Raw genomic sequence first — 57,288 nt, forward strand, 5'->3', positions numbered from 1 at the left:
CAACCAGCCCAGTGCGGCCATCGTAAAAGGTTTAACCAACCAGTTCATCACCAGCGTAAGCATGATACCTTTTGGCTTTTTGCTTACGTCCTTAATTGCGCCGAAGTCTATCTGTACCATCATGGGATAAATCATTAACCAAATCAGCAGTGCCACTACTAAGTTAATTTGCCCGTATTCAATCGCCGCTATCGCATGAAACACACCGGGCATTAGATTGCCAAGCACAACACCTGCGGTAATACATAACGCCACCCACACTGATAAATACCGCTCAAAAATCCCCATATTTCACTCATCCCCTTTAGTACAAACCGTGTCCGAAGAACTTACAGCAATGCGCAGAGCGATAAGACATGCTGCCTAATCTCATCTCTGGCGATACGAAACCCCTGCAATAGCTGCTCTGGTGTTTCCCGGCCTGCGGAAGGCTCATTTATCGGCCAGTGTAACCGCTGAACTTTGCCCAGAAATACCGGACACACTTCTTCTGCACACAAAGTGATAACCGCATCCACGGCACTGCTGTCGATATCCTCAACCGCTTTTGAATAATGCGTGCTGATATCAATACCCAGCTCAGCCATTGCCTTAACCGCATAGGGGTTAAGTGCCGAAGGTTCAGAGCCAGCACTTTGCACGACGATATTCGCTGGCAGATAGTGTCTGGCTAATCCTTCGGCCATCTGACTACGGGCTGAGTTTGCTACACACAGAAAGAGAATGTTCTTCATGATTGCACCGTCATTTACACATCAAAGTATCGTTTGCTGAGACACAGCACGTTTCATCATTGGTAACTTGACTGCTGGCAATCTGCTGTAACAAATCCAGTAACGGCAATAGCTGTTCAGGGTTAAGGCTGTAACACACCCGAGGGTGTTCTATTTCACCGGTAACGATTTCTGCCGTTTTTAATATGCGTAGGTGCTCTGACACGGTTGATTGAGCGAGGCCAACTTCGCTGGTGATTTCACCACCAATACAGGAAGGCTTGCTCAGCAGTAGACGGATAATTTGTATGCGGGCAGGATGTGCAATTGCTTTGGCGATAGCAGCCAGTTGATCATTGGAGACAGAATTGAGTTTGTTCATAGAAATTCTTATCGTTATTCGACGATTGACGAATATAGGAAATGCTTGGACACTAGTCAAGTTCAAAACGACATGATCGATAGTTGAAGGGTAGGTTAAACGTGTGTGGGGTGAGGATATGGATTTTACTTATTGTGGAAATGGTCAATTAGGGTAGTGATGCTTGCTTGATGGTCAAGCAAGCTTTTTCTGAAAAGAATGAAATTACAGTTTATTTACCTGGTTAATCGATGAGCGATAATCGATACCTAACCACTGACAGATCTCCAAAAACTCTAGGATATCCAATCCCCGAATACCCTGTTCAATTTTGCCAAAGTAGCTATGCGGCTTGCCGCTGATGGCTGATAGGTCACGCATTGTTAGCCCCTTAGCATTTCGCTGCTCCCGCAACCAATTACCCAGTGCAATTCGCTTTGGGCTGGCTTTTAGGTGGGCTTCACCCCGCTTTGGTTTGTATGCTTCCATTAAATCACCTCCACCTCAAAAACTGCCATATCCAGCCAGTAGGTTAAAAAGTTGTCTTCCCATATCGGATAGATTTCTCTGGCGACTTCGATAGGGTAGTAGCCGGTCATGTCCTGAAAGGTGCCAGCGATAAACTCGAAGTCCAAAGACTTCACCAGCTCTGCACAATCACCAATACCGGCATAACAAAAGTCGGTGATGTAACAGATGTCATAACGGCCACTGGTGCCGGTAAGCAGTATTTCAACCGGGTGGTAGCCGCCATCTTCTGCACTGTATTTCGGGTCCCGAAAGTTTACGCAGACAAATTCTGCCAGTGGCTCTCGGTGTGGCTCGATGGCTTTAATCAGTGCATCGATAAATCGCTTTGTTACAGGCAAAGCTAAGCCCTCGTACTGAATACGCATAATGTTTACTCCTGAATAAATAGGGTGTTTACTTAAAAATATGAGCGTGGGTTTGTCGCATGCTAGTGTGTTGGTTAAGGCCGATAATCACATGGTCCAGCACGGTGATATTTAAGATGTTGCCAATCTCGATGACCCGCTCGGTAAAGCGCACATCGGCTTGGCTCGGCTCACTTAACCCCGATGGGTGATTGTGAATTAGGATAACCGCCTTTAAGTTTAAAATGACTGCCGTGCGTAGCAGCTCAACCGGCCTTGTGCTGATTGCATCGGCAGTGCCTTTTGCTACCACTTCAAAGCAATTCACTTCGTGCTGTGCGGTGAGGTTCACCACGATAAACACTTCTTTGGTTTCATGCTTGAGGTAGTCAAAAAGCTTACCGATGACTTCAGGGCTGTTAGCTGTTTTACCGGTAATGTCACAGTCCACCTCTTTAAAGCGGTAGGTCAGTTCTATTTCTCGCAGGGTTGCCAAAATGCACCTCCAAAACCTGCTAAACGTTTTTTAACCTGACAGAATGAATTGGCCGGCACAGTGACCGGCCATATGGCATCACTTTTTATCCGTGGTTTTGGCTTTAGGCGGTTTCGGAGGTTTTGCCGGTGACAGTTGTAAGATCTGCGCATCCAGCTCACCGCTCTCAACGGCCTTGATGATGGTGCTAATGACGGTCGGTAAGTCTTCTTTCTTACCGACATCGATTGCCGCTTTGCCTTTTTCCAGCTCCAGCGTTTTTAGCCCAACTTTGATTTCAAAGTAGTAGTGCTCGTTGTCATCAAAGTACCAGGGGCGAACCGCTTTGCGTGTGCGTACGGTTTTGCGCTCACCGGTTTCGGGGTCTTTCACCTTTTTATCTTTATAGGCTTCATAAGCCTGACCATCTAACATGGCCTGCGCCATTGCCTGCTGCTCATCCAGCTTTTCAATCAGTTTTAGGCGCTTGCCTAAGATGGGTGGTTTGGGCTCAATTTTTGGGCGAGCGATAACCTTGAGCGAACTCAATATAGACATAGTGTGTTTTCCTTATAGTGTTGGCTTAGTGGCTATTTCACAAAGCCGATGGGGGTTTTAGGTTGCTTGCGGTTGTTTTCATCGGTCAGCACGGCAAGCGCTAACTGACGATGTTCGTGCGCTGCGCTAAAGCGCAAACGACGGGTTAAAAGTGCAAAATCGCCGGGTGTTAATCTGCTGAGCGAACTTAGCTGCGCAGTCTCTAACGTCGATAGCTGTGGAACGCTCACAGTGCGCTTGTACAGCGTTAAAACTTGCGGCGTGCTCAAGTAGTCACACTGCAACTTGAAATCAAAGCGGCGTAATATAGCGCTATCCAAAGCTGTTTCGAAATTAGTTGCAGCGAACAGCGGGTAGCTAAAGCACTCAAGCTGCGCCAGCAGTTCGTTAACCACTTGCCGCTCGTGGTGCATGTTTAGCCGCTCCCGGCTGGTCAGTAGGCTGTCTACTTCATCAAGCAGTAACATCTGGTTGTTGCGGTGTGCTTGCTGAAAGAGCCGTGCGATTTGTTTCTCAGAGCCGCCGACATATTTACTCAGCACATCCGAGCTTAATACCCGCTTCAGTTCACGCTTATGTTGCTCGGCCAAGTGATGCGCCAGCGCGGTTTTACCGGTGCCCGGCGGACCACTAATCAACACCCGAATTGGCGCATTAGTCGCAACAGCATGGTTTATCTGCTTGAGTACCGCACCGGACTGTTTGATGTTCAGTAGCGACATATCAAACGCCAGCTCTGCCTGATAACGCATACTGTCATCCCACAAGTCGCAGGCGGTCAGGCTGTTTTCAATCACATCTTCAATAACGCCTTGTGCCAGATTACGCTTCACGCCCAGTGTTCTGGCAACATGGGAGGCATTAGCAAGTAGTGCCGGTGTCAGGTTAGGGGTTTTACTCAGCTGAACATGAAACTCACTGCTTACCCCTAAACCTTTAAACTCAGTGCGGCTCATTTTCTCCAGCACTTCATCTTTGGGGGCATTAACCGGCATCACCAGCTTAAAGCGGCGAATGTAACTGTGCTCTAACTGGTCAACGTAGTTGGTTATCCAGATAGTCGGCACAGCATTTTGCTCTAACAGACGATGCACAGACTCTTTGGAGTAATGCGTATCCGCACTGTAAAACAAGCTTTCACATTCATCGACCAGCAACATCATGGCGCTGCCGCCCATTAAGCTTTGCAACATAGTGATGTACTGAATACGCTGGGTGTCTGAGCTTTTTGCACCAAACTCGTTTGACAAAAAGCCATCGTCCATACGCATATTGCGGGCTTCATATAGTGGAACGGATAAACTCTGCGCCAACACTTTAGCCAGTGCCGTTTTACCGCTACCGGCTTCGCCATACAAAAGAATGTTTACGCCACTAAGCTGCTGACTCACGGCCTCGGCCAGATAGCCTTGCAATAGCGCCACATCGACATACTCAAAATCCTTAGTCGATAACTGAGTAGGCTCACTGGCGCATAACACATGCTGCAGCAACTGCGATTTACTCTCTATCGTCTCGTTGGTCAGCACATAAAGCATACTGGCCGGAATCGTGATGTCTTGAAGCTCATTCAGATACCGGTCTACCAGTATTACGCCGTTTTGCTGCAACACCGATAAGCTATGTGAGACATCCGTCGCCGTTAAGCCCGACACATCACACATCAGCTTTTCCAGTGCTTTGTCTTCAAAGTAACCGCCCACAAAATCGACCAGCTGATTAAGCCCTTGATTGACGTTCATCAACACCAGAAAGCCCAAAGCAGGACCAAACGTAGCTTCCACGCCAAACAAGGTGCATAGTGTGGCAAGGTTCTGCTCAACACGCTCAGTCAGCTCTGGCTTGGTATCAACAAAGGACAGGTGTTTAAGGGCGGTTTCACTTGTCAGCTCAGCATCTTCAAACGACTGGCCGGTAATGCGTTTTAAAATGGTGCGGTTAACGTTTGTCATTGCGACATCAACGTCTATCAGGCTAATTACTTGTTTGGCATAAAAGGCTGCCAGGTAATGACAGGGAAGCGGTGTACGGGGTGGGGTAATCATCGTTACCTCCCGCTATTACCATTACTGCTGCCATAACTTAACGACCTCGCCGCCTGCTGCATAAACTGCATATCCCGCTTATCGTAGATGGTGGTCGTGGTAATAGACGCATGACCGGCCATTTGCCGCACGGTATTTAAATCGACATTCTGCTCAAGTAAGCGGGTAATAAAGGTACGGCGTAAATCATGCGGTGAGGCATTTTCAACGCCGATTCGCTGCAACTTGGTTTTAACCAGCCTCAGTACCAGCCACACACTTAGTCCGGTAGTCAGTTTCACTTTGCCGCTGGCCTGCACCGGACAAAACAGATAACCGGGCTGCCTTGAGCGCAGTGTTAACCAGTTCTTTAAGTGGTTAAGGCTCCAATCAGGTAAGAACACCGTGCGGGATTTATTGCCTTTACCGTTACGCACCAACAGCGCCTGCTTATTCGCATCGAAGTCTTTAAGCTCAAGCGCCACCAGTTCACTGCGACGAAGACCGGTGCCAAGCAGTACCGCAAACATCGAAATGTTACGTATGCCTGTTTCGGTTCTTGAGCGTTCTAGTAGCGCAAATAGCGCCTGAACCTGCTTCTGTGTTAGCGCGGTGCCGGGATATTCAGCGTGTTTTAGCTGACTCAGACTACTTAGCTGACTTAACTGCTCGCTATCGGCCAGCTTCATCATCACAGCGATTTTGACGATATTGCGAATAGCTACTTGTGCCCGGTTAATTGAGCGTGCAGCCCAACCAGCGTGTTGCAGCATGGCACGTATTTGCAGCATGTCTTGATAGTTAACTTGGTTGAAGCGGCTAACATCGTCAACCGGCCAATTCATGATTTTAGCGACACTTCGAAGCTGTGACGAAATAGACGTTCTGCTATTAGCCGACAGCCTGCTTAGGTAAAGCGAATACGGCGAAGCTGTACTCATAGAGCACCTCGTTAGATAGTGATAATCAGATTGAAATAGGGTGAGAAGGGGAGCGCAAGAGAGAGCGCTACACTATGGTAGCGCTGGTGTTGGTGGAATTGCGAGCGGCATTTTTGACACGGTTACTTTACTAAAGATGGGATGGTCAACTACTTATAAAGTGAGTGGTGAATGTCATGCAGAATGTTGGTGGTACTTGCTTTTTTACTCTGACCTTTTGAAGTGTCGTAGTAAGGCAAACAGCTTGGGTTGTAGAAAACTTTTAGTCTGTCTTTGGCACGCGAACATGCCACATACAGATTGCACATTTCCTGCTTTCGGGCAGAGAGTTTGCCTTTGCCAAGTGACGTGTCAAAAACAAGCGTAATGTTAGCTTCTAACCCTTTACCTTTGTGAGTGTTGGTAAAAATAATGTCCATCCCCTCTATTATTTCTTTTGCGGCTTCCTTAAGTTCATCAATGAGTTTTTTATAATTTGATAAAACAAGAACGCTTTTCTTTGTGCTGAGCGCTTTAATCTTTTTCAGATCTTGAAGCAGCTCTGCCTTAGCTTGCGTAAAGTCAGAAACAGGTTTTAATACTGGCAGATACTGACTCTTATCTTGTGATATTGCTAACGACAACGTACCGCTAATACCTTGACGAATAGCATTACAAAAATTAACGATGCCGTTATTGGATCGATAACACTTCCTCAGCGCGAACTTCTTTGCGTTGTGAAACATCATTGTGAATTTTTCTAATACCGCAACCTTTGCGCCACGAAAGCCAAATATCGACTGTGCCGGGTCTCCAACGCAGAAGATATTGGCTTTCTGTTGGCTCAATGCTTTTAGAATTTCCCACTGCACTTCACTTGAATCTTGCGCTTCATCCAGAAAAATATATTTCTGCTGTTGCGCGAGAGTTTTCGCAAACTCGACGTTTTCCAGATTCGTTTTCATAATAAGTAAAATGTCATTAAAGTCTTGCAGACGCATCCGCTTCTTGTGCTTGCTATAACGCAGGAACACTCGACATACCGATTCTTCATACTCAAGAAGTTCAGGCGCGAGCTTTTTAATAGATGTAGGAACGTGTGGTTTGGCAAAGTTAGTACTGTGATTGATTACACTTACCACCTTCTTACGCAGCGAAACACTGCCACAGATCTCCTGATTACCTACACTGTCTATAAAGCGATTAATCAATGTTTCTGCATCATTAGCGTTGAGTATTGTGAGATCACTAAACTTCTTCATTGTCTGATTACACCAACGACTGAACGTGCTCACCGTCACACGAATAGCGCCAGGACACTTTTTTAGCAGTTGCTTTTTAAAGTGATTCGCTGCTTTATTAGTAAAGGCAAGCACGCAGATTTGCTCTGGTGATACACCTTTTTGTTCTATAAGGTAACTGATACGCTTAATCATCGTCGTCGTTTTGCCAGAGCCAGGTGTACCCTCAACATAAATATTCTGCACGTCCGATGTGATTATTTCGTCCTGATCTGAGCAGCGTTCATGCAGTATTTCCTGAAATGGCAGAAGTGAATCTCGCGCTTCATTAACTGCCTGTGTGTAGTTGAAGTTCGATGTAAAACCAACTTTCTGAGGCGCCAATATGCTTGACTGCAGTTGAGTTAAATGCGGTAAAAATGCAGCCAGTACTTTCTCTTCATCAAACTTTAGGTAGGCGTCTTCCGCACTGAACAGCTCCCTTAGCTTTTTCATTTCGTCAACCGACTTGTCACGAACTAACTTTTTTAGTATGCGAGGTGATACATGCTGTAGTGCTGATGGTTTAACAAATATCGTATTACCAAACTCAGGTTTTAGTTGCGCCAACTGGTCAAGGTGAAGTGTAACTTTTTTCCCAATACCCGACTTTTTATCCCCAGTTAAATAAAACTCATCTTCATGTTTAAACTCATAGCGTGCGACTGGAAGTAGTTTGCTATACGCTTTGTTATACCCACCGATTTCTTCTAGTAAGTCGTTAATATTTTCTTGAAGTCCTACCACAATTTCTTCAAATTGTTTGGTCAGTTCTTTTGCCAATTTGTCATACACAGATGCACGTGAATTATCTTCACTCCCAAGGTTTGTCGTCATGGTCAGGCAGTTTTGATCTTCGGGATAACAGGAGCCTGCGCTGACTTTTTTATTAATGGTATCGATAAAGCAAAACAGCTGAGATACGCCAAACATGTTCATGCCTAAATCGACTCGAAGCACTCGTGAGTTGTTCATCAGCTGCGGGTAACGATTGGTTTTTAAGACAGACTTTAAGTGTGAAAACACTAGATCTATCATCCACGGTGCGAAACGTGAGGGAATAAACTCAATTTCTAAATTGTGAGGCAAGGTGCGGCCAGAATTTCTTGGATGTGATTTGTCTGCGAAATATATGTTCACATATTTATACGCATCACCATCAACTTTAAGTTCGAAGCACTTAGTGAAAAAGGGCTTGGTGTCAGCCTTTTTAAAACCCTTATTTTTATTTTTAGCGGCGAGACTGGTAACAGTCAGGTGGCTATTTCTGGTCTTAGTTTTTACTCTTAAGATCCCGTCTTCTTTAGATAGCAGTGAGCAGATATCCTTTTCTGTCAGATCCACTGCTAGAGTTAGATAGTCGATATCAACCAATTCAGCACTGATATTCTGAACGTAGTTAGCTATAAGCTGTTCCTGTTCTGTTGCAATATCATGGTCGGTTATGACATCTATAACTTGTGCAGTGTTATTGACATGTTGGAACTGTGGCACAGTAGTACATGCATTAATTTTGCGCTGATGCGCTGTTTTAATAGCATTCGTTAACTCATTCTTTTTAAAAAAATCATTCAAAAATTCATTGTGAAAAAGTGAGGTTCGCGCAAAAGCGCTATTTGGCTCATCTATGGGTGGTCTAATTCGCATGGAATATCACTTCCTTAAAAACAGTAATTGGTCAAATTTGTACGACGTTTAAGAGAAATTAGTGATGGGAGTGGTTGTAGAGAAAAGCAGCCAGGGAGTACCGGCTGCTCGATTGATTGCTCAATGTATTGGTTCGACAATTACTGAAAAGTAAGTAGAGTTCTTACTATTTCAAGATTGGTTTGAATACGTTGGAACATCTAACATTTTCAAACTGTGTCGATACACAAATACTAACTGGCATCCTTTAAGGCTTTTATAAGCTTGCGGATAACGCTTTTCTTGAATTGGCTCTTCAGCGTCTCTGCAAGTGCTGCCAGAGAATTTTCAGAGGTGTTAAATTTAGACAGAATTGCTTCAAGTTGCTGAACAGGCTCTTGCGCAATCGATGAAGGCTGTTTTTTAAGTTTCAAAGCTATCATTGCTTCAACAACCAAATTTTTAGTGACTGATTTCTTGGTGTTCAGAGTTTTTGTTTTTTCCAGTATGTAATGAAGTACGTTTTCGCATTGTTCTTTAGTCAGCTTGTTCATTTGAAAAAGTGGAGCGTCGTTAAATTTACCGACCATCTTGAGACCACCAATCCGATTTTCCACTCGTGCAGCGACTAACCGCCGGTTGAGAGTTGAGTATTTAGCTCCTAAATTTGTTAAAAGAAAATTCTTCATTGACGAGCAACCAAATTGCCGCCAGCCCTCACGAAGTTCGATTGCAAGCAGAGTGAGTTTTTGAAGGATAGATGTATTTTCAATTGATTCAATCACCATAGCCTTATGGTACTTACTAAACTCAAAATGTTTATTTTGAAGCGCTTTCTCTATCAGCTCGTAGTGCTCTGAATTTACTTCCGGCATTTGAATTTTAAATTTAACTTTGCGTTTTTCAATTTTGCGGTTCATATGAGTTGTCCTAATTCAAAGTTTATTCACCTGTCTCGGTAAGTGGTTACCGATCAGTTTTTGATTTACAGATTTGATTTGGTATGCATGTTGACGAAAATGCGAACTACACACATTCATCAGATGCACATACCGAATGGCCTAGCGATTACTGATTTACAGTTTTAAGAAATTAGGAATTGCAAAAAATAAATGAAGAATTTTCGGCGTTGAATTATCAGTTGAGAGCTCTCAGCTATCTGCATTTTAATGAAATTCAACTTACTTAAATCATCGCAGTTACGGCGATTTTTTGTTGAGATGAAGCTTTATTTATTCGTCGTTACTGCGATAAGATTTGCGATGAACTTAGTTCGCAGTAACGGCGAATATGTCAATCATTGAGAGCTCTCAATTGGGGTGTTTATGAAGCAAAAATTGAGTTACGAAGAGTGGCGTGAAGATATTCGATTTTTGTTCAATGCGGTAAAAGTGCATGGTAGCAAGTCACATCTTTCAAGAGTGGAGGTTTTACTTAAACGGAAAAAGCGGACACCAGCTGAAATAAAGAAATTTGTAGCAGAAGCAGAGGCAATACTGGAAGAGCTTGACTACGAAGGCCGAGACATGTTTTTTAAGGTCTATCGTAACCGCAAACATATGGAAGATAAGACACAAGTTAGAGTGTACATTAATACAAGGGAGCAGTTGCGGAAATTAATGGCGGATTATGACTGGAAAGATTATGACGAGGTTATAGCCGAATTAATAGCTTTTTGGAGGCGGCAAGGTGGATAAAACCTTAGAGCTTTTTACAAAAATAGCGCGAGCTCTAAAATCGTAAAGTTGCTTTACTCAAACTTATTAGTGCTGATAATTTACGGCCTTGAATCATAAACTAAATGGACGATTTAATGGCACCTAAATTTTGGAAGCTTTCCCAAGGCACTGATTTTTTTAGTTATCAAGATATGGCCGACACGATCGAAAATAAGTTGGTCTATGTTCATTCAGACACTCCGGCCAAAGGTAAGTCTCATGAAGCTCAAGGAGCAAACTTTATAGGAGCAGATATTGGTGATTACTTTTATCTTACGCATGGAAATAAAGGAATTTATTTACTAGGCCAACTTATTGGCCCGGCTAATATCTTCTCATTAAAAGGTGATGGGTGGGTTGATAGGCCATTTCGACTAATTCGACTTGCTGCCCCTAATGGGGGATATCTAGGGCCACAGAAATGGTGGGCGCCAAATGACCGTTCAACTTTTACGGCAGTACCTGAAAAGGAGCTCACTGAGTTTGAAACCAATATATTAACGCCGTTTTTTGATATTACTTTTGATAAATTTGGCATTAATGTTTAAATAAAATTCATTTCAAAAAGGCGTAAATCGTTGGTGGTTGTTTAAGTCTAGTAGCCGATGCCTACCTGGTGTACTACTCTATGTCATGATATGTGCAACAGCGTTTTGTAATGTAACATCTACTCCCTAGTGAAATTTGTATAATGCAAAGTACATAAATTTTATTGGGGAGTTTTTATATGCTTTCGGGGATGTTGTCGGTCCTGCGAACATCACCGTTCTATCTGGTAATACTGACCTGATTGGTAGCCCTGATAAACCTGCTGAATAGCTGGCGCTCTGGGAAAAGCCGGATCTGCAGCCCTTCACACAGTTCTCTAACGCCGGTATCGTCAATTACGTTAAGTCTACCGCACATAATCTGATTTCTAGTTGCTGTTACCTGTAACAGAATGGGCTAGAGAGGCATTGAAGCAAAGAAAATCGGTGGGACTGGTTCGTGTCAAAATCGAATGGAAAGTGCCTTGTGTATTCGCGGTTATTCATAAACAGTTTTCCCATAAAGTCACTAAAAGGTAATTGCAAAGTAAATTATAGATTATAAATGTGGTTAAAAAGGTTGACGGTACCTATTTTAGGACTTACCTTTTAAAGGTCCAATCGGACTTTGAACGTATATCAAGGAATAAAGATGAAATTTATCAGAATGTTATTTCCCTCGGCTTTATTTGCGCTTTTTTTCACTACAGCCGCTACAGCTGCCACAGGTTTTTGGGAAAAAAAGGAAACAAACTATACTATATACTTCGATGGAAGTTTTACTCAGAGCTTATTTTATGACCTGCAAACCCCACGTTTGGGTACTCAGATCACTAATGTTGAATGGGAATGGTTTGACTTTGAGAATAATTTTGATACTCAAACAGTTGACCTATGTTATCGCAAGCCGAACACATCGAGCGATTTCACTTGCTTAGATATTTCAAGCAATCCTGTCGGTTCAACTGGACACTTCAATGGGTTCGATGCCAGAGGTACCATGGTGTTACGGTATACTCTCACAGGTGGCACATATTTTGCTCACTGGGACAATAATGTCTTGAACACCATAAGAGTCACCTACGACTATTAAAGATCACTGAGGGGAAGGGATGTTAGTTAACAATGATAAGATGAATTTCGAGGCGGGAAAAACGAAAGCCCAAGATCCTCTGAGCAGATCTTCATCAAATAACAGCAAAATAGATGACTCCAAAATCTCTAATGTTGGGTTAAGTCAGCAGGGACAAAATCTGAATTATTTATACCAGCTGTCTCTAAGTACTGCTCAGCAAAATCCTTCCCCTGTTTATATTGGAGCCGAAAAGCGTATTGAAATACTTGGAAATTCAGTAAATGAAATTGCCAGACAATCAGGTTACGAGTATACCCCAGAGCAAATAAAAAGAGTGGTAGAAGACGTTGCTAAAGGCGTGAATATCACGGAAACACAACCGGGTGATGTGAACGCAAGCAGTGGCTCAGTATATTCGTTCCTCAACAGTGCTGATAAAGCAAAGTTAGCTGATGCTTATCAGCATGCTTTGGATAATAATACCAGTTTGGATGATGTGCGTTTTGCTGCATTCAGCCTGGCTAGATCAAGATTCATTGAGGCTAAAATCAACTCAGGAACAACTTGGGCTGTATATGATCCGAACGAAAATGTGAGCAATATAAAATCTGAAGATGTTGAGGAACTTGAAACGGAAAAATTAACAATTGAAACCGGTTCTGAATATGTCAAATCGTTACTAGAGCAATTCAAAGAAGGCAAACTATTTACGTCTAACCCTTATCTAAGGACTTCATTATTCCAAGACGTATCGTCTTCACTGCTTATGCATAGGCTTCCATCATTTCTTCAAGAGAAGATATGATTTGTAGACTCTGGTTTGATTAATTAGTGTCCACCAATCTCTTTAAACTTAGAGTAAGCCTGAATTTATGGTTTAGGGGTAACTAGTAAACCTCTACTGCCGGTGCAGTGCTTAAAGGGAATGGTTAGGATTTAGGTATTAATCGCGATTCAGAGAATCGTTAAATACAGTTCCCCAATTAGAAAACACAAATCAACTATCCAAGATTGTTGTGAGGACTATAATCCGTGGCGAATGAGTCCTTAAATTCTCATAGTGCACTTCTACTTATGAGGAAGTGTAATGAGCACCATTTCGGTCAAATTCGGACTCAATCTGAGAAAGCAGCGTAAGGCAATTGGCTTGAGCCAGGACAATCTCGCTTTAACCGCTGAAGTTGACCGAAGCTATATCGGTAGAATAGAGCGGGGTGAAGCAAATGTCACTCTAGAAATGCTGTACAAGCTGGCTTCAGTTCTCAACTGTCATCCCAGAGATCTTCTACCCGAGTAAAAGAAATCCTTCTGCTATCACTGCATACTCTGTATGCCTATGAGTAACAACGTTCTTCAAATAGTACCCATAACTTAAAAAATTGCCTTCCAACTATTAGCCAATTACACTCAAAATTGAGGATTATAATCCTCAATTTTGAGTGTAATTCTACGACATAATTGCTTGATAGGAACCATATGGCATGTCCAAAAATGTATTATTGTTTTCCGGCAGTTTTCAGTATGGTGTAGTAGACGACTTCATAAACGGTATCAAACGGGCATTTGAGCTGATTGGATATCGGGTATATGAGGTTAGCTTAAAAGATAAAAGCTCTGATGACGAACTGCTCAGCCAGCTATCACTTATTGATACAACTCAGTTAAAACTCGTACTGTCGGTCAACGCCTTGGCCGTTGAGCTGATAAACAAATTGCCGCAGCTCGCGACGATCCCTTTTTACACTTACCTAGTTGACCATCCAATCCACTTGTTACCGCGATTTTATGGCACCAAAGCAAAGCTTCTCTGTGTAGACAAAGAGCATGTCACTTTCCTATCACAACTTGGTATTCAAGCTCAGTTCTGGCCGCATGCAGTGTGCGATACTGAACTATCAGCTGAATATGTCCCTTTTAGTCAGAAGAAAGGCATTCTTTTTCCAGCCTCATTTACAGATGAAAGCGCACATTTTGCTGAAATCAATAAAGTCGCCCCGAATATCGCAGCGAAGTTAACCGACGCTAATGTTCGCAGCATTTCAGATGTGTTAAGAATGCTCGGATTTATGCAGTCTGGAATATCGCCAAGCGTTCAGCTTAATGAACAGATTGTAACTTTCCTTCGGCGGTGCGATTTATATTTACGAGGGCGTGATAGAAATACGCTGATAAAAGAATGTCATCAGGCAGGGCTTGCACTAACCATTGTCGGTAGTAACTGGGATAAGACGCATCAGTACGGCTCCCATTGCTACTTGCCGGCAGTACCATTTACTGAGTTAAAAAACCTGATTTCAAACAGTCGGTTTGTTCTTCATCATTCACCCGGTTTTGAGCAAGGCCAGCATGAGCGAGTTGTCTATCCATTAGCAAGAGGAACCTCTGTATTAAGCAGTGCTACACGTTACTTATTTGAGTCTTACGGAAGTGATAATGGCGTAGCGTTTTACAATAGTATGGCTGAGCTGAAACAAATTTCAGTATCAGTGTCGGAAGGGCATTACAGCAGTTGGATAAATAATGCCAATAGCATCATAGAGCGCAATGAAACGTGGCGTTCCAGAATTGCTATGTTGTAGTAACGCTTTACCTTGGAACCCGAACTCTGTCTATTAGGGTTCCTAAGCTTTTCAGTGCTTCGGTATAGCAAGAATGTGATTCGCCCACCTGATACCATTGATTACAGCGATACCCGGGTAACATCAAAACAATTCCCTTCTTGCTATTGTCAGCGAGAAGTTTTACAAGTGACAACAAATCCAGTCCAATACCATTCCTGCAGAATTTGCACTGCTTTCTGCCTAGTTACGGAATGATTATCCGCAGTCAATGTCTTTTTATGCGAAATATCTTCAGCGACAAGGTTGTAGTAATGCAAGAGGCTTATTGTTCACATACTTTCCTCAAAGCTCTTAGCTGGAACTACACATCTGCTATGGCAAAGTGCCTAGTAACCGTCAGAGCCAGTAATATTTAGACTGTATTATTGAATATTAAACGAAGTGTACGTGAATTACACCATGGGCAAAATCAAGCATTGATATCCAGGTGGCTTGTGAGTTTAAACCGGTTGGCAGGGTGATACAGAACTGCATAACAGATCGGTTGGCCGTGAGAATGTGTAATCCGGGTGACTTTCAGGCACGGTACTCCATCGTCCACTTGAAGGTTGTGCTTTAGTATTTTCGTAGGCATCACCGCTTCTACCGTTATTTCAGCTTCAGTGACTGGTGCTATTGAGTTTAGATACTCACTGGCAGTTATCTTGCTAAAATCCTGCTGCAAAAACAACGGCACCCGTTCAGCATTTACATAACGTTCTTCCAACTGAATAGGTTGCTCATTCTCTGAGTGCACGATGATAATTTTATAAACCGTTCTGCTATTAAGTGACAGCGTAAATGCGATGGCGTCGTTGGGGATTAGCGTCAGCTTGCTTAACACGGTCATCTTATGCACATGACCACGGGAGCGAATTTCGTCTGCGATATTGCGGATTTCCAATAACGAACTTTGCGCGGCAGGTTCCTTTACAAATGTACCTACACTGGCAACGCGCTCAAGTACGCCACTGTTGACCAGCTCTTCGACGGCTTTTCGCGCGGTCATCCTACTGGCCGAAAAGTGGTTGGCCAATTCGGTTTCCGACGGGATCTGGCTGCCAGCTTTCCATAAACTGGCACTTATCTTCTTTTTAATCTCATTAGAAATGAGGCGGTACTTTGGCAGCTTCATGCAATGTCCATATTACCTATTAACAATAAGTTTGAAGTGGATATACAGCTATACCATTACACCTCAATGCGTGAACGGTAATTTTATACTGGGTTGCACTTCCGCCAACAGATTTTCCACGTTTGATCGGTGCTAAATGGGCGTTTCGCACAAGTTACATGTCAGCAACACTGTGCCAGTATATACCACGCGGCTACGCTGTCAATTTTTAATCAACTCAATCGGTATTCACCAAGGCAATCTTAGAAAATTAATTTCAAAACTGCTGTTGTATATACCGGTATGCTGTTGTATAACAATTGAGCAAGCAGCGACTTTATAATAAATTCCGGCTTCAGCTGGTACAAATGCTACTCAGGAGAACATTCAATGACAGCAATAAATATGACGCCTAGTCGTGTATATACCGCGATGTTGATGGCCGGTGCGGTGGCGGTTTCCACGCAAGCGAAGGCGCAAGACAGTGAGCCAGTTGAACGTATTCAAATTACCGGCTCAAAAATTAAACGTACCGATATTGAAACAGCTAGTCCAGTATCGGTTATATCCTCAGCTGATATCAGTGCATCAGGTATTACTAATGTAGAAAACCTGCTGCAGGAAATGTCTTTTTCAGCTGGTGTGGCTGGTAACGCTACCAACGCTTACTGGACCAGTGGTGGTTATGGTACCGCGCAGGTCAATTTACGTGGCCTGGGTATAAAGCGTACTCTGGTATTGTTAAATGGCCGTCGCGTCGTCGGCGGAGGTACTGGTGCCAATAGTTCGGTCGATTTGAATATGATCCCGACATCAATGATTGAGCGAATTGAAGTTTTAAAAGACGGCGCATCGGCTGTATATGGTGCCGATGCGGTGGCCGGTGTGGTGAATATAATCACCAAAAAAGAGTTCAGCGGCGCTGAGCTAAACGTGAAGGCTGGTATGTCGGATAAGGGCGATGCTGAAAATCAGGATTTGAGCCTGACACTGGGCGGCGAATTTGACAAGGGTAATGTGGTTGTAAATTTGAGTTACAACAACACGTCTGCGGTGCGTCAATCTGATCGTATTGCATGCTCAAAGTACGGTACAGAAGATGGCACTTTTGAGTGTTTTGGCAGCACCACCAGCGAAGGTGGTCGTGCGTTATTGGCTGACGGAACTCAGGTTCAGTTTAACTTGGATCCAGATACCGCCACGAACGGTAACAACTATGGCCCTTATAACAGTGCAATACACAGTTTTAACTCCATTCCTTATCTCAATGCTGTCAGCCCAATGGAGCGGATAAATATATCCAGCTTTGCTAACTACAACATTAATGACTCGGTGCAGCTGTTTGTAGAAGCAAGTTACGCTAACCGGCAGGGGGAGCAAATCGTTACACCGAGGAATGGTTTCGCTGGTATCAAAGTCGATGCCGATTTTCAATACAACCCTACCGGTCAGGATCTAGAGTTTTTACGTCGGCGTAATACCGAACTGGGCGCGCCTTATTTTTTCCAGGAAACTAATACTGTTCGGGTTGTAACGGGGCTAACCGGTGTATTAAGCAATGGCTGGGAGTGGGACTTATCTTATAACTATGGCCGCAATACTGGTACTGATGGCTGGACCTTTGATATTGACCCAGACCGAGCTGCACAAACTTTAGATGATAGCATTTGCACCTATGACAACAGCAATGGTATTCCTTGTGGTGACTGGTTCGGGAAAAACGAGCTGACGCAAGACGTTATTGATTACGTAAAATACCGCCGTGAAGGAACCGGTGGCAATGAAATGCGTGTCTGGTCTGCAAATATGAATGGTTATTTATATGAGCTACCAGCAGGCGGTCTAGGTTTTGCTATCGGTGCTGAAAGTCGAACAGAAAAAGGATGGCGAGATCCCGATTCCACGGTACTGCGTAACGGATTAGAGGATCCCATCAGCGGAAGTTATGATGTCAATGAAATTTTTGGTGAGTTATCCGTCCCTCTGCTGGCCAATGAGTTTTTGGTTAAACAGTTATCAGTTGAACTAGCTGCACGATACTCCGATTACAACACAGCAGGCGCGGAAACGACTTACAAAATGGGTTTAACATGGAGTGTGAACGACAGCCTGATGCTGCGTGCTGTGCGTTCAACAGCGTTTCGTGCACCAGTGATTACTGAGCTCTTCGGCGGTACCAATGGCGAAAACCTACGCACGATAGACCCTTGTGAAAATGCTACCGGCGCGATAGCTACAAACTGCCAGGCGGCAGGTGTACCCGCAGATTTTGTACAGGACGGCACGACAATTCTGACCAGTGTTGGCGGCAACCCCAAACTGGAACCGGAAACGGCTGACACTACCACAGTAGGTATCGTGTGGCAGCCTGAATTCCTTGAAGGTTTTTCTGCGACGATAGATTACTTCGATATTAGAATTGACGAAGCTATTACATCTGTTAATGGTTCCGATATGCTGCGGTTATGCTATGAAGACCCTATCGGTAACGCGAAGTTCTGCGATACCTTTACCCGGCATCCGGTAACTCACCAGGTTAATGAGTTGAATCAGCGCCCGGTGAATGCTGCGGTAGAAACTGTCAGCGGTGTTGACCTTAACACGGTATACAAATTTAACCTTTTTGGTTTGAGCAGCCGAGCGACTTTAGACATCACCCGTTTGCTAAAACATGAAAGCACTCCATTCCAAGGCCAACCTACTATCGACAAAGTAGGTTTTATTACTGAGGACCAAGGAAGTTACACTGAATGGCGTAGTAATTTTAGCTACAGCGTGATGACAGATGACTGGTCAGCAAGCTATTCCTTGCGTTATATCGGCAGTGCAGATGATGTCAATGGTACTGATTCCGACCCACTTGGTAAATCTGTCGGTTCAGTTACCTATTCCGATATATCAGCTTCATGGTACTACAGTGATGCGTTAACATTTAGCCTGGGTGTCGACAACATTTTCGACAAAAAAGCACCGTATCTGACGTCATGGAACGATGCCAACACTGACGTTATGACATATGATCTTTTAGGACGCCGCGGCTTCATCCGCGCCACCTACCAGTTCTAAGTCATTGTTAACCGGTAGCACCTGAGTGGAATGCTTGTATACCATTCCACTCAGGTGCTTACTTTATTCAATAGTAAAAATCAATGAGTTGAACGGAACGAATGGTTTCATGTGCAGTTACTAAGCTGCTGTGTGAACCAGCCGCACTAGAGGGCTGATAATGAATAAATCAATGCGGCTGCTGAAAATCAGCAGAAAATACCATAAATGGCTGATGGCGTTTATTGGCCTGCAGTTTATGGTTTGGTCGGTAACCGGGGCCTATATGGTGTTTTTGGATATTGATTATATCCATGGCGATACTTTGGTTAATAATGAACAGGATAAAATCGATCCACAGCAGGTCACCTACTCACTGCAAAGTTTGTTACAACACTATCCGCAGGCAAAAGCCATTTCCTTGGGGCGTTATCTGGATAAGGTTGTATATCGTTTTACACTGGAAGAACAAAAGTTAGCCATTGATGCCAGTAGCGGCGCTGTAATGCCGCCGTTAGACCAGGCTCAGGCAGAAAAAGCTGCCCGCTTCTATTATAGCGGTGCAGGCACAGTCGAAAGTGCTGAGTTGATAAGTGAAAACGCCCCGTTTGAGCTCAATCCTGCGGTCATGCCAGCTTGGAGGGTAAATTTCACGGACTTCGGCGCCCCGGCAATTTATGTGTCTGCTGAGACGGGATTATTGGTTGGTAAACGGCATAGTTTCTGGCGCCTGTTTGACTGGATGTTCCGCTTTCATGTGATGGATTATGACGATGGTGCAGATATTGATAACAGCCTGTTGTTCTGGTTCACCATGTTAGGCATTTTAGCCTCGGTACTGGGACTAGTGCTGGCCTATTTCCGCGTGTTTCGCAAAGCAGATGAAGCATTACTTGCTCCTGATAGCAATGACAGTCACGTAGCAGGAGTAGCACGATGAATTTGGTCAGAAAAATCCATAAATGGGCCTCCGTTATCGTCGGTGTTCAGTTTCTTATCTGGCTGGGTAGTGGCATGTACTTCAACTTTATGGATCATACCAAAGCGGCAGGACACACTTACAAAGTGCATCAGCATCCGTCGCTGGCCTGGAATACGCTGGCGTTGCAGGAGCCAGCCGACGTGCTACGGCAATATGCACCCAGCACCACGCTGTCGTTAATTGAGTTAGCGCAAAAACCCTATTATTTGCTTAACCATCAGCGCGGTTTGTACGCTAACTTTGTCAACAAACACAGTTTGGTCGATGCGCGGACAGGTTTGCCAGTGACGCTCGATGTTGATTTTGCCAGACAGTTGGCCAGTGCATCATATAACGGGCCGGGAGAAATTGTGTCTGCAACATTGCTGCAGCCACCGATTGCCGATTTGCTCAAACAAAAGAATCCAGTGTGGCAGGTTAACTTTGCCGATGAAATTAACACCAGCGTTTATGTTGAAGCCGACTCAGGCCGTATTGCCGGTCACAGTGATGATGATAAACGCCTGGCCGACTTTTTCCTGAAACTGCATTTTATGGATTATGCCAATGAAGGCAGTTTTAACAGCGCGCTAATGATGGTGTTTGCCTTTATTGCCCTATGGCTTAGCGGTACAGGTCTAGTCTGGACCATAGATCTGGCTCTACGCGGCCAGTATAAAATTAAGCTGTTTGCTCGCAAAACCACCGTTAAGTTATTTGACCGTAACCAAAAAAGTCTGGGACAGGTGGCTTTTTCCAATCATAAAAATTTATTAGATGGTTTGGTTGAGCACAATATTATCTTGCCTTCAACATGTGGCGGTGGCGGTACCTGTGGTCGATGCCGCATTATGATAAATCAAAATGTTAAATCTACCGCCGCGGATCTTCAGCATTTTAGTGGCTTCGAACTAGAACAGGGTTACCGGTTGGCTTGTCAGCACTTCAGTGATGATGTTGAACATATGACATTAATGGACATAACTGATGCGAAGAAGTACCAGTTGGAATTAGTTAGCAGTAAATTTTTAAGCCCTTTTATTAAAGAGTTGCGCTTTACTACTCAATCGAAGATTCCTATGCGATATAAAGCTGGTGCATTTATGCGCTTCTTTATCCCTAAGGCAAGTGGCTGTTCGGTACCCTTGGATGTGCCTGAGTTGCTACAACAGGACTGGCAGCATATTGACCGATTAAACTATCAACACGGTGCCTGTAGCAGGAGCTATTCCTTGGCTGGCATAGATGATACGACAAACGAGTTAGTGTTTGTCATTAAACTACAAAGTGCTAAGAACCCGTCCGTACTACCCGGTATCGGTTCGAACTATCTGGGTAACTTACGCATTGGCGACCGGGTTGAGGCCTTGGGGCCTTTTGAAGAGTTTTACGCTAGCCCCGGTAGCGATAAGACAATGGTACTGGTTGGCGCAGGTTCAGGCATGGCGCCACTTAAAGCGCTGATCGAAGAACAGTTAGCACTGCATCGGAATAATAAAGGTGATAAGCCACCACGCCCGCTGCATTTCTTTTACGGCGCTCGCAACGAAAATGATGTGATTTACGTTGATTACTTTTATGAGTTGGCGAAGCAGTATCCGCATTTTCATTACTACCCGGTGTTGTCACGACCGGACAAAGGCTGGCTGGGTGCGACTGGCTATGCTCAGCACGTGCTGGCGTTAAACTGGCAGAATGTGGTTGAGCAAGGTGAACCTGAGTTTTATTTGTGTGGGCCTAAAGGCTTAATGGATGACACTATTCGGTTGCTGCGCGACAAAGGTGTGCCAGAAAGTAATATTGCCTTTGATGAATTTAGCTAGCTAAAACGGAACTGCGTGGGACGATTCCGCGCAGTTTTTACTTTGAAGCTGTGATCAGGCTGTTTTAAGACTGATCACAAAACGCGTGCTCTCCAGATCTGATTCGACATTAATTTGTCCTTCGTGTGCTTCCACAATGGCTTTGGTAATAGCCAACCCTAAACCGGCACCTTCACTATGCCGTTGCCTTGATTGATCTGCACGATAAAAGCGCTCAAATAAATACGGTAAATGTTCCGGAGGAATAGGCGGTCCAGGATTTTCGACGCTGATAGTGATCGAGTCTGGTGATGCCAGTGCTGTTGTTACTGTAATGTTTTGGCTCTGAGCAGTGTATCTCAATGCGTTTGACAGCAGATTGGTTAAAGCATGTCGCAGTAAGGTGCGATCAGCCTGCACCAAAATTACCGGACCGGAAAAATGCAAACTAACACCAGACTCTTCAGCAAGGGCTTCAAAAAAGTCAAAAATCGCCTGAATTTCGTCCGCCAGATTTAACGTTTGCTTTTGCAGTGTGAGTAAACCGTTCTGGCTTTTCGCTAACCACAACATATCGCTTATCATTTTATTCAGCCGCTCCAGCTCCTCCAGATTGGAGAACAGCAGATTCTGGTACTCGTCGGCGCTGCGCGCGCGCGATAAACTAACCTGGGTTTGCGTGATCATATTGGTCAGCGGTGTTCGTAGCTCATGCGCAATATCGGCACTAAAGTGCGACAGCTTGGTAAACCCTTGCTCCAGCCGGTCTAACATCAGATTAAAAGACTGCACCATATGCCGCAGCTCGGCCGGGACCTCGCCCGGTGATAAGCGAATATCCAGTTTATTGGTTTGAATATCACGCATTTGCGCGCTTAAACCCCGAAGTGGGTTTAGCCCCTGGTGCACTGCAAGCCAGGCCGCCAGTAGAGTAAGCAGGGCGGAGCCAAGTAAAATCAGCCCCAGGCTACGCTGTAACTGCTGCAAGAAATGTTCATGAAAACTGATGTCGATAGCGGCAATCACCTGATACTGCTGATCTGCCGTGGTGAAAAGGCTGAACACGCCGCGATAGGCTTTGCCGTCCAGCTGCCAATTGTGGATGGCTTTGGCATTATAGTCGGCACTGGCCGGGGTATTGGCCGCTAGCAAGCTTAAATCAATGTCGGCGTTACGGTAGACTAAGCGGTTCTGGCTATCCATCACCTGATAGTAAACACCGTGATGGCCCGATACCGCTTTGGAGAGCGTCTGCGCCGGCTGTTGCTGGCCGTTCTGCCCGGCAGTCATCGTGTGCTCAACCGCATGCAGGATCACAGCTAATTCGTCGACATCCTGCTCGATAAAGTGATGTTCGACTGAGCTCAGTAGCAATTGCTGCACGAAAAACAGGCAGATCGAAATAGTCAGCGCGACGAAAAGGACCACGCGAACGGTGATCGACAGGGGGCGTGTGCCAGCGTTATGCATCAGATTGCTCATCGTCCAGTTTATAGCCCATACCGCGCACGGTATGGATCAGTTTTGCCGCAAAGCCGTCATCAATTTTGCCGCGCAAGCGGCGAATAGCAACGTCAATCACATTGGTGTCGCTGTCAAAATTCATATCCCATACCTGCGAGGCGATTAACGAGCGCGGCAGAACTTCACCACGGCGGCGCATCAGCAGTTCAAGCAAGCTAAATTCCTGATTACTCAGCGCTATTTTGGCACCGCTACGACTAGCTTTACGCTTAGCAATATCCAGTTGTAAATCGGCAACCTGTAATAATTCTGACTGCGGTGCGGCCTGACCACGCCGTAGCAGGGTTCTGACCCGTGCCAGCACCTCTGAGAAAGCAAAGGGTTTGATCAGGTAGTCGTCGGCGCCAAGCTCCAGGCCTTTCACCCTGTCGTCGACGCTGTCGCGGGCCGACAGAAATAGTACCGGCGTATGGTTATGATTTTCTCTTAGCGCCTGAACAATACGTAAGCCGCTGACGTCCGGCAGCATCACATCCAGCATGATTAAATCGAAATCTTCTGTCATCGCCAGATGATGACCGTCCAGGCCATTTCTGACCAGTGACACCTGAAAACCGGCTTCGCTCAGGCCTTGCTTTAAATAGTCACCGGTTTTTTGTTCATCTTCTACAATCAGCAAACGCACCTTGTTCTCCCCAAACATGGATCTGGCATAGCTCTGGCAGTATTACGCCATAAACCGCCGCACAGCAACATGACGCTAAGATTACAACTTTGTCATGTTCAGGTCATGCTGCTGACAGTTTCGCACACTACACTGCTTAGCATACAAAATGTATTGGAGGTTCCAGATGACAAAAGCCAAAACCATGATGCCGCTATCTGTGTCACGGCGCCGGTTTGTGCAGGGGCTGGCGGTGGGAGGCGTGTTGGCAGGCTTTCCGCATATTGTCCGGGCGGGGAGCACTTTTAAAGACAATGCTTTTACCGGCTATGCCACTGAGCTAAGCGGCAAGGTGATTGATTTAACCATCGGCGAAGCACTGGTGAATTTTACCGGCATGGTTAGCAAAGCCACCACCATCAACGGCTCGATACCGGCACCAACATTACGGTTGCGAGAAGGCGATGACGTGACCATACGGGTAACCAATACCTTATCTGTGCCAAGCTCAATTCACTGGCACGGTATCATTCTGCCGTACCAGATGGACGGCGTACCCGGCATGAGCTTCAGAGGCATTATGCCCGGTGAAACCTTTGTCTATCGTTTTACGCTAAAGCAAAGCGGTACTTACTGGTATCACTCGCACAGTGGCTTTCAGGAAATGACCGGCATGTATGGCGCGCTGATCATTGAGCCAAAAGAGCAGGATATTATCCAAGCTGACCGCGAATATGTGGTGCAACTATCTGACTGGACCGATGAAGACCCGCACACAGTGTTTCGCAAATTAAAAGTACAAAGTGATTTGTACAATTTTAATCAGCCAACAGTGCAGGACATGCTGCGCGATATCACTGACAGAGGGCTGGACGCGGCGCTGGCGAAACGGCAGATGTGGCAGCAAATGCGGATGAACCCCACCGATCTGGCGGATATCTCCGCGGCCACTTTTACGTATTTAATGAATGGCAGTTCGCCGCTGGCAAACTGGCGCGGCCTATTTAAGCGCGGTGAGCGTGTGCGGCTGCGTTTTATCAATGGCTCCAGCAACAGCTTTTTTGATGTGCGTATTCCCGAGCTGAAAATGACTGTGGTGCAGGCTGACGGCCAGAATGTACACCCGGTAACGGTAGATGAGTTCCGCTTTGGCCCGGGCGAAACCTATGATGTTGTCGTCTCGCCGCAAAATGATGCCTACACCATTTTTGCCCAGAGCATGGACCGCAGTGGCTATGCCCGCGGTACCCTGGCCGTGGCCGAGAGCTTAAATGCACCGGTGCCTGCGCTGGATCCGGTGGAATGGCTGACGATGGCTGACATGATGGGCAATATGAACCATGGCGCAAGCGACAGCCACAGCCACGGCCACAGCGCGATGGCGCACGGCAATGGCGCGGAAGATCATAGCCAGCATGGTGCTATGGCTATCGATCACAGTCAGCATGGCCCGGCGGTGCCTTATGCCAAAGCCAGTTCAACTGTGCGTCATGCCAGCACCGAGTATGGCCCGTCGGTGGATATGCGGGTGGATATGCCAAGAACCAACCTGGACGATCCGGGCATTGGTTTGCGCAATACCGGGCGGCGCGCGCTGACCCTGGCCGATTTACATTCGCTGGACGGTATTATTGAGCCGGGCGGCCCGGAGGCGGAAATTGAGCTGCATCTGACCGGCAATATGGAGCGCTACACCTGGTCATTCGATGGCTTAGAGTTTAGTAAAAGCACACCGGTGCATATGAAGCACAATCAGCGTATCCGGGTGATCTTGCAAAACGACACCATGATGACCCACCCGATGCATTTACACGGTATGTGGAGTGATCTGGAAAGTGACAACGGTGCCGTACAGGTACGCCGCCATACCATTCCGGTGCAACCGGCGCAGCGCATCAGCTTTTTAACCACGCCGCATGATGTCGGACGCTGGGCCTGGCATTGTCATTTATTGTTCCATATGGATGCGGGTATGTTCAGAGAAGTGGTGGTGTCATGAAAACAGCCAATTTAACGCTAACAAGATCGCTGCTGGCGCTGGCCTGTACTGTGGCACTCAGTTCTGGCGTGGCAGCGCAGACTGCCAGCGAAAAACCACCGGTTCAGAAACACGGTGACATGGACCATAGCCAGATGGATCACAGCGATATGAACCATAGCAAAATGCACCACGCTGAGCAGGCGGTTGACCATAGCATGATGAACCATAGTGACATGGACCACCGTCAGATGGATCACAGCGGCATGGATCACAGTAAAATGGGCCACACAGAGCCGACGGTTGACCATAGCCAGATGGACCATAGCAAGATGAACCATAGCGAAATGGATCATAGTCAGATGGATCATAGTGAGATGAACCACGCTGAGCAGACCGTGGATCACAGCAGTATGGATCACAGCGCGATGAACCATGCCGATATGCAGATGCAAGGTGGTAAGGCGCCGGCTAATGCCCGCGATCCTCATGCTTACTCCAACGGCTACACCTTGACTGACGGGCCCTATGGCATGGCCGATTCACGCCATTTAAAGCACGGCGTTGAACATCCACAGTGGTCGGTGCTGGGCGACCGGCTGGAATATGTCACTGACAGTGAAGCTGGCGAACTGGAGCTGCAAGCCTGGTATGGCACAACCTATGAGCGGCTGGTGCTGAAAACCGAAGCTGAAGTCAGTGACGGTAAGCTGGAGCAAAGCAGTACCGAGTTGCTTTGGAGCCATGCGATGGTGGCCTATTGGGACCGTCAGCTCGGGCTGCGGGTTGACCAGGTTGCCGATGGTACAAACCGGCAGTGGCTGGCATTGGGTGTACAGGGCCTGGCGCCGTATTGGTTTGAAGTGGACGTAACGGCTTATCTGGGCAGTGGTGGTCGCACCGCGCTAAGTGCGGAAGCCGAATACGAGCTGTTGTTAACGCAGCGCCTGATTTTACAGGCGCGGGCTGAACTGACGGCCTATGGCAAAGACGATGAGGTCAATCAGCTGGGTAAAGGCCTTTCATCACTGGGCGCCGGGCTTCGGCTGCGCTATGAATTTACCCGCCAGTTCGCCCCCTATGTCGGGGTAGCATGGCAGAACAAATATGGTAACACGGCAGATTTTGCCCGCCTGCATGATGCATCGACAGCAGAAACATCCTGGGTTGCTGGCATAAGATTTTGGTTTTAAACATGAAGGACATGATTATGAAAAAAGTAATATCGTTGCTGGCTGTAATGGGGATAGCCGCAGCAGCCCCGGTGCTGGCACATGTTAAGCAAAGTAGCTCGGTACCGGCAGATAATGCCATGCTGATGCAGACACCGGCCACACTCAGCATCAGTTTTAGCGGACCGGTTAAGTTGACCAAAGTCGAGCTATTGCAAAATGCTGCTACCACAATCGTATTCGGCTTCACTCCGAGCCTTGAAGCTGCAACCCAATATAGCTGGCCGCTACCGCCGCTTGCAGCGGGCAATTATCAGGTGAACTGGGTCGGGTTGGGTAACGATGGCCATAAAATGAAAGGCGATTTCAGTTTTATGCTGCACGCCGGTGCTGACGCCGGGGTGAAAGCTGATAGCGCGCACTCGCATCAGCACTAGATGGGTTGAGATTGGCGATGTTTAGCGATCCCTGGGTGTTGGCCTTATTTGCTTACAAGCTGGCTAGTTATCTGGCAGTTAGTGGCAGTATTGGTGCGGCGTTTTTGCTGCTGTTACCCGCGCTGGCTCAGCGGCAATCAAAGCCTCAAATACAACAACAGCCTGACAACCTCGCTTTTCGGCAGTGGTTAAAGCGTCTTGTACTGGGCTGGTCGGTCGTGGGTATGCTATTGGCGCTGCTGTATCTGCCGCTGCAGGCTGGCGCGCTAGCCGAGGCCGGTATAGCGGGCATGGCCGACAGGCTGATGCTGCAGATGGTTTGGCAATCGGCAATGCGAACCCAGCTGCTGTTACTGCTATGTGGTTTTGCCACGCTGTGGCTGTGGGCTTGGCGTGTTAAACATAGCAACAAAGTGGTTAGTATTACGCTAGTGAGTATCGCTGCGTTATTGCTGGCCGCCAGCTTCAGTCAAACCGGCCACGTTGCCAGTTTGACTGGCCTGTGGCAGCTGCTGCTAACGCTACATGTGCTTGCGATTGCGGCCTGGGTTGGGTCCTTGCTGCCGCTGTGGCAAAGCTGTTACCGCTTAGCCCCGGACAGGTTACTGGCACTGATGCAGCAGTTTGGCCGCGTAGCGGTAATGGTGGTGTTAGTGCTTATCAGCTGTGGCGTGTTGATACTACTGCAGCTACTCGATTCGCCTGCAGCACTGTTTGTAACCGACTATGGTCGTTTAATGCTGTTAAAGCTGATGTTGGTCGCGGCTATGTTACTACTGGCAGCCTGGCATAAATTTAACCTGGTGAAAGCGTTGGCGCAGCATCAGAACAGCCGGTTGCTGGCAAGATCTATTTTTATCGAAATGCTGTTGGCGTTATTGGTACTGGTAACCTGCAGCAGCTTTACCACTGTAGTTGGCTTAGCAAGATAAGTCAGCTTTATCCAAATAATGACAACAGGATACCTATGATATTAAGCAAAAAAATCCAAACCTTAGCTGTTATCACCTTAGGCATGGCGTTGTTGTCATCCGCTGGTGCGCTGGCACATGGCAATGAAAAGCCTAACACCCCTGCCTTGTTTGTCGGCGAAAATACAGCGCCAGCGCAAGCGGTAAAAGCATTTCATCAGGCGTTACGATCTGGCGATGCCGCTGCTGCTCGCGCCATGCTGGCCGATGACGTGCTGATTGTCGAAGGCAACGGTGTTGAGCGCTCGGCTGATGAGTATGCCAGCCATCATATGCTGGCCGATATGAAGTTTATGGCGGCAGTGCAATCTGAAACGTTAGAGCATAAGACCAAGGTGCTGGGCAATGTGGCTTATTCGGTAAGCCGCACTCAGCTGACAGGCGACTATAAAGACAAGCCGGTTGACGTGGTCAGTAAAGAAACGCTGGTGCTGGTAGATAAGGGCGACGGTTGGAAAATCGTGCATGTACACTGGTCACACTAAAGCGCCACTAGCAGGAGACGAAAATGAAGTTAACTCTGGCAGCGATAGTGCTGGTAGCCGTCGCGCTACTGACAGGCTGTAAAGACACGGATCCGGTGATGCCGGATACGAGTGCATCATCCAGCAGCGAACATTCCAGTGGTACTGAGCATAGCAATACTATGCCCGGCAGCGCTGATAAAACGGCTGAATTAACACTTACCGTATATAAAACGCCGAGCTGCGGTTGCTGTAAAAAATGGGTGTCGCACCTTGAGCAGCAGGGTGTGGTTGCACAGACAAAAAACTATGATGATTTAAGCGGCATAAAAACCCGTTATGGCATTACGCCACAGTATTATTCCTGTCACACCGCAGTATCTGAGCAAGGCTATGTCTTTGAAGGTCATATACCGGCGAAATACATCCGGCAATTCCTCGCTGAGTCCCATCTGGACGCGATTGGCCTTAGCGTGCCGGCTATGCCGCTGGGCTCACCGGGTATGGAAGTGGAAGACCGCTTTATGCCGTACGACATTTTGCTGCTGCATAAAGATGGCAGCGCCAGAGTTTACGCTCACATCAGCAATGCGGCCATGCAGTAAGTAGGGTAGTTGCAATACTTGCCGCTACGTGGTGCTGCAATGGTAATTAAATCAACGTGTTAGATAAATAAGAGCGGTGAGCAGTGCGGTCAGGCGTGCAACCTGCCGCACTGCGTATCACAGCGAAACGTTAGTCTGCCACTTTTGCTGACTTGCAGCTCATCTGCACATTACAGCAAGACGCAACCGGTGTAGCCGGGTAGCCTATTTCATCCAGTGCCGCCAGAATGTCTTCCTGCGACTGTGAGCTGTTCACTGTCACGCTGTGACTGGCGATGTCGGCTTCGACAACCGCATTTTTGTCCAGCGCGCTAATGGCACGGTTAATTAAACTAACGCAGTGGTTACAGGTCATTTCGTCAATTTTTAACTTCAACATTGCAAAGCTCCTTAAGTAATTGGGCCAAAGCAGTCTGCGGCTTACCATAGTGGTAAGGTCAACACTTTTACACTGTTGATTTTTTTGGTGTTAGTCGCAGTTCATAATACTTGGCTACAAGCTACTTCTTTCTATATCGATGTACTGACGTTGTCAGTTGCCTGCATTATTGCTTCACCTGCTTTGCTAGCGCAAACAAAGGTACTGATGCTTCAATTTAATAATTTGGTATCAATATTGCGTGTTAACTGCCACATTCATTCGAATTGCTGAACAGCATGGCTTTTATTTGAATTTACCACTTTAAATTGTAAGGATTACACGATGCAATATGTAAAATTTACGGTGATGATCATCACGTCCACTCTTCTTATGTTTCTCATGATGTACCTCAATACATATGCGATGCAGCATCTGTGGTTTAGTGAGACACGTGGCTATATGGCGCTGTACATGGGAGCCGGCATGGCAATCGCTATGCTAATCTTTATGTGGAGTATGTATAAAAGAAAGTTACTTAATATTTTAATACTAGCCATTTCGACCTTGGTCTTTTGCGTCTCTTTGTATCTTGTAAGGTCTCAGACCACTATCGCAGATGATTCATGGATGAAGGCAATGATTCCACACCATTCAATTGCAATATTAACGAGTAGCCGCGCCGGTATTAAAGATGTACGTGTTAGATCTCTGGCAGCTGAGATAATTAAAGCTCAAGAACGTGAAATTAAGGAAATGACATGGTTGATTAATGATATTAAAAAAAATGGCATAGCTGAATCAGAGCAAGAAGCCGCATTAAGACCTGTTCCGGCTTTTAATCCGGAATAGTTCATCATTGTGTTTTGTTAACTTAGCGAACAATAATTCATGTGAGTAAAGAAATGCGAAAATCAGCAACCTTATATCGTATGCATACAAGTGAGCATATTTGTCCATACGGACTTCGTTCAAAAAACTTATTGGAAAAGCAAGGTTTTGTAGTGGAAGATCACAAGTTGACTTCTCGTGAAGAAACTGACGAGTTTAAGAAAAAGTATAATGTAGAGACAACCCCACAAACCTTTATTGAAGGGCAACGAATAGGTGGTTACGATGATTTAAGAAAGCACTTTAACATGAAGCCAGCGGGCCAAACGGGTACAACTTATACGCCTGTTTTAGCTATTTTTGCAGTGGCATTTTTAATGGCATTAGCTGTTAGTTTTGCCTACACGGAAAGTCCAAGTTTAATTAAGATGAGTGAACTTTTTGTTGCATTTAGCATGACAATTTTGGCCATTCAGAAGCTCAGAGATTTGTATAGTTTTTCAAACTCTTTTATTACTTATGACTTGCTGGCAATGCGCTATCTGACCTATGCATATATCTATCCCTTTGCTGAAGCCTTCGCGGGGCTGGGGATGCTGGGAGCGCTACCATGGTATACAGTCGGTCCTGTTTCACTGTTCATTGGGAGTGTAGGAGCAGTATCTGTATTTAAAGCAGTATATCTTGATAAGAGGGAATTAAAGTGCGCTTGTGTCGGCGGAGATAGCAATGTACCACTCGGATTTGTATCACTAACTGAAAATCTATTTATGATTGCAGCAGGTATTTGGATGTTGACAAAGCCACTTTGGCTAACTGTGCAATGAGGTCCTGGCAGACGAGTTTAATGAATTACATAGATCAACAGTACAAAATTGCTGCATAGTGCGATATTGCGACATTTAAATCCTTTGCTTTTCCAACTTGCTGCTTACCTCGCTTAGACGACTCAACTCGTATTACCTGCGGCTAACCCAGCTAAAATCGCGCACTGAGAATTATGATCATCGCTACAACAATCAGATAACTGCTGCAACACTTGCTGCATTTGCTGCAGCTGGCTTATTTTCTGGTTAATATCGGCCAGATGCTGCTCCGCCAGGCGCTTTACGGCCCGGCTTTCACGGGCCGGGTCACGCCACAGCTGCAGCAACGACAATATCTCGTTTAACGAAAACCCCAGCTTTCTGGCCCGGGCGATGAAGCCCAGCTGCTGGAGTTGCTGGTTATTGTACAGCCGGTAGCCAGCGTCGGTGCGTGGCGATTTAGCCAGCAAGCCACTTTGCTCGTAATGACGGATCATCTTCGCCGACAGCCCACTGGCTTTAGCCGCTTCGCCGATAGTTAACAGGGTGCGCATGGCTACTCCTTAATTTTCCAGCGTTGTAATAACAAGGCATTGCTGACTACCAGCAAGCTGCTGCTCGCCATGGCCGCGCCGGCTATTACCGGGTTTAAATAGCCCAGCGCCGCCAGCGGTATACCGATGATGTTAAAAATAAACGCCCAGAACAGGTTTTGCTGAATTTTACGGTAGGTTTTACCGGCCAGTGTCAGGGCTGCGGCAACCAGTACCGGCTCACCGCGCATTAGGGTAATAGCTGCCGCGCTGACGGCGACCTCGGTGCCCGTTGCCATGGCAATGCCTAAATCAGCCTGCGCCAATGCCGGCGCGTCGTTAATGCCGTCGCCCACCATCGCCACCTGGTAACCTTCACGCTGGCACTGCTGAATAAAACTGGCTTTATCGGCAGGTAATACTTCTGCCTGATAGCTGTCCAGCTTCAACTCAGCGGCAACAACTTCGGCACTGGCTTTGCTGTCGCCGGTTAACATGGCAACCTTAACACCCTGCTGCTGTAACTGCGCTACCGCCGCTTTAGCATGCGGTTTTAGCATATCACTGAAACAAAATAGTCCCAGTAGTTCAATGTTTTGCTGCTGTTTTCTGGCCAGCCAGGAGATAGATGCACCTTTGGCTGTAATGCGGTCCAGCGGCAATTCCAGCCCTAGTTCACGCATCCAGTGGCTACTGCCAAGCATCAATTCAGCGCCTTCATGCTGTGCTTTTACGCCCTTGCCGGCTACGACGGCAAAATCAGTGATGGCAAGTGGGGCAATGTTTTCCTGCTCTGCTCTGGCCAGTATCGCTTTAGCCAGCGGGTGTTCACTGTGTTGTTGCAATGAGACCGCCAGTTGCAAAAGGTCGGTGTCTGTACCACTCAGGGCCGTTAACTGGTTTAGCTGCGGCTTGCCCTCGGTAAGGGTGCCGGTTTTATCAAATACGACATAATCTATCCGGGTTGCCCGTTCCAGGGCTACGGCATCTTTGACCAGAATGCCATGACGTGCGGCTGTACCGGTGCCAGCCATAATGGCCGCCGGAGTCGCGAGACCCAATGCACAGGGACAGGCAATAACCAGCACCGCTACTGCGTTTAATATGCCCAGCGTCCAGTCGCCGCTGTTAAAGCCCCAACCGAGTAACGTAATCAGTGCGATCACCAGTACTACCGGTACAAATATGCTGCTGATCTTGTCGACTAATGCCTGTACCGGGGCTTTGGCGCCCTGAGCCTGTTCTACCAGACGGATAATTTTTGCCAGCGTTGATTCGGCGCCTACGCTGGTAGCACGTAGCTCCAGTACGCCGTCCAGATTCAGTGCGCCGCCAACGACCTTATCACTACTGCTTTTATGCAAGGGTAAACTTTCGCCACTGATCAGCGCTTCATCAACATGGCTGTCACCACTGAGTACTTCGCCGTCTACTGCAATGCGTTCGCCCGGTTTAACCTGCACTGTTTCACCGCTTTGCACCGTTGCCGCAGCAACGAGCTGCCAGCTGCCATCCCGCTTAACTCTGGCCTCGCTCGGTTTAAGGTTCTCCAGCGCTCGCAGTGCATCGGTAGTGCGCCGCTTAGCGCGGTGCTCAAGAAATTTGCCCAGCAGCACCAGAGTTAACACGGCAGCGCTGCTTTCAAAATACAGGTGCGGCATACCGTGGTGGCCATCGAAGCTATACCACAAATACAGTGACAAGCCATAAGCCGCGCTGGTACCAATAGCCACCAGCAAATCCATATTGCCGCTGCCGGCTTTTACCGCGCCCCAGCCGGCTTTATAAAACCGCGCGCCGAAATAGAACTGCACCGGCGTAGCCAGCAGCCACTGCCACAAAGCAGGTAGCATCCAATCTTCGCCAAATAGCATCCCCAGCATAGGTAACACCAGTGGCAATGTCAGTACGGCAGCACCCACCACCGGCCACCAGGCCTGACGGTAGAATGGCGTCGTGTCGCTGTCTGCGGCCGCGGTAGATAAAGGCTTTTCAGCCAGGGTATAACCCGAGCCGGCCAGTGCTTGTTGCAGCGTTGCCGCGTCAACCGACTCAAGCAGTGTCAGGTTAACCTGCTCTGTAGCAAGATTTACCTGAGCACTGAGTACACCGGGCACCTTCAGCAGGGCTTTTTCTACCCGGCCAGCACAGGACGAGCAGGTCATGCCGCTGACGTGATACTGCTGCTGGCGCTGTTTTATCTGATAGCCAGCATTATTGACGGCGGCGATTAGCGCAGCCGTATCGGCATTGCCGGTAATACTGGCGGTTTCATTCGCCAGATTAACGCTGGCAGTGATTACGCCTGTAACCTGCTGCAGCGCTTTTTCTATACGGCCTACACATGACGCACAGCTCATGCCTTCAATATGTAGTTGTGTGTTTTCGACCATAGTTTAACCCTCGTTCACCAATAGCAAGTTGATTCAAGGCTAAAGCTTGCCATTAGGGTAAAGTCAATAATAAATTACTGTCTGTTTTTTAGACATAGATACTAAGTTTGGGCTGCTGATATTAATGTCAGTTCTGCTAACACGAAGGTAGTTTTGAGTTTAATGCCTTTCTCTGGTTAACCAGACAGCATTATGCGCGGGATTTGTTACTTAACAATAAATAATATTTATACAAATTTATGAAGAGTTTTGTGTTACTTATCTTTGTCACCAGAATCAGCCACATCATTGTCAGGAAGTAAATCTCTGGCGTTACATTTAAGTGCATTGGAGACTTTAAGCAGCGCTTCAATACTCACATTGACCTGGCCACGTTCTATCCGGCTTACATAACTTAGATCGATACCGGCGGCATGACACAGCTCAAGCTGTGTTAGTTTCTGCTGTATGCGTCTGTTTTTTACATTTAGCCCTAGGGCGCTTAAAAACTGCTTACTCATCAAAAGCCTCGTAAATTTAGGCGACTATGATGATTTGCCCTCTAGCGGTCTATAGTTTATATTCCTAGGCATATATTCCTACATGATGAGTGAGTGCATGGAGCGGTATAAGTTGATCTTTGATGGGCAAGTTAAAGAAGGGAAGGACAAGCAGCTTATTGGCACGTTTCTCTGCAAATTCTTAAAGATATCAGAAAGTAACAGAGATAAGTTGTTCTCAGGGCGCACGTATTCACTACGAAATAATCTAAACCAGCAACAAGCGAACGAGCTTCATGCAAAGCTGGAGCAGGCCGGAATATTAACAAAAGTCATTCGAGAAAAATCACTGCAAGAAGACGTAACGTATCAAGAGACCGTCGTTAATTCAGCATCTCACGTTAAGAGCGAGGCCGATGACTACCGGGTAACTGTCAGCAACAAAGTACTGTGTAAACACTGTGGCTCTTTGCTGCAAGATGGCGCTGTAAGCACTCAGTTTACTGACACTCACCCAGAGCCAGTGACGGCTTTACCAAAAATGCCTGAGCTCCAAAACAACGCAGCAGTTTCACCAGTGGAACTGGAAACTTTGGATCTGATCCCTTGGTGGAAGGAGCGATTTAAGCTCTTACAAGACAGCGGTGCAGCTGAGATGGGGTTCAAAGACTACTTTGTGCATGGCATCACCAAGCTACCCAAATCGGATTCAAAAAAACTCACGTTTCAGTGGTTCTCGATGTTAATCGGTTTAGTAATTGGCCCTTTGTTGTATCTGTTCAAAGGCATGTTTAGGAAAGGGTTGTTCTTAACTCTATTGAGTACGGTTGTTTCAACTATTGTTGCCATTTGTATGACGCTAATGGGGTATGAATTTAAACCCTTTATTAGCAGCTTGATTGCTATGGTGATCGTGGCACAGCTCTACATCTACGACTATTTCCGATACAAGATCATAAACGAAACCTTTTGGCCTGGGCTACCGAAATGGATGGGGAGTCCCGTAACAATCACGCTGGCATGGCTGGCATTCATCGGGTTCATTTATTGGATATCAGAGCTGATCTAAGAATATTTATCAGCAGAGCGGGCTGAAATCTAAATCGTGAATGCTAACTAGCTATCAAAATTAATTTTTTATTAACTGGAGTAATGTATGGGAAAGCTAGCTTGTTTGTTGTTGTCAGTATCGCTTTTAACTGGATGTTTTGGTTCAGTGCCAAAATGCTCAAGCGGTGCATCAAAAGAAATATTATTAAATTTGCTGATTAGGGACATGCTTAATGCTAGCCATGAAGTACTAAGTGATAGAGATTTAAATAAGTACATACAAGTCATTAATGTTAGAACTACTGACTATGATAAGCAGCTCAAGCGATATACATGTGAAGCCATTGTTAGGTTCGGAGATCAATTAGACTACCCAATTTACTATGAATCGGTCATTGATGAAGAAAGCGGCGAACACATGGTGTACACAGACCGCCTCAATATAAAACAGGCATTCGGTTTAACTCATGTTGTGAATGGCATCATTCTGAAAGTAAATCAGGGAAAGAATAAATAAAAGATGATACGTTTCGTATCAGCATAGTAACGTATCAACTTGAATTCAGACTACATCGACCGAGAAATCTGATACTCTACAAAGCAGAACTTTAAGCAGGAAGTTCTGCTTAGCCTATGGCAAGATAGGCTGGCAATTTTAGTCCTCAGTTATTTTCACTGGGGACTTTTTCTCTCTGCGTATGAGAGTTTATGGCAGGAAGTAAGTTAGTACCCCCCTTAAAATTCCAGAGGACAATATAATGTCGATTCTGTTAGACAAGCGCGAGTTAAAAAAAGCAGCAAAGGAATTGTCGCTTGTAAAACTGCAGGAAGTAGTTTCAACGTTAAACGCAGTTATTGCTGAACGTGAAAAAGAATCTGAAGTAATAAGTCAGATAGAGCAGTTGGCTAAATCTCAGGGATTCACGTTAGAGCAGTTAGGCTACAAAATCAGTAGTGAAGTCGCATCAGCCGCAAGTGATGACGGAGCATCATCAAATGCTAAGCGGCCGACGAAGCCAAAATTCAAAACCATCAACAAAGATAAGCAGTACTTCTATGTAGAAGACGGTAAGTTACACCTACTTCGAACTCATACTATGAAGAAGGGGCTTCAGGACAAAGGTATCGACGTAATTTCCGTATCTAAGGTTGATAAGAAGCATGTTAAACAAGTCGATGCATTAGTTGCTGAAGCAACAGCGCAAGCACTTGAAAACTACAACGCCAAAGTTGATGCCTGGAACGAATGGGCTGCTGCTAATGGTGAAGAGATCTTATCCAAGAAGTAACTCTGTTCTGGTGCCTAGCTGAGCCGGGCACCAGCTTTCCTGCAATACCCCCAAATATCCATCCTTGTAATACGTTGCTATTTACATGAACTGGCTTTGTTCAGACTCAGCATAAAGAAGCGCACACAACTCAACAGTGTTGCATAAGTGTAAAATTTAGCTAATGTAGTGACAGATTATCAAGAATTCACTATGTTAGTGACAAGGCATGCACTTTGTCACTGTTCTAGTTAAAAAACTGCACTTTAATGCACATTAAAGTGCAGAATAGAATCTATGTCTTATCATTATCTAATGTATGTAGTCTCTAAAGAGTACACTTAAGTTAAGCTTTAATTTAATAATCAGTGATATGCTTCGCGTCTCTTATTTAGCGATCGAGGATTGCTCTTTTCTTTCGCAGACTCATTATCTTAGTGATAGTAAATGAATAAAAAAATTAAACATGAGTACCAAATCAGTATGCGCTCAGCCATGGAGGCTGAACAAGTCAATGATTTAGACAATGCGTTTAAGTCTCTTGAAAGAGCGCATATTTTAGGGCAGAGATATTTTATACCGCACATAGCGACGCACTGGCAGATGTTACGAATTGGGCTTAAACGCAATGATAATCGCGAGGTTATTGGTCAGATCGTCCGTTTGATAGCAACGGTTCCGGGTTTTATATTTGGTTGGGTTCCAAGGGGAAATCCTGGAGGCGCGAATATCTCTGCTTTAAAGCCAGTGCCCTTGCCAGCTGACTTGCAACCCTTGCTAGCTGACAGCCCCATTTGGCGGGACGTCTTAATACGCCTGACTATTTACGCGGTTATCGTTTTAATCGTATTAGCATAAACACCCATACTATTGCCAAAACGTTCTTCGCTGCAGCCCAATGCTGCAGCGAAGCAGGTTAATGATTATTCCGTTTGCTGTTTGCGGTTATCGTTTTTGTGCACCCAATGATATAACACGGGCAATACCAACAATGTCAGCAAGGTTGACGAAATAATACCGCCAATCACCACTGTCGCCAGCGGGCGCTGCACTTCAGCACCGGTGCCAATATTAATCGCCATCGGCACAAAACCGAGGCTCGCGACCAAAGCGGTCATTAGCACAGGGCGCAACCGGGTAAGCGCGCCTTCCGTTATCGCTAACAGCAAGTCACCTTTCTCACGCCAGAGATCGCGAATAAAGCTCAGCATCACCAGACCGTTCAACACCGCTACGCCTGATAAGGCGATAAAGCCAATGCCAGCAGAGATTGATAAAGGCATACCCCTCAAATACAAGGCCAACACACCACCGGTGAGCGCCAACGGCACACCGCTGAAGATAATCAACGCATCTTTAAATGACGCAAAAGCCATCACCAGAATACCTAAAATCAGCAGCAACGTAACAGGCACCACAATGCTAAGGCGCTGACTGGCGGACTCCAGCTGCTCAAAAGTACCACCATAGTCCAGCCAGTAACCGGCTGGTAATGTAACGTCACGGTTGATTTGGGCCTTTACCTCTTCTACAAAACTACCAAGGTCTCGCCCGCGCACATTCGCGGTTACCACTACCCGGCGTTTGCCATTTTCACGACTAATTTGTGCCGGCGCAGGCGATAAATCTAAGGTAGCCACTTCCTGCAACGGCACAAAGTCCCCATTTGGCAATGGCACCGGCAACACTGCCAGTTTGTCCAGATCGCGACGCAGGGTTTCCGGCAAGCGCACTATCAGCTCAAAGCGTCTGTCACCTTCATACAGAATACCGGCCGACGTACCACCAATTGCCGCTGCTACCCAGTCCTGTAGTTCAACCACATTTAAGCCGTAACGGGCAAGCGCGGTTCGATTGGGGATCACCGACAAGGTTGGCAAACCAGTGACTTGTTCCACTTTAGTATCCGCAGCACCTTGCACCTTGTTGACCGCTTGCAGAATTTGATTAGCGCTTGTAACCAGCTGATCTAAATCATCACCAAATACCTTAATACCCAGATCTGCCCGTACACCGGAAATCAGTTCATTAAAACGCATCTGAATAGGTTGGGTAAATTCATAGTTATTGCCCGGCAATGTCGCCAAAGCAGCCTCCATTTCAGCGACCAATTGGGCTTTGGTTTTATCCGGATTGGGCCATTCACTGCGCGGTTTTAATATCACAAAGTTGTCAGCCACATTGGGTGGCATCGGATCGGTCGCCACTTCTGCCGTACCAATTCTGGCAAACACTTTATCAACCTCAGCAAAGGTTTTGATCTTCTGCTCCAGAATTTCCTGCATTGCAACGGCTTGTTCTAAGCCGGTGCCCGGAATACGCATGGCGTGTAAAGCGATATCGCCCTCATCAAGCTGAGGCACAAACTCTGCCCCCAACGTGGTCGCCAACCACAGACACACACCAACCAGAGCACTGGCCAAACCAATCACCAGCCAGCGAAATTTGAGTGCCAGCGCTAATAGCGGTGCGTACAGGGTTTTAGCGCCTCTTATGACCGCACTTTCTTTTTCACTGATTTTACCATTTAAGAACACCGCCACAGCGGCTGGTACAATCGTCAGTGACAACACCATGGCGGATAACAGCGCAATAACGACAGTCGCTGCCATAGGATGAAACATTTTACCTTCGACACCGGTCAGCGAAAAAATAGGGATATACACTATGGTAATGATGGCCACACCGAACAAACTGGGCCGGATAACCTCTGCTGTTGCCAGATACACTGTATTTAAGCGCTCTCTCAGCGGTTGGATACTGCCGTTGTGTTGTGCCTGTGCCAGGCGGCGAACCGCATTTTCGACAATAATCACCGTGCCATCAACAATTAAGCCAAAATCCAGCGCACCCAGGCTCATCAGGTTGGCAGAAACGCCGGCTTGTACCATGCCGGTAATGGTCATCAGCATTGATAGCGGGATCACTGCCGCAGTGATTAACGCTGCCCGCAGGTTACCCAGCAGGATAAACAACACTACGATCACCAATAATGCGCCTTCCAGCAGGTTTTTACTGACGGTTGCAATGGCTTTATCCACTAAGGTGGTGCGATCATATACGGCTTCAGCAATAATACCCTCTGGCAGAGAGCTTTTGATCTGCTCCAGCTTTTGCGCGACATCGCGTGCCACTGTGCGTGAGTTTTCACCAATTAACATCATGGCTGTACCCAGCACAGCTTCTTTGCCATCCTGAGTTGCCGCACCGGTTCGCAGCTCTTTGCCAATGGCAACGTCGGCAACGTCACTCAGCTTTACCGGTATTGTGTCGTATTGCGTAATAATGACATTAGCAATGTCATCCAGTGAGGTTAACTGACCGGGCGAGCGTACCAGCAGTTGCATGCCTTCACGTTCAATATAACCAGCGCCTCTGTTGTCATTGTTGGCTTGCAGGGCCAGTTCAACATCCTTAATACTCAGGCCATAATTAAGCAGTTTCAGTGGGTCGGGTAACACATGGTATTGCTTGTTATAGCCGCCAATACTGTTTACTTCCACCACACCTTTAACTTGTGCCAGCTGAGGTTTTATTATCCAGTCCTGAATTTCCCGCAGTGCCATGGCATCGTAAGGTGAACCATTTTGTTGCAGTGCACCCGGTTTGGCCTGCACCGTATACATAAAGATTTCACCAAGCCCGGTTGAAATAGGGCCCATTTCAGGCTCTATGCCCTCAGGCAACATATCCTTGATAGCGCCCAACCGGGTGTTGATTAGATTGCGGGCAAAGTAGATGTCCGTGCCTTCTTCAAATACCACCGTTACCTGTGACAAGCCATAACGAGACAAAGAGCGGGTATAACTTAAATTGGGTAAGCCATACAGGGCAGTTTCTACCGGATAGGTAATACGCTGCTCTGCTTCAAGTGGCGAATAACCCGGTGCCGCCGTGTTTATTTGTACCTGAACGTTAGTAATATCCGGCACTGCATCAATCGGTAACTGTTGGTAGCTCCAGCTACCAATGGCAATAATCAACAGTGTCAGCATTAAAAATAGATACCGCCTCGCAATAGCCAGGCGCAACATGGATTCAATCATAGTGCCCCCTTAATGATCATGCTCGGCTTCAGATTTTTCAATATCCGCTTTTAACAGATAGCTGTTTGTAGTGACATACAACTGGCCGGGCTTTAAACCGGCAATCACTTCGACATAATCCATGTCGCTACGGCCAAGCTGCAATGGGGTAAAGACATATTCGCTATTATTTTTCACGAAGACACCGCTTTGATTGTCCAGTGTTTGAATGGCCGATTTTTTAACGGCAAGCTCAACGTTGAATTCACCGCTTATTACAGCACCCTCGATCAATTGCCCGGACGACAGTTTACCGTCACGGTTATCCAGCTTAACTCTGGCCAGCTGGTAGGGCTGGGTTAATGACGGGATGATATGCGCAATTACGCCGTTAATCTCAGTGTCAGCGGCCATAATGACCACGTTTTGCCCTGTCGCGACAGCATCTTGTTGTGACGGGTACAGCCGAAAATCTGCCCACAGGCTGCCAAAATCAGCAATGTTAAACAGCGTCTGCTGCTGTGCGACTTCACCAACATTGGCGCTGCGCTGAATAACAACGCCGTCAATTGGCGCTTTAATGGCATAGGTATTTAAGCTCTCATTTGACTCGACAACGGCCAGCACATCGCCTGCTTTTACGCTGTCACCCAGTGAGAATTTCACCGAGGTAAGAAGACCGGGAAAACGGGCATTAACATGGCTGATGCGGTTTGGATCAGCGCTAAGCTTGCCATAAACAACCTGATGTTGGCGTAATAACTGGCTGTCAGCACGATCAGTGACAATATTTACCGCCGTAGCCATATCATCACTAATGCGGCTGCTTAGGGTTTCATTGTGTTCATGCTCGTCGTTTTCGTCGTGCCCTTCATGCTCATTGTGTTCTTCATGTTCTTCATGTTCTTCGTTCTCGCCGTGTTTTTCGTGCTCTTCATTTTTCTTAGCGTCAGATTGCGGTTTTACCGCTTGCTCTTTGGCATGGACATGCGCATGTTCTTGCTCATTGGCAGCCATTACTTGCATCGGCATCAGCCAGGCTGCAATAAACATTGCCAGTGTTAGATGTGACTTCATAATGCTATCTTCCTGTATATTCTGTTTGCCACGTCGCACAGTTAATGAAGTGCGGCACCGGGGCAATAATCTTGTCAGTTACTGCGTTACCGGCTCGGCGGTAAGCTGTTCAATCGTCGCCTGGCTCAATAGCACCGCAGTGGCGGTTTCCAGTAAGTGTCTTTTTGCCTGCAACAATTCTTGCTGGGCATTAAGCCAATCTTGATAATTTGAGCGCCCGCGCTGGTATGCATCACGCGTAAGATCCAGCGCTTGTTCCAGGTTGGGGATCACGTACTGCGCCAACTGTTGGTGACTGGTAATAAATTGCTGTCGTTGCGAGTACGCATCAAACAAGCGTTCATGCAGGATCAGTAAGCTATCCTGCTGTCGATACTCGACATTGTTTCGCTCTGCCAGCGCAGCTTCGATGGCTGCACTATTGCGACGTTCAGCAAATAACGGCACTGAGATACCAAAGGTAAGGCCTGTATCATCACTGGCCTGATAGCGTCTTACCCCTACCTGCCAACTCAGATCGGCGCGATTCTGGCTTTGTGCCAGTCGCACTTCAGCGTCTTTTAACCGACGTTCAGAGGCAAAAATGGTTAACGCCGGCGATTGTTGCAGCCGCTGATACAGCTCGGCAAAAGGGCGGCTTTGACCAAAAGCAAACAAATTACCTGCCACAACGTTAAAGTTGGCGCTGGTATCACCCCAAAAACGTGCTATGGCTATTTTTTGCCGCTCAATGCGCTGCAACAGGGCGTCCCGCCCGATCTGAACCTGCGCCAGTTGCGCCTTTGCCCGCATGATTTCAGCATCTGACAAGGCACCGCTGGCGGCACGTTTTTCTGCGCTTTGCAGCAGGGCTTCTGAGAGCTCTACGGCCTCTTCTGTCAGTGTCAATTCCTGCTGGCTGGCCAATAGATTAATATAATTGCGGGTAAGTTCGGCCAGCACATCCAGGGTTTGCGCTTGTTGCTGCCAATCAAGAGTATTGAGCCTGGCGTCTACTACCGCAGCGCGCCACTGAGCTTTGTTATCCAGCTCTATCACGGAAGATAAGGCGACTGTCAGCTCAGCACCGGCCAGCCCTCTGGCCTCTCCGGTGCCCGCAACATTCTCAAGCTCTACACCGAGTTGATAACCGGGTTTAAGGCTTTGCACATCACGCTCTGCCAGCAGTCGCTGTTGGGTAAATTTAAACTGATGCAGCTGCGGGTTGTGTTGCAGTGTTTTATCTATTGCCTGTTGTAATGTCAGTGCTTGCGGCTCGGCACATAGCGGAAGCGCGCAAAATACCGCCGCCAGTATTGCTGGCAGCATTAGTGTCATACGCATGGGTATGCTCCTGAAAGTTAATCGTTAATAAAAAGGATAAACAAGCAGGATCAGATATTTGGCGGCGGCACCGGTGGGCGATAGCTAATGAGGTTTAACCCTGGTTGGGTAGCGGCTATAACGCTGTCACGGAAGTTAAGCACCTCCATGCCCTGAAAAAAAGCGATATAGCAGGTGACATGAGCATGATTACTGTGTTCGTCGGTATCATGCTCAGAGTTATGTGCAACGTTATGTGCAGTGACTTGCTCACTGCTTACGTCGAAAAGGGTATCTGAGTGGCAGTGTTCATGTTGCAGGTCAGTGTAGGTATGGGCATGATCGGGCAAATGCATAACTAACGCATCACAGGCCATCACGGCATGATTCAGCATAGTCAGCAACAGTAATAATAAGCCTGATGTACGACCTAACATAAATCCCTCAGTAAGTTAGCGCTATGGTAGCGCTATTGCGACTTAACAACAAGCTACGCTTTTAGCTGTAAAATCCTGCGCGCACCATTGAGTACAACTAATCCAATGATGAACCCTATTACCAGATCCGGATAGCGTGACCCGGTCCAGGTGACTAATAATCCGGCCAAAATCACCCCTGCATTTGCGATAACGTCATTTGCAGAAAAAATCCAACTGGCTTTCATATGCGCGCCGCTTTCTTTTTGTTGATGAATTAACGAAAGACAGATCACATTAGCAACCAAAGCAATAGCGCCCATAATTAACATCAACGTCGACACTGGCTCGTTACCAAACAGGTAGCGCCGTATCACCTCACTGATCACCCCAAAAGCTAAAATTAATTGCAGCCAGCCGGCAAGCTGTGCGGCGTTTAATTGAACCTTGCTACTACGCCCGACTGCGTATAGCGCAACCCCGTATACCGCTGCATCGGCAAACATATCCAAAGAGTCGGCTATTAACCCGGTTGATTGAGCCAGCCAACCGGTCACAAACTCTACTGCAAACATCACCGCGTTAATGCCCAGCAACCATTTTAAAATTAACTCCTCACGCAGCGAACCTGATGCTGTGGATTGTCTGGCCTGCGTTACCTCTTCGGGTTTCACCGGCCCGGTCTTTGTCAGCGATGCGCCCAGCCCTAAGCTGTGCATTTTTGTTGTAATTTCATTGGCATTCACCGTGTGAAAAACGCGAACCTGCCTTTGTCGGATATCAAACTGTAACAGAACACCGGGCTCAACTGTTTCCAGCGCCATACGGATCAAACGCTCTTCGGCAGGGCAGTCCATTTTAGGCACCCTAAATTCACTAAGGTAGGCATATTTTGCATGCTTATCAGGTGCATCAACGGCGCTATTTTCACTGTTGCCCGTTTCGCTACACTTATCATTGGAACAGCATTTTGCATTCATAACCGATAAACCTTGGGTTGATATGAAACCTAGTTTAAACTCTGTAGTTACTATAGAGTCAATAGGCAGTATCGAGATGATCAAGATTGGAGAGCTGGCAAAAATCTCTGGCTGTTCTGTGCAAACCATCCGTCACTATGAAAAGGAGCAGCTTCTTGCGGCGAAATTACGTAGCGATGGTAATTTCCGCCTCTACGATCACGCTGATATCGAGCGGTTGCTATTTATTAAACACTGCCGGAGTTTAGATCTGAGTTTGGCAGAAATTCGTCAGTTACTGAGTTTGAATGACTCGCCAATGTCGCAGTGTGATGATGTTAATCAGATGATTGAACAGCATATCGAGCAGGTAGAACGTCGCATAGCGGATTTAACGCAGCTTAATAAACAACTAAAGGCTTTACGTCTTAGCTGCAACTCGAAGCGCACGGTAGAGCACTGTGGTATTTTAAAACAATTGAATGAAGCCGTTAGTCAAACCAACTAAGTTGTTATCAGCAATAAATAGGTGAGTCTTAATGCACCAGCACAACCATTCACATATCAAAGACGACAGCGACAACCGGATCGCTATGGCTTTTTTTCTTAATGTGGGTTTTACCCTAATTGAGTTTATCGGCGGTTGGTTAACCAACAGCACAGCAATTATGGCAGATGCAGTGCATGACCTGGGTGATAGCTTATCTATTGGCAGTGCATGGCTGTTGAACCGGCTTGGCCGAAAGTCTGCAAACCGACAATTTACTTACGGCTACCGCAGATTGTCATTGTTTGGCGCCTTAATTAACGGCTTGGTATTGATTGCCGGATCGGTTTGGGTACTGACTGAGGCAATACCGCGGCTGGCTAACCCGGTAATGCCAGTGACAGAGGGAATGCTGGCTTTAGCTGTGCTGGGTGTTGCAGTCAATGGCTTTGCCGCTTACCGCTTGAGCAAAGGAAATACACTGAATGAAAAAGTGCTGAATTGGCATTTGCTTGAAGACGTTCTTGGGTGGGTTGCAGTTTTGGTTGTGGCTATTGTGCTGCAATTTGTGGATTGGCCTATCCTTGACCCTTTGCTTTCTATTGGTTTCACCTTATTTATTTTGGTTAATGTTTTACGAAACCTCAGCACAACTGCGCGTTTATTTCTGCAAGCCGCGCCAGATAGCAAATTGCAAAATGAAATCCAAGATACTTTGCTGAAAATTGATGAGTTAGACAGCATTCATCACCTGCATCTCTGGTCGCTTGATGGTGAACATCATGTACTCACCGCACATGTGGTAACCAATGCCAGCAAGGCATTTACTGCAAACCATTATGCCGATATTAAGCTGCGTATTGCTAACGCATTGGAGCAGTTTGATTTAGCACATACCACGATAGAACTGGAGTTAACACAAGAACATTGTCGGGATGAATTCCCGGATAAGGTGCAGTGAAGTGACCGTCATTACAACGTTAGGTTTATTTATCATTACTGCAATAGCAGAAATTGTCGGTTGCTATTTGCCTTACTTGTGGCTGAAAAAAGGAGCTTCAGCCTGGGTGCTGTTACCTGCTGCAATCAGTCTGGCATTATTTGCCTGGTTGTTAACGCTTCACCCAACGGCTGCTGGAAACGAAAAGTAAGGCACCGAGGACAATTGCAATATCAGCCAGGTTGAAGGCCGGCCAATGCCAGTCTCGCCAATAGAAATCAAAGGAATCCACAACATAGCCGCGAAAGACCCGGTCAATCAGGTTGCCCATGGCGCCACCGAGGATAAGACTGTAAGCGATGGCTTCTCCTTTATGACGATTTTCAAGGATCAGCTTGATCAGAAAAATCGAGACCACTACCGCGATTCCGATAAAAAAGTAGCGCTGCCAGCCTCCACCATTCGCAAAAAGACTGAATGCGGCACCGGTGTTCCATAGGTGCACCCAGTTAAAGAACGGGGTCACCGAAACATACTCGCCATAGGCCATTGATTGCTGCACCAGCCACTTTACAGCCTGATCAGACGCTGCCAGCAGGCCCGATATGGACAATAGGGGGTCGTCTCAGAATTCGGAAAATAAAGCACGCTAAGGCGTAGTCACCCCGTGACTCCCCCGCGCCGATGCAGCGAGCTTCGTTCCGTCTTGCAGTGACGCAATCAGCGGGCAGGAAACGTTCCCTTTCCGCGCATGGCAGGCGCACACCAGTTCAGACAGCACGGCCTCCATGCGTGCCAAGTCGGCCATCTTCTCGCGCACATCCTTGAGCTTGTGCTCGGCCAGGCCGCTGGCTTCCTCGCAATGGGTGCCATCCTCCAGCCGCAGTAGCTCGGCGATTTCGTCCAGGCTAAAGCCCAGCCGCTGGGCCGATTTCACGAACCGCACTCGTGTTACATCCGCCTCGCCATAGCGGCGAATGCTGCCATAGGGCTTGTCTGGCTCCGGCAGCAGGCCCTTGCGCTGGTAGAACCGGATGGTCTCCACATTGACCCCGGCCGCCTTGGCAAAAACGCCAATGGTCAGATTCTCAAAATTAATTTGCATATCGCTTGACTCCGTACATAACTACGGAAGTAAGCTTAAGCTATCCAAACCAAATTTGAAAGGACAAGCGTATGTCTGAACCACAAAAGTCTGAACCACAAAAGTCTGAACCACAAAACGGGCGCGGCGCGCTCTTCGCCGGTGGGCTGGCCGCCATTCTTGCGTCGGCCTGCTGCCTGGGGCCGCTGGTTTTGATCGCCTTGGGATTCAGCGGCGCTTGGATGAGTAACTTGGCGGCATTGGAACCTTACCGCCCCATCTTTCTCGGTGCGGCATTGATAGCAATGTTCTTTGCCTACCGCCGCATCTTCCGGACTACGCAAGCATGCGAGCCTGGCGATGTATGCGCTGCCCCACAAGCCAAGACGTCGTACAAAGTCATCTTTTGGATTGTGGCTGCGCTAGTTGTCGTTGCACTAACGTTCCCGTATGTAATGCCCCTGTTCTACTAATTGAGGAAAAATCATGAAAAAACTGCTTACCGCTCTTGCCCTTGCCGCTACCTTCGCTGTCCCTGCCTGGGCCGCCACGCAGACGGTCACGTTGTCCGTTCCCGGAATGTCCTGCGCGACTTGCCCGATCACCGTCAAAATGGCGATTTCCAGGATTGAAGGCGTTGATAAAGTTGACGTTACCTTCGAACCACGCGAAGCGGTTGTCACCTTCGATGATACCAAGACCAGTGTGCATGAGTTGATCAAGGCGACGACGGACGTGGGCTACCCTTCTGAACTGAAGAAATAAGGCATCAAATGACGGCGGCGTCGCCAGAGCCAGATAGAGATGTTGTTCTGGCGATTCTACTGTCAGTCATTCCGTGCACAACCTGTAAATGACGTACGGAGCCTGTTCGCTGATGCGAAAAACTGATCCAGTTACCGAGGCGTTGTACGAGTCGGCTTGGGCATAACGGATGAAAGAGAGAGCAAAATGCAAGAATTAAACGAAGTTGGTCTGAGCGTGGCGGGCATGACTTGCCCAAGTTGCACAAAGCACGTTGAGGACGCGCTGCTGGCGGTTCCCGGCGTGATACGAGCGTCTGTCGATTATCCGGCGAACAGGGCGCAGGTCACGGGCAATAGGCTTGACGTATCGGCACTCGTGACGGCAGTGGGGGCACTTGGTTATCGTGCTAAGCCTGCAGACGAAGTGGAAAGCAAAAGGCGCAGTGCTGAACGGCCAGGACTTCTTGGCAGAGCCGCCCAGTGGCTGAGCGGTGACCGCGCGGTGGAGGAGCTGGCCGGTCAGTTACATGTGGCGGTTATCGGTAGCGGCGGAGCCGCTGTGGCGGCTGCGCTCAAAGCGGCGGAAAACGGTGCCCGGGTCACGCTGATCGAGCGCGGGACTATCGGCGGCACCTGCGTCAACGTGGGTTGCGTTCCCTCCAAGATCATGATTCGGGCAGCCCATATCGCTCATCTGCGCCGTGAAAGTCCTTTTGACGTGGGGCTCACTGCGACGCCGCCTGTTGTCTCGCGTGACCGTTTGCTTGTCCAGCAACAGGCGCGCGTGGACGAGCTGCGAATTGCCAAATATGAAAGCATCCTCGAAAGCAATCCGTCAATCAATCTGGTACGAGGCAGCGCCCGTTTCAAGGATGGCCACACGCTTATCGTGGAAGCTGCAGAAGGGGACTGGCACGAAGTGGCGTTTGACCGCTGTCTCATTGCTACCGGCGCGAGCGCAGCCATTCCGCCGTTGCCTGGTCTTGCAGAAACCCCCTATTGGACTTCCACCGAAGCGCTGGTTAGCGAGACCATTCCGAAACGGCTCGCAGTAATCGGTGCCTCAGTAGTAGCGCTGGAACTGGCGCAGGCGTTTGCACGGCTGGGCAGCGAAGTCACGATCCTGGCGCGGCGCACGTTGTTTGCGAGCGAGGACCCTGCCATTGGCGAGGCCGTTACAGCCGCGTTCCGTGCCGAAGGGATCAAGGTATTGGAACACACGCAAGCCAGCCAGGTCGCGCATGTTGACGGCGAATTCGTGCTGACCACCGGGTACGGTGAAATACGCGCCGACCAGCTGCTGGTCGCCACTGGCAGGGCACCGAACACGCGCAGCCTGGCATTGGAAGCGGCGGGAGTCGCTGCCAATGCGCAGGGGGCCATCGTCATCGACAAGGGCATGCGCACCAGTACGCCACACATTTATGCGGCTGGCGACTGCACCGACCAGCCTCAGTTCGTCTATGTGGCGGCAGCGGCCGGCACCCGTGCTGCGATCAACATGACTGGCGGCGATGCGGCCCTGGACCTGACCGCAATGCCGGCCGTGGTGTTCACCGACCCGCAGGTCGCCACCGTGGGCTACAGCGAGGCGGAAGCACATCACGACGGGATCGAGACCGACAGTCGCACCTTGACCTTGGACAACGTGCCGCGTGCGCTTGCCAACTTCGACACACGCGGCTTCATCAAGCTGGTCATCGAGGAAGGTAGCGGACGGCTCATCGGCGTGCAAGCGGTGGCCCCGGAAGCGGGTGAACTGATCCAGACGGCGGTGCTCGCCATTCGCAACCGTATGACCGTGCAGGAACTGGCCGACCAATTGTTCCCCTACCTGACCATGGTCGAAGGGCTGAAGCTCGCGGCGCAGACCTTCAGCAAGGACGTGAAGCAGCTTTCGTGCTGCGCCGGATGAGGAAAAGGAGGTGTTCAATGAGCGCCTACACAGTGTCCCGGCTGGCCCTTGATGCCGGGGTGAGCGTGCATATCGTGCGCGACTACCTGCTGCGCGGATTGCTACGGCCGGTCGCGTGCACCACGGGCGGCTACGGCTTGTTCGATGACACCGCGTTGCAACGGCTGCGCTTTGTACGGGCTGCCTTCGAAGCGGGTATCGGCCTGGACGCACTGGCGCAGCTGTGCCGGGCGCTGGATGCTGCGGACGGTGACGGTGCGTCTGCGCAGCTTGCCGTGTTGCGGCAACTCGTCGAGCGTCGGCGCGAGGCCCTGGCCAGCCTCGAAATGCAACTGGCCGCCATGCCAACCGAACCGGCACAGCACGCGGAGAGTCTGCCATGAACAGCCCAGAGCACTTGCCGTCTGAGACGCACAAACCGATCACCGGCTACTTGTGGGGCGCGCTGGCCGTGCTCACCTGTCCCTGCCATTTGCCGATTCTCGCCATTGTGCTAGCCGGCACGACGGCCGGCGCGTTCATCGGGGAGCACTGGGGTATTGCAGCCCTCACGCTGACCGGCTTGTTTGTCCTGTCTGTGACGCGGCTGCTGCGGGCCTTCAAGGGAAGATCATGACCGCTTCCCAGCCAGCCGAGAGTGGGCAGCTTTGAGCTTCGCTACCAATCTGGAGGAGTACCACCATGAACGCAAACGCCCCGAACACTGCCAGTTGCACCACCTGCTGCGTATGCTGCAAAGAAATTCCGCTCGATGCCGCCTTCACCCCGGAAGGCGCGGAATTGTATAGGCGTAGGTGTCAGTCAGATCCATCCGACTCGGCATTGGTGTTTGCTTTTTTACCCAACAAGCTGCTGGAAACTAAAAGTAAGGCACCGAGGACAATTGCAATATCAGCCAGGTTGAAGGCCGGCCAATGCCAGTCTCGCCAATAGAAATCAAAGGAATCCACAACATAGCCGCGAAAGACCCGGTCAATCAGGTTGCCCATGGCGCCACCGAGGATAAGACTGTAAGCGATGGCTTCTCCTTTATGACGATTTTCAAGGATCAGCTTGATCAGAAAAATCGAGACCACTACCGCGATTCCGATAAAAAAGTAGCGCTGCCAGCCTCCACCATTCGCAAAAAGACTGAATGCGGCACCGGTATTCCATACGTGTACCCAGTTAAAGAATGAGGTCACTGAAATAGACTCGCCATATGCCATTGATTGTTGCACCAGCCATTTTACGGCCTGATCAGACGCTGCCAGCAGGCCGGAGATGGACAACAGAGCGTACGGTGACAGATGTTTGCCAAAAATGGACATTGCTTAATCCTTGAGCGCCAGAATGCGTCTAGCACCGTTAAGTACAATTACCCCCGCGATGGTGCCGATAATCAGATCCGGATAATTGGACCCGGTCCACGCGACCAGAGCGCCGGCGGTGATGACCCCCAGGTTGATCACCACGTCGTTGGCCGAGAATATCCAGCTTGCCTTCATGTGCGCCCCGCCCTCCCGATGTTTGGATATGAGCAGCAGACAACTGGTATTGGCAATCAATGCGACGAATGCGATAGCCATCATCACCAGCGATTCAGGCTCACTACCGAATACAAAGCGTCTCACCACCTCTATGAGTACGCCCACAGCCAAGATCAGTTGCAGTACACCAGCAAGATGCGCGGCACGTACCTGCATTTTCACGCTATGTCCAACCGCATAAAGGGCAAGCCCGTACACCGCCGCATCGGCAAAATTGTCCAGGGATTCTCCAATCAGGCCGGTGGACCGGGCGATCAGACCGGCAGTCATTTCCACCACGAACAGAAGTGCATTGATGCCGAGCAACCAGCGCAGGGTCCCGGATTCTTGCTTAGCAGAAGCTGCCGAAAACTCGGCGGCCTTGATGGTCTCCGGATTTGCAGCGACGGTTTCCTGAAGCGAGGCGCCTAGCCCCAAGGTCTTCAGTTTCGAGGTGACGGGCTCGACCTCGCCGTCATGCACGACCTTCAGCCGGCGGTTCGACAAGTCGAAGGACAGCGCCCGAACCTCCTCAAAGCCGTTCAGGGCTAGGCGAATCATTCGCTCTTCTGATGGACAGTCCATCTTCGGCACGGCATAAACACTGACCCATCTCCCTGGCGCCTCGGAGGAGGCCTGTATATCGGTATCCGCTGCGGACATTGCATCACCGCCACAGGCGCCACCACAGGATTTGCTCATGATACGACTCCACTTGAACAATGTTGTGGTACCATTTAAAACTATAAAGCTACTATAAGGTCAATAGAGTAAAGAATCCGTTGGGGAGGAGGCTGATGCGCATTGGTCAGTTGGCGCAGTTGGTAGGGGTCGAAACACAGACGATCCGCTTCTATGAACAGCAGGGCTTGTTGCCGCCGCCTGATCGGCAGGACAACGGTTACCGTGTCTATACCGAGAAGCATGGTGAGGGGCTGGCCTTCATCCGTCGCTGCAGAATCCTGGGCCTGTCACTGGCTGAGATTCACGAACTACAGAGCTATCAGGACGACCCTCATCAGCCTTGTACCGCCGTCAACGCCTTGCTCGATGATCACATCTCTCATGTGCGGTCGCAGATAACCGCTCTGCAAGCGCTTGAGAAACAACTCGTTTCACTGAGAGCGAGTTGCAACGATGACCGGGAAGTAGAGGCGTGTGGGGTTCTTGCTGGAATTAGCGAAGGAAACATGCACCAGCAGTAGGTGAAGCATCAACCAGATAATCCGATGAGATGCCGGTCTGTCTCACTCTCATGCAAAGGTAAGATCAACCATTTAATCCGCTTACCCCACTTGTTTTTGTGCCGACTAGCGTACTATCAATAAATAGATGCAAGAATTTATTGAGGATGTTATGCAATCAGAGTCACGTATTCAGCAATTACAACAGGAATTCAAACGCACAGATTCAGTTACACCTGGCGTAGATCCTGCCCTGACCAAACATCAGAAAATGGCATTAAACCCCTTCCGCTTTTTACGCGGCAGTTCCGGGCTGTTTTATGCGGATATCAAAAATTCAGTACTGAAGTTGCCTGAGCTATTAACGAAGAAAATCCCGCTGACCACAGTAGTAGGGGATTGTCATTTATCCAACTTCGGTTTTTTTACCGAAGAAGGCTCGTCCGGGGACAGAGTGATTTTTGCCCCCAACGATTTTGATGATGCCTGTGTTGGTCATGCGGTTTGGGATTGGAGCCGTTATGCGGTGAGTATTTTATTAGCGGCTGAGTACTGCCAGGGTTTAAAGCAGCAACGTTATGCCAATGACAACAAGCTGGAGCTGGATACTCTGCAGGTGGTGTCTGCCAAAGATGCTGTGCAAGCAGTGTGCGCCTTTTTGCTGGCCTATACAGCTCAATGTCAGGCTATTTTGGAAGAGCCAGAATTAAGGTATTCAGTACTGGACGATTTTTCGAAAAATCATGTACTTAAACCTGTGTTAAAAAAAGCAATTAAACGCTCAGCCAAAGGTGAAGACTTTTTACGTAAAAGTACCTTAGCCAAAAGTGTTGACCTGTCGGCCCGGCCTCTTTGCTTTAAACAGGACTCTGCGAAATTCATCCGCTTACCATCCGAGCTCTACAACGAGGTGGAGTCTGGCTTCCGGCCTTATGTCAGCGACGATATTTTGGATATAGTGACCCGCCAGGGTGCTGGCACTGGCTCGTTGAATATGCAGCGCTATTATTTGTTGGTTGGGCCAAAACATATCCATTCAGAACAAGACTTAGCGCTGTGCCATGTGGTCGAGGCCAAACAACAACGTGACGCTGCACCTTTGTACTTCTTCCCTGATTTAAGTCCGGTCAACCGTTTAAATGCGGCCCATTTAACGGTGGATTGTCAGAGATTAATGCAACGCCGGCCAGATCTGGTGTTGGATGAACATTACTGGAATGGTGCTCATTATTTGGTGCGTTCGCTGCATCACGCCAATGTGGATGTCGATCCGGAAGATGTCTGTTTTGCTGAAAAAGCGCCAGGCGAAGAACTGGCCGAGTATGCCGAGGCCTGTGGACGAACTTTGGCCTTAGCACACAGCAGAGGCGACAGACGCTCATTCCGCTTTGAACAAGCCGTAGTGAACTATCTGCCTAAAGTGATGGATGAACTGGTACAGGCTTGTGTGGACTACGCAGAACAACAAAAAATGGATTGTGAGCTGCTGGGGCAATTGGTGGGTCAGAGCTCTGACCCACAGATCGAAACTGCCTAAAGCTTTGGAAACTGCAGGGGTCAGAGTCAAGACTCTGACCCCTGAGTTTAGCCTTTGCGGCTGCGAACCAGATAGACCAGAGCTATCAGCACTAAAACTGACTGTAAAATTACACCCTGAGTATTAGGGTAGAAACCTAACCAGCTAATAGTAGGCAGGTTCAACTGACTAACTGATAAAGTACCAGCCTCCTGCAATGCAGCAATACCTTTGCCCGCCATGACGATGGCCAGAACCAGCATCAGCAAAGCAGTGCTGCCAAAGAAGGTTTTCAGTGGTAACTTCAGCGCGAACTTAAACACTGCCAGACCTAAAATAGCCAGCAGCACTAAAGCTGAAGCTATACCAGCGATAAAGCTTTGCTGTGCCTGTTCTCCGCCCTGCAACCACAAGGCCTGATAAAACAGAATAGTTTCAAAGGCTTCACGGTAAACCGCTAAAAATACCACCAAACCTAAACCAAAATAAGCACCGCCTGATACGGCATTTTGTACTTTATGCTGGATAAAGTTACTCCACTCTTTGGCGCTGGTTTTGCTGTGCATCCAGAATCCCATGTAGAACAAAATAGCAGCTGCGATCAGTGCGGTATAACCCTCGGTCAGTTCACGGGATGCACCTGAGATATCAATCACAAAGCTGGAAATAAACCAGGTCACAACACCTAATGCCAAAGCCCCCACCCAGCCAATATGCACAGTGTGGCGCAATGCGGGTTTATCGGTTTTTACCGCGACGCTGTAAATAGCAGCTACCACCAATAACGCTTCTAAACCTTCACGTAATAAAATCAGCAGCGCAGCCAAAAATACACTCATGCCACTCAATTGTGTTTCTGATAACTCAGCCTGAGCTTGTTTTAACAGGCTTTGAATTTCGGCAATACGAGGTGCCACAACATCTTTTTGCGCCGGGTCTTTCAGGAGTTGGCGCAGGCCCATCATGGCGTGTTCAATCTGGTCACGCAGCTCAACATTGACTGTCCCCAATGGGTTTTCTACCAGTTCAAAACCATCCAGATAAGCAGACACCGCTTGATCATAAGCAGCTTGTGGATTTTGGCTGTATAAATCAGCAGAGAGTTGTAATTTCAGCTGTGCTATCACTAGCGGATCTTTACTTTGAGCCTGGAAAAAACGCTCTGGCTGGCTTCTGAACAGGCTCATCAGCTCTGCGCCAAAGTCAGGGTAGAGTTTGATCACATCCTTTGGAGTCGCGGTAAGTAAATCTTTTACTGCACCGCTTTCAATCATGGCCTCTGGTACTTTACTGGTATCTAAACCTTTTCCCGCGATATGACCGACATAAAACGCCAGATCCCAGCGGCTTTGTTCATCCAGATGAGCGAAGGATGCCATGCCGGTGTCCGCTACACCTAAAGTAATGGTATTAAACAAACCATAAGCACTGCGGGCCTGATAACGTTCTACTTCATGAAAGTTAGTCGGGGCAGGGTCCATCTGAGCGCCAGCTGCGCCATCACCCATAGCTGTTGCGCCATGACAAGCGGCACAGTTGGTGGCAAACAAGGCTTCACCGCGTTTTAAATCCGGGCTTTGTTTAGGCAAAGGAATGGAGGGCATGGCAGCAATGACGCTTTGACGCATCAGGGCAGTTAAGGCCTGAATATCTTTTTCTGCTGCTTTATCAGCAATGAGTTGTTTTAACTGAGCAGATTGTTGCTGCAATGCTTGTGGGGCTGTGGCAACTTCTTCTGCTATTAAGGATGAGAACTCCTGCATTTCACCGTATTCAGCGGAGCTTACAATCTTGCCATCGACCACTGCCGCGCTGTAGTCAGCACCAATATATTCAATGTATTGGATCAGTTTGTCCGAAGCGAATGCTGGAAAAGCCAACAAGGCTATCCAGACCAAAACTACACGAAATGCCATAATTCACCTATATTTATCGCTTTAACAAGAATTATTCTCATAATACGGAAGCTGAAGGATGAAACCTAGTATCTTCTGTTTTTTCTGTAAAACTTTGCGATAAATACCAAAAAAAGGGGCTCTGAGAAGACTCAGGCCCCAACTTCATTCAGGTAGAAGAAAGCTTAGAATTTTACTGAATAACGTAAGGTCCAGTTGCGACCTAACCAGTTATCCCCCTGAAAATTCACTAAACAAACTTACGTTTCTCATAATTTTCAGCAAACCAAGCATAACTCCTAATATTTGACTCCTTGGCTTTCTTACTGATTTCACGGCGCTTCAACGAGTCAGGCTCTTTTTGCTCATACATCACGCCACTAAATTCCTGCCGGAACATCGTCGGCAAAAGGTGGCTGTAAGTTCTGTCAATCATCTCTATACTCGTGCCGCACTGTTTAGCCAGTGCTGCGTAATCCGCTTTGCTTTTTAGGTTCCAAGTAATGTAAGAATGGCGAAGTGAGTACAGGGTACGCTCACCATATGGGCTTTGCCTTAGGTTCAGCTTTTCCAGAACATAGGTGAATTTCTTGCTGAGACTTTTAGCACTAGAGCCGTCAGCAAGCACGAATACCAAGTCATCTGCTTTTCGGTCTGGAAAGCGTTCTACTAACTGCTCTAGGTTAGCCACAAAATCGCTTCGTACCACAACTTGCCGAGTACCGGTATATAAAGTAGTTTTGCCTTTACGAACGGCTACGGTGATTTCTGGTACACCATCTGCCAATCTAAAGCTGATATCGCGCCACTGTACGTGTTCAATCTCTGTGCCTGGCCTCATACCCGTTGCCAGCGCAAAGTCGATGTAGTCTTCCATCAGCTCAAGAAGCATTTTGCTTTTCTTGTTTTTAGTCCGTTGCATCTCGTCAGTAATAAAGTCAGAGATTTTGCGATACTCTTCCCATGTGAAAGCGGCACGACGTTCTTGCCGTTTGCCGTCAGTTTCAAAAGCTGGAATATGGTATTTGGTGATTTGGCCTTTTCTTAATGCCTTGTCGTAAATTTTACTGAGTGCAGCATTGTGGCT

Annotated in this window: 59 protein-coding genes and 2 pseudogenes (1 of these 61 only partly in view); 32 read left to right on the forward strand and 29 right to left on the reverse strand. The window is 47.7% G+C overall.

Annotated elements, in window-relative coordinates:
• The 11 genes from LHL18_RS12505 to LHL18_RS12555 form a co-directional block, all read right to left on the reverse strand.
• On the reverse strand, positions 1-288 hold a 288-nt coding region (locus LHL18_RS12505; protein WP_404817937.1), incomplete at its 3' end, for an arsenic resistance protein.
• A 41-nt stretch (positions 289-329) separates the two neighbouring features.
• Positions 330-734: an arsenate reductase ArsC gene (locus LHL18_RS12510; RefSeq protein WP_226767334.1), complete on the reverse strand. Its 405-nt coding sequence runs from the start codon at positions 732-734 to the stop codon at positions 330-332.
• Positions 735-744: 10 nt separating this feature from the next.
• Positions 745-1,095, reverse strand: a complete 351-nt coding sequence (locus LHL18_RS12515; protein ID WP_134059258.1) for an ArsR/SmtB family transcription factor — start codon at positions 1,093-1,095, stop codon at positions 745-747.
• A gap of 204 nt (positions 1,096-1,299) precedes the next feature.
• Positions 1,300-1,488 carry a helix-turn-helix domain-containing protein gene (locus tag LHL18_RS12520; RefSeq protein WP_134059300.1) on the reverse strand — a complete coding sequence of 63 codons (189 nt, stop codon included), beginning with the start codon at positions 1,486-1,488 and terminating at the stop codon, positions 1,300-1,302.
• Between the two features lie 74 nt (positions 1,489-1,562).
• Positions 1,563-1,970, reverse strand: coding sequence for a DUF2787 family protein (locus LHL18_RS12525; protein WP_134059261.1), 408 nt, complete (start codon positions 1,968-1,970; stop codon positions 1,563-1,565).
• Between the two features lie 28 nt (positions 1,971-1,998).
• Positions 1,999-2,445 (reverse strand): JAB domain-containing protein, encoded by a 447-nt coding sequence (locus LHL18_RS12530; RefSeq protein WP_134059264.1) that lies wholly within the window; start codon positions 2,443-2,445, stop codon positions 1,999-2,001.
• Between the two features lie 78 nt (positions 2,446-2,523).
• Positions 2,524-2,982: a DUF6641 family protein gene (locus tag LHL18_RS12535; protein ID WP_134059267.1), complete on the reverse strand. Its 459-nt coding sequence runs from the start codon at positions 2,980-2,982 to the stop codon at positions 2,524-2,526.
• Between the two features lie 32 nt (positions 2,983-3,014).
• The gene (locus LHL18_RS12540; RefSeq protein WP_226767335.1) at positions 3,015-5,027 is read right to left on the reverse strand and encodes an AAA family ATPase; all 2,013 of its coding nucleotides are present in this window, start codon (positions 5,025-5,027) and stop codon (positions 3,015-3,017) included.
• A 2-nt stretch (positions 5,028-5,029) separates the two neighbouring features.
• Positions 5,030-5,947 (reverse strand): tyrosine-type recombinase/integrase, encoded by a 918-nt coding sequence (locus LHL18_RS12545; protein ID WP_166670489.1) that lies wholly within the window; start codon positions 5,945-5,947, stop codon positions 5,030-5,032.
• Between the two features lie 149 nt (positions 5,948-6,096).
• Positions 6,097-8,853, reverse strand: a complete 2,757-nt coding sequence (locus tag LHL18_RS12550; RefSeq protein WP_134059636.1) for a UvrD-helicase domain-containing protein — start codon at positions 8,851-8,853, stop codon at positions 6,097-6,099.
• Between the two features lie 233 nt (positions 8,854-9,086).
• Positions 9,087-9,752, reverse strand: a complete 666-nt coding sequence (locus LHL18_RS12555; RefSeq protein WP_134059639.1) for a hypothetical protein — start codon at positions 9,750-9,752, stop codon at positions 9,087-9,089.
• Between the two features lie 405 nt (positions 9,753-10,157).
• Between LHL18_RS12555 and LHL18_RS12560 the strand changes: the two genes are divergently transcribed.
• From LHL18_RS12560 to LHL18_RS12585, 6 genes are all read left to right on the forward strand, one after another.
• The gene (locus tag LHL18_RS12560; protein ID WP_134059642.1) at positions 10,158-10,529 is read left to right on the forward strand and encodes a hypothetical protein; all 372 of its coding nucleotides are present in this window, start codon (positions 10,158-10,160) and stop codon (positions 10,527-10,529) included.
• Positions 10,530-10,645: 116 nt separating this feature from the next.
• Positions 10,646-11,098 (forward strand): hypothetical protein, encoded by a 453-nt coding sequence (locus LHL18_RS12565; RefSeq protein ID WP_134059645.1) that lies wholly within the window; start codon positions 10,646-10,648, stop codon positions 11,096-11,098.
• A 631-nt stretch (positions 11,099-11,729) separates the two neighbouring features.
• Complete coding sequence (locus LHL18_RS12570; protein ID WP_134059648.1) at positions 11,730-12,170, forward strand: hypothetical protein; 441 nt, start codon at positions 11,730-11,732, stop codon at positions 12,168-12,170.
• Between the two features lie 19 nt (positions 12,171-12,189).
• The gene (locus LHL18_RS12575; protein ID WP_226767336.1) at positions 12,190-12,957 is read left to right on the forward strand and encodes a hypothetical protein; all 768 of its coding nucleotides are present in this window, start codon (positions 12,190-12,192) and stop codon (positions 12,955-12,957) included.
• 282 nt (positions 12,958-13,239) lie between these two features.
• Positions 13,240-13,449, forward strand: coding sequence for a helix-turn-helix domain-containing protein (locus LHL18_RS12580; protein ID WP_134059653.1), 210 nt, complete (start codon positions 13,240-13,242; stop codon positions 13,447-13,449).
• 184 nt (positions 13,450-13,633) lie between these two features.
• Positions 13,634-14,731 carry a glycosyltransferase family protein gene (locus LHL18_RS12585; RefSeq protein WP_226767337.1) on the forward strand — a complete coding sequence of 366 codons (1,098 nt, stop codon included), beginning with the start codon at positions 13,634-13,636 and terminating at the stop codon, positions 14,729-14,731.
• Between the two features lie 451 nt (positions 14,732-15,182).
• Here the strand turns inward: LHL18_RS12585 and LHL18_RS12590 are convergent, their stop codons facing one another.
• Positions 15,183-15,887, reverse strand: coding sequence for a UTRA domain-containing protein (locus LHL18_RS12590; protein WP_008224191.1), 705 nt, complete (start codon positions 15,885-15,887; stop codon positions 15,183-15,185).
• A 369-nt stretch (positions 15,888-16,256) separates the two neighbouring features.
• Between LHL18_RS12590 and LHL18_RS12595 the strand changes: the two genes are divergently transcribed.
• The 3 genes from LHL18_RS12595 (at position 16,257) to LHL18_RS12605 (ending at position 21,695) form a co-directional block, all read left to right on the forward strand.
• Complete coding sequence (locus tag LHL18_RS12595) at positions 16,257-18,932, forward strand: TonB-dependent receptor (RefSeq protein WP_226767338.1); 2,676 nt, start codon at positions 16,257-16,259, stop codon at positions 18,930-18,932.
• A gap of 160 nt (positions 18,933-19,092) precedes the next feature.
• Positions 19,093-19,851: a PepSY domain-containing protein gene (locus tag LHL18_RS12600; RefSeq protein ID WP_008224194.1), complete on the forward strand. Its 759-nt coding sequence runs from the start codon at positions 19,093-19,095 to the stop codon at positions 19,849-19,851.
• Positions 19,848-21,695: a 2Fe-2S iron-sulfur cluster-binding protein gene (locus LHL18_RS12605; protein ID WP_226767339.1), complete on the forward strand. Its 1,848-nt coding sequence runs from the start codon at positions 19,848-19,850 to the stop codon at positions 21,693-21,695. The genes LHL18_RS12600 and LHL18_RS12605 overlap by 4 nt, the downstream gene beginning before the upstream one ends.
• 54 nt (positions 21,696-21,749) lie before the next feature.
• On the opposite strand, the gene LHL18_RS12610 is transcribed toward LHL18_RS12605, so the two are convergent.
• Both LHL18_RS12610 and LHL18_RS12615 read right to left on the reverse strand, forming a co-directional pair.
• Entirely contained in the window at positions 21,750-23,144 is a 1,395-nt protein-coding gene (locus LHL18_RS12610; RefSeq protein ID WP_226767340.1) for a heavy metal sensor histidine kinase, read from the reverse strand.
• Positions 23,137-23,823 (reverse strand): heavy metal response regulator transcription factor, encoded by a 687-nt coding sequence (locus tag LHL18_RS12615; RefSeq protein WP_026349545.1) that lies wholly within the window; start codon positions 23,821-23,823, stop codon positions 23,137-23,139. Before LHL18_RS12615 ends, LHL18_RS12610 begins: the two co-directional genes overlap by 8 nt.
• A 166-nt stretch (positions 23,824-23,989) precedes the next feature.
• On the opposite strand from LHL18_RS12615, the gene LHL18_RS12620 reads away from it, so the two are divergent.
• The 6 genes from LHL18_RS12620 to LHL18_RS12655 are packed head-to-tail and all read left to right on the forward strand — an operon-like array spanning position 23,990 to position 29,429.
• Complete coding sequence (locus LHL18_RS12620; RefSeq protein ID WP_319004172.1) at positions 23,990-25,801, forward strand: copper resistance system multicopper oxidase; 1,812 nt, start codon at positions 23,990-23,992, stop codon at positions 25,799-25,801.
• Complete coding sequence (locus LHL18_RS19795; protein ID WP_319004173.1) at positions 25,798-26,973, forward strand: copper resistance protein B; 1,176 nt, start codon at positions 25,798-25,800, stop codon at positions 26,971-26,973. Before LHL18_RS12620 ends, LHL18_RS19795 begins: the two co-directional genes overlap by 4 nt.
• 17 nt (positions 26,974-26,990) lie before the next feature.
• Positions 26,991-27,389, forward strand: coding sequence for a copper resistance CopC family protein (locus LHL18_RS12640; RefSeq protein WP_226767341.1), 399 nt, complete (start codon positions 26,991-26,993; stop codon positions 27,387-27,389).
• 17 nt (positions 27,390-27,406) lie between these two features.
• The gene (locus LHL18_RS12645) at positions 27,407-28,321 is read left to right on the forward strand and encodes a copper resistance D family protein (protein ID WP_226767342.1); all 915 of its coding nucleotides are present in this window, start codon (positions 27,407-27,409) and stop codon (positions 28,319-28,321) included.
• 35 nt (positions 28,322-28,356) lie between these two features.
• Entirely contained in the window at positions 28,357-28,845 is a 489-nt protein-coding gene (locus LHL18_RS12650) for a YybH family protein (RefSeq protein ID WP_226767343.1), read from the forward strand.
• Between the two features lie 23 nt (positions 28,846-28,868).
• Positions 28,869-29,429, forward strand: coding sequence for a DUF411 domain-containing protein (locus LHL18_RS12655; RefSeq protein WP_226767344.1), 561 nt, complete (start codon positions 28,869-28,871; stop codon positions 29,427-29,429).
• Between the two features lie 130 nt (positions 29,430-29,559).
• Here the strand turns inward: LHL18_RS12655 and LHL18_RS12660 are convergent, their stop codons facing one another.
• Complete coding sequence (locus tag LHL18_RS12660) at positions 29,560-29,808, reverse strand: heavy-metal-associated domain-containing protein (protein WP_226767345.1); 249 nt, start codon at positions 29,806-29,808, stop codon at positions 29,560-29,562.
• 324 nt (positions 29,809-30,132) lie between these two features.
• Between LHL18_RS12660 and LHL18_RS12665 the strand changes: the two genes are divergently transcribed.
• Both LHL18_RS12665 and LHL18_RS12670 read left to right on the forward strand, forming a co-directional pair.
• On the forward strand, positions 30,133-30,639 hold the full coding sequence (locus LHL18_RS12665) for a DUF305 domain-containing protein (protein ID WP_226767346.1): 507 nt from the start codon (positions 30,133-30,135) through the stop codon (positions 30,637-30,639).
• Between the two features lie 41 nt (positions 30,640-30,680).
• Positions 30,681-31,445, forward strand: a complete 765-nt coding sequence (locus LHL18_RS12670) for a MauE/DoxX family redox-associated membrane protein (protein WP_226767347.1) — start codon at positions 30,681-30,683, stop codon at positions 31,443-31,445.
• 122 nt (positions 31,446-31,567) lie between these two features.
• Here LHL18_RS12670 and cueR read toward each other — a convergent pair whose 3' ends face one another.
• The 3 genes from cueR to LHL18_RS12685 all read right to left on the reverse strand — a co-directional run bounded on the left by cueR (position 31,568) and on the right by LHL18_RS12685 (position 34,850).
• Complete coding sequence (cueR, locus tag LHL18_RS12675; RefSeq protein ID WP_226767348.1) at positions 31,568-31,978, reverse strand: Cu(I)-responsive transcriptional regulator; 411 nt, start codon at positions 31,976-31,978, stop codon at positions 31,568-31,570.
• Positions 31,979-31,980: 2 nt separating this feature from the next.
• Entirely contained in the window at positions 31,981-34,350 is a 2,370-nt protein-coding gene (locus LHL18_RS12680; RefSeq protein ID WP_226767349.1) for a heavy metal translocating P-type ATPase, read from the reverse strand.
• 254 nt (positions 34,351-34,604) lie between these two features.
• Entirely contained in the window at positions 34,605-34,850 is a 246-nt protein-coding gene (locus tag LHL18_RS12685; protein WP_226767350.1) for a helix-turn-helix domain-containing protein, read from the reverse strand.
• Between the two features lie 97 nt (positions 34,851-34,947).
• On the opposite strand from LHL18_RS12685, the gene LHL18_RS12690 reads away from it, so the two are divergent.
• From LHL18_RS12690 to LHL18_RS12705, 4 genes are all read left to right on the forward strand, one after another.
• On the forward strand, positions 34,948-35,898 hold the full coding sequence (locus tag LHL18_RS12690; protein WP_226767351.1) for a hypothetical protein: 951 nt from the start codon (positions 34,948-34,950) through the stop codon (positions 35,896-35,898).
• Between the two features lie 87 nt (positions 35,899-35,985).
• Positions 35,986-36,396, forward strand: a complete 411-nt coding sequence (locus LHL18_RS12695) for a hypothetical protein (RefSeq protein ID WP_226767352.1) — start codon at positions 35,986-35,988, stop codon at positions 36,394-36,396.
• 241 nt (positions 36,397-36,637) lie between these two features.
• Positions 36,638-37,168, forward strand: a complete 531-nt coding sequence (locus LHL18_RS12700) for an H-NS family histone-like protein (RefSeq protein ID WP_226767353.1) — start codon at positions 36,638-36,640, stop codon at positions 37,166-37,168.
• A 426-nt stretch (positions 37,169-37,594) separates the two neighbouring features.
• Positions 37,595-38,005, forward strand: coding sequence for a DUF3703 domain-containing protein (locus tag LHL18_RS12705; RefSeq protein WP_008985542.1), 411 nt, complete (start codon positions 37,595-37,597; stop codon positions 38,003-38,005).
• A 65-nt stretch (positions 38,006-38,070) separates the two neighbouring features.
• Here the strand turns inward: LHL18_RS12705 and LHL18_RS12710 are convergent, their stop codons facing one another.
• The 5 genes from LHL18_RS12710 to LHL18_RS12730 form a co-directional block, all read right to left on the reverse strand.
• Entirely contained in the window at positions 38,071-41,193 is a 3,123-nt protein-coding gene (locus tag LHL18_RS12710) for an efflux RND transporter permease subunit (protein ID WP_226767354.1), read from the reverse strand.
• 9 nt (positions 41,194-41,202) lie between these two features.
• Positions 41,203-42,249 (reverse strand): efflux RND transporter periplasmic adaptor subunit, encoded by a 1,047-nt coding sequence (locus LHL18_RS12715; RefSeq protein WP_226767355.1) that lies wholly within the window; start codon positions 42,247-42,249, stop codon positions 41,203-41,205.
• A gap of 78 nt (positions 42,250-42,327) precedes the next feature.
• Positions 42,328-43,572 carry a TolC family protein gene (locus LHL18_RS12720; protein WP_226767356.1) on the reverse strand — a complete coding sequence of 415 codons (1,245 nt, stop codon included), beginning with the start codon at positions 43,570-43,572 and terminating at the stop codon, positions 42,328-42,330.
• A 50-nt stretch (positions 43,573-43,622) separates the two neighbouring features.
• Entirely contained in the window at positions 43,623-43,988 is a 366-nt protein-coding gene (locus LHL18_RS12725) for a cobalt transporter (protein WP_126824469.1), read from the reverse strand.
• Positions 43,989-44,041: 53 nt separating this feature from the next.
• On the reverse strand, positions 44,042-44,824 hold the full coding sequence (locus LHL18_RS12730; protein ID WP_226767357.1) for a cation transporter: 783 nt from the start codon (positions 44,822-44,824) through the stop codon (positions 44,042-44,044).
• A 145-nt stretch (positions 44,825-44,969) separates the two neighbouring features.
• Here LHL18_RS12730 and cadR (LHL18_RS12735) point away from each other — a divergent pair, with 145 nt between their 5' ends.
• The 3 genes and pseudogenes from cadR (LHL18_RS12735) to LHL18_RS12745 form a co-directional block, all read left to right on the forward strand.
• Complete coding sequence (gene cadR, locus LHL18_RS12735) at positions 44,970-45,434, forward strand: Cd(II)/Pb(II)-responsive transcriptional regulator (RefSeq protein WP_011788525.1); 465 nt, start codon at positions 44,970-44,972, stop codon at positions 45,432-45,434.
• A gap of 31 nt (positions 45,435-45,465) precedes the next feature.
• A complete protein-coding gene (locus LHL18_RS12740) occupies positions 45,466-46,374 on the forward strand; it encodes a cation diffusion facilitator family transporter (RefSeq protein WP_126824463.1) in 909 nt (302 codons plus the stop codon).
• A pseudogene (locus LHL18_RS12745) lies at positions 46,349-46,552 on the forward strand (hypothetical protein); the annotation flags it as partial. The gene LHL18_RS12740 and the pseudogene LHL18_RS12745, both read left to right, overlap by 26 nt.
• On the opposite strand, the gene lspA (LHL18_RS12750) reads toward LHL18_RS12745, so the two are convergent.
• Positions 46,526-46,966 carry a signal peptidase II gene (lspA, locus tag LHL18_RS12750; protein ID WP_226767358.1) on the reverse strand — a complete coding sequence of 147 codons (441 nt, stop codon included), beginning with the start codon at positions 46,964-46,966 and terminating at the stop codon, positions 46,526-46,528. The pseudogene LHL18_RS12745 and the gene lspA (LHL18_RS12750) overlap by 27 nt on opposite strands.
• 36 nt (positions 46,967-47,002) lie before the next feature.
• Positions 47,003-47,458, reverse strand: a complete 456-nt coding sequence (gene merR, locus LHL18_RS12755; protein WP_001166628.1) for an Hg(II)-responsive transcriptional regulator — start codon at positions 47,456-47,458, stop codon at positions 47,003-47,005.
• 71 nt (positions 47,459-47,529) lie between these two features.
• Between merR and merT the strand changes: the two genes are divergently transcribed.
• From merT to LHL18_RS12785, 6 genes and pseudogenes are all read left to right on the forward strand, one after another.
• Positions 47,530-47,910 carry a mercuric ion transporter MerT gene (merT, locus tag LHL18_RS12760; protein WP_001294655.1) on the forward strand — a complete coding sequence of 127 codons (381 nt, stop codon included), beginning with the start codon at positions 47,530-47,532 and terminating at the stop codon, positions 47,908-47,910.
• 13 nt (positions 47,911-47,923) lie between these two features.
• The gene (gene merP, locus LHL18_RS12765; protein ID WP_008950835.1) at positions 47,924-48,202 is read left to right on the forward strand and encodes a mercury resistance system periplasmic binding protein MerP; all 279 of its coding nucleotides are present in this window, start codon (positions 47,924-47,926) and stop codon (positions 48,200-48,202) included.
• A 186-nt stretch (positions 48,203-48,388) separates the two neighbouring features.
• Positions 48,389-50,098, forward strand: a complete 1,710-nt coding sequence (gene merA / locus LHL18_RS12770) for a mercury(II) reductase (protein ID WP_001157002.1) — start codon at positions 48,389-48,391, stop codon at positions 50,096-50,098.
• Between the two features lie 17 nt (positions 50,099-50,115).
• The gene (merD, locus tag LHL18_RS12775; protein WP_226767359.1) at positions 50,116-50,481 is read left to right on the forward strand and encodes a mercury resistance co-regulator MerD; all 366 of its coding nucleotides are present in this window, start codon (positions 50,116-50,118) and stop codon (positions 50,479-50,481) included.
• Entirely contained in the window at positions 50,478-50,714 is a 237-nt protein-coding gene (gene merE / locus LHL18_RS12780; RefSeq protein ID WP_001087807.1) for a broad-spectrum mercury transporter MerE, read from the forward strand. The genes merD and merE overlap by 4 nt, the downstream gene beginning before the upstream one ends.
• Before the next feature lie 65 nt (positions 50,715-50,779).
• A pseudogene (locus LHL18_RS12785) lies at positions 50,780-50,884 on the forward strand (DUF3330 domain-containing protein); the annotation flags it as partial.
• An 11-nt stretch (positions 50,885-50,895) separates the two neighbouring features.
• Here the strand turns inward: LHL18_RS12785 and lspA (LHL18_RS12790) are convergent.
• Positions 50,896-51,408 carry a signal peptidase II gene (gene lspA / locus LHL18_RS12790; RefSeq protein ID WP_004813174.1) on the reverse strand — a complete coding sequence of 171 codons (513 nt, stop codon included), beginning with the start codon at positions 51,406-51,408 and terminating at the stop codon, positions 50,896-50,898.
• A 3-nt stretch (positions 51,409-51,411) separates the two neighbouring features.
• Entirely contained in the window at positions 51,412-52,308 is an 897-nt protein-coding gene (locus LHL18_RS12795; protein WP_115134376.1) for a cation transporter, read from the reverse strand.
• A gap of 95 nt (positions 52,309-52,403) precedes the next feature.
• Here LHL18_RS12795 and cadR (LHL18_RS12800) point away from each other — a divergent pair, with 95 nt between their 5' ends.
• A complete protein-coding gene (gene cadR, locus LHL18_RS12800) occupies positions 52,404-52,811 on the forward strand; it encodes a Cd(II)/Pb(II)-responsive transcriptional regulator (RefSeq protein ID WP_004364961.1) in 408 nt (135 codons plus the stop codon).
• Positions 52,812-52,962: 151 nt separating this feature from the next.
• On the forward strand, positions 52,963-54,327 hold the full coding sequence (locus LHL18_RS12805) for a DUF2252 family protein (RefSeq protein ID WP_226767360.1): 1,365 nt from the start codon (positions 52,963-52,965) through the stop codon (positions 54,325-54,327).
• A gap of 47 nt (positions 54,328-54,374) precedes the next feature.
• On the opposite strand, the gene LHL18_RS12810 is transcribed toward LHL18_RS12805, so the two are convergent.
• On the reverse strand, positions 54,375-56,222 hold the full coding sequence (locus LHL18_RS12810; protein WP_134057849.1) for a cytochrome c/FTR1 family iron permease: 1,848 nt from the start codon (positions 56,220-56,222) through the stop codon (positions 54,375-54,377).
• A gap of 229 nt (positions 56,223-56,451) precedes the next feature.
• Positions 56,452-57,288, reverse strand: partial view of a tyrosine-type recombinase/integrase gene (locus LHL18_RS12815; RefSeq protein WP_134057841.1) — the 3' portion only. The gene runs 438 nt beyond the window's last position; only the last 837 of its 1,275 coding nucleotides appear in the window; its start codon lies off the right edge, out of view; it ends in the stop codon at positions 56,452-56,454.

Origin of the sequence: Rheinheimera aquimaris (genome assembly GCF_020531985.1) — a bacterium.
GTDB classification, from domain to species: domain Bacteria; phylum Pseudomonadota; class Gammaproteobacteria; order Enterobacterales; family Alteromonadaceae; genus Alishewanella; species Alishewanella aquimaris.

Coding starts and splice junctions, on each gene's coding strand:
- LHL18_RS12510 (WP_226767334.1), bottom strand. CDS start 734: ATGAAGAACATTCTCTTTCTGTGTGTAGCAAACTCAGCCCGTAGTCAG.
- LHL18_RS12515 (WP_134059258.1), bottom strand. CDS start 1,095: ATGAACAAACTCAATTCTGTCTCCAATGATCAACTGGCTGCTATCGCC.
- LHL18_RS12525 (WP_134059261.1), bottom strand. CDS start 1,970: ATGCGTATTCAGTACGAGGGCTTAGCTTTGCCTGTAACAAAGCGATTT.
- LHL18_RS12535 (WP_134059267.1), bottom strand. CDS start 2,982: ATGTCTATATTGAGTTCGCTCAAGGTTATCGCTCGCCCAAAAATTGAG.
- LHL18_RS12540 (WP_226767335.1), bottom strand. CDS start 5,027: ATGATTACCCCACCCCGTACACCGCTTCCCTGTCATTACCTGGCAGCC.
- LHL18_RS12545 (WP_166670489.1), bottom strand. CDS start 5,947: ATGAGTACAGCTTCGCCGTATTCGCTTTACCTAAGCAGGCTGTCGGCT.
- LHL18_RS12550 (WP_134059636.1), bottom strand. CDS start 8,853: ATGCGAATTAGACCACCCATAGATGAGCCAAATAGCGCTTTTGCGCGA.
- LHL18_RS12555 (WP_134059639.1), bottom strand. CDS start 9,752: ATGAACCGCAAAATTGAAAAACGCAAAGTTAAATTTAAAATTCAAATG.
- LHL18_RS12560 (WP_134059642.1), top strand. CDS start 10,158: ATGAAGCAAAAATTGAGTTACGAAGAGTGGCGTGAAGATATTCGATTT.
- LHL18_RS12565 (WP_134059645.1), top strand. CDS start 10,646: ATGGCACCTAAATTTTGGAAGCTTTCCCAAGGCACTGATTTTTTTAGT.
- LHL18_RS12570 (WP_134059648.1), top strand. CDS start 11,730: ATGAAATTTATCAGAATGTTATTTCCCTCGGCTTTATTTGCGCTTTTT.
- LHL18_RS12575 (WP_226767336.1), top strand. CDS start 12,190: ATGTTAGTTAACAATGATAAGATGAATTTCGAGGCGGGAAAAACGAAA.
- LHL18_RS12580 (WP_134059653.1), top strand. CDS start 13,240: ATGAGCACCATTTCGGTCAAATTCGGACTCAATCTGAGAAAGCAGCGT.
- LHL18_RS12585 (WP_226767337.1), top strand. CDS start 13,634: ATGTCCAAAAATGTATTATTGTTTTCCGGCAGTTTTCAGTATGGTGTA.
- LHL18_RS12590 (WP_008224191.1), bottom strand. CDS start 15,887: ATGAAGCTGCCAAAGTACCGCCTCATTTCTAATGAGATTAAAAAGAAG.
- LHL18_RS12595 (WP_226767338.1), top strand. CDS start 16,257: ATGACAGCAATAAATATGACGCCTAGTCGTGTATATACCGCGATGTTG.
- LHL18_RS12600 (WP_008224194.1), top strand. CDS start 19,093: ATGAATAAATCAATGCGGCTGCTGAAAATCAGCAGAAAATACCATAAA.
- LHL18_RS12605 (WP_226767339.1), top strand. CDS start 19,848: ATGAATTTGGTCAGAAAAATCCATAAATGGGCCTCCGTTATCGTCGGT.
- LHL18_RS12610 (WP_226767340.1), bottom strand. CDS start 23,144: ATGCATAACGCTGGCACACGCCCCCTGTCGATCACCGTTCGCGTGGTC.
- LHL18_RS12620 (WP_319004172.1), top strand. CDS start 23,990: ATGACAAAAGCCAAAACCATGATGCCGCTATCTGTGTCACGGCGCCGG.
- LHL18_RS19795 (WP_319004173.1), top strand. CDS start 25,798: ATGAAAACAGCCAATTTAACGCTAACAAGATCGCTGCTGGCGCTGGCC.
- LHL18_RS12640 (WP_226767341.1), top strand. CDS start 26,991: ATGAAAAAAGTAATATCGTTGCTGGCTGTAATGGGGATAGCCGCAGCA.
- LHL18_RS12645 (WP_226767342.1), top strand. CDS start 27,407: ATGTTTAGCGATCCCTGGGTGTTGGCCTTATTTGCTTACAAGCTGGCT.
- LHL18_RS12650 (WP_226767343.1), top strand. CDS start 28,357: ATGATATTAAGCAAAAAAATCCAAACCTTAGCTGTTATCACCTTAGGC.
- LHL18_RS12655 (WP_226767344.1), top strand. CDS start 28,869: ATGAAGTTAACTCTGGCAGCGATAGTGCTGGTAGCCGTCGCGCTACTG.
- LHL18_RS12660 (WP_226767345.1), bottom strand. CDS start 29,808: ATGTTGAAGTTAAAAATTGACGAAATGACCTGTAACCACTGCGTTAGT.
- LHL18_RS12665 (WP_226767346.1), top strand. CDS start 30,133: ATGCAATATGTAAAATTTACGGTGATGATCATCACGTCCACTCTTCTT.
- cueR (WP_226767348.1), bottom strand. CDS start 31,978: ATGCGCACCCTGTTAACTATCGGCGAAGCGGCTAAAGCCAGTGGGCTG.
- LHL18_RS12680 (WP_226767349.1), bottom strand. CDS start 34,350: ATGGTCGAAAACACACAACTACATATTGAAGGCATGAGCTGTGCGTCA.
- LHL18_RS12685 (WP_226767350.1), bottom strand. CDS start 34,850: ATGAGTAAGCAGTTTTTAAGCGCCCTAGGGCTAAATGTAAAAAACAGA.
- LHL18_RS12690 (WP_226767351.1), top strand. CDS start 34,948: ATGGAGCGGTATAAGTTGATCTTTGATGGGCAAGTTAAAGAAGGGAAG.
- LHL18_RS12695 (WP_226767352.1), top strand. CDS start 35,986: ATGGGAAAGCTAGCTTGTTTGTTGTTGTCAGTATCGCTTTTAACTGGA.
- LHL18_RS12700 (WP_226767353.1), top strand. CDS start 36,638: ATGTCGATTCTGTTAGACAAGCGCGAGTTAAAAAAAGCAGCAAAGGAA.
- LHL18_RS12705 (WP_008985542.1), top strand. CDS start 37,595: ATGAATAAAAAAATTAAACATGAGTACCAAATCAGTATGCGCTCAGCC.
- LHL18_RS12710 (WP_226767354.1), bottom strand. CDS start 41,193: ATGATTGAATCCATGTTGCGCCTGGCTATTGCGAGGCGGTATCTATTT.
- LHL18_RS12715 (WP_226767355.1), bottom strand. CDS start 42,249: ATGAAGTCACATCTAACACTGGCAATGTTTATTGCAGCCTGGCTGATG.
- LHL18_RS12720 (WP_226767356.1), bottom strand. CDS start 43,572: ATGCGTATGACACTAATGCTGCCAGCAATACTGGCGGCGGTATTTTGC.
- LHL18_RS12725 (WP_126824469.1), bottom strand. CDS start 43,988: ATGTTAGGTCGTACATCAGGCTTATTATTACTGTTGCTGACTATGCTG.
- LHL18_RS12730 (WP_226767357.1), bottom strand. CDS start 44,824: ATGGACTGCCCTGCCGAAGAGCGTTTGATCCGTATGGCGCTGGAAACA.
- cadR (WP_011788525.1), top strand. CDS start 44,970: ATGAAACCTAGTTTAAACTCTGTAGTTACTATAGAGTCAATAGGCAGT.
- LHL18_RS12740 (WP_126824463.1), top strand. CDS start 45,466: ATGCACCAGCACAACCATTCACATATCAAAGACGACAGCGACAACCGG.
- merR (WP_001166628.1), bottom strand. CDS start 47,458: ATGCAAATTAATTTTGAGAATCTGACCATTGGCGTTTTTGCCAAGGCG.
- merT (WP_001294655.1), top strand. CDS start 47,530: ATGTCTGAACCACAAAAGTCTGAACCACAAAAGTCTGAACCACAAAAC.
- merP (WP_008950835.1), top strand. CDS start 47,924: ATGAAAAAACTGCTTACCGCTCTTGCCCTTGCCGCTACCTTCGCTGTC.
- merA (WP_001157002.1), top strand. CDS start 48,389: ATGCAAGAATTAAACGAAGTTGGTCTGAGCGTGGCGGGCATGACTTGC.
- merD (WP_226767359.1), top strand. CDS start 50,116: ATGAGCGCCTACACAGTGTCCCGGCTGGCCCTTGATGCCGGGGTGAGC.
- merE (WP_001087807.1), top strand. CDS start 50,478: ATGAACAGCCCAGAGCACTTGCCGTCTGAGACGCACAAACCGATCACC.
- lspA (WP_004813174.1), bottom strand. CDS start 51,408: ATGTCCATTTTTGGCAAACATCTGTCACCGTACGCTCTGTTGTCCATC.
- LHL18_RS12795 (WP_115134376.1), bottom strand. CDS start 52,308: ATGAGCAAATCCTGTGGTGGCGCCTGTGGCGGTGATGCAATGTCCGCA.
- cadR (WP_004364961.1), top strand. CDS start 52,404: ATGCGCATTGGTCAGTTGGCGCAGTTGGTAGGGGTCGAAACACAGACG.
- LHL18_RS12805 (WP_226767360.1), top strand. CDS start 52,963: ATGCAATCAGAGTCACGTATTCAGCAATTACAACAGGAATTCAAACGC.
- LHL18_RS12810 (WP_134057849.1), bottom strand. CDS start 56,222: ATGGCATTTCGTGTAGTTTTGGTCTGGATAGCCTTGTTGGCTTTTCCA.